The sequence below is a fragment of the Halomonas sp. genome, assembly GCF_052095695.1.
Taxonomy (GTDB): domain Bacteria; phylum Pseudomonadota; class Gammaproteobacteria; order Pseudomonadales; family Halomonadaceae; genus Vreelandella.
In genome coordinates, this window is sequence record NZ_JBQDLQ010000013.1 from 1 (window position 1) to 56965 (window position 56965).

Genomic DNA, 56965 nt, shown 5'->3' on the forward strand with positions numbered 1-56965 from the left:
TGCGGGAATAGCTCAGTGGTAGAGCATCGCCTTGCCAAGGCGAGGGTCGGGAGTTCGAATCTCCTTTCCCGCTCCAAGCGCATTTAGTGTTATTTTTCCCCTATTTCTATGATGCATCAGCTATTTGCTGAGCGTCATTTTTTGTGTGTCTGGCGCTTGGTGAGTGGCATCTTGCCTTGAAAAATTAGTTTGCGCCCTAATCATTTACTTTCTCTTCTTACATTTGCTGACAGGACATTTTCATGGCCGAACCGGCATTGTCGATCCGTGGCCTTACCAAGGTGTACGCCAACGGCTTTCAAGCGCTTAAAGGTATTGATCTCGACGTTCAGCAGGGCGATTTTTTTGCGCTTTTGGGCCCCAATGGGGCCGGCAAATCCACCACTCTGGGCGTGGTTTGCTCGCTGGTGCAAAAAACGGCGGGTAGCGTTTCTATATTTGGCATCGATATTGATAAAGATTTTGCCAAAGCCAAGTATCAGCTAGGCGTTGTGCCCCAAGAGTTCAACTTTAATCAGTTTGAGAAGGTGCTCGATATCGTACTGGCTCAGGCAGGCTATTACGGTATGAGCACTCGCGAGGCATTGCCACGTGCCCAGCAGCTTCTTACCGACCTGGGCCTTTGGGAGAAGCGCGACGGCAACGCACGCATGCTCTCGGGTGGGATGAAGCGACGGCTAATGATTGCCCGGGCGCTAATGCATCGCCCCCGGCTGCTGATTTTGGATGAGCCCACTGCCGGTGTCGATATCGAGCTGCGGCGCAGTATGTGGGAATACATGCGGCGCATTAACCAAGATGAAGGCACGACGATCATCCTAACGACGCACTACCTGGAAGAGGCTGAGAGCCTGTGTCGCAATGTCGCTATTATCAATGATGGCGACATTGTGCGTAATACCAGCGTGCGTCAGTTGCTGGCTGAGCTGGATACAGAGACCTTCCTGATTGATTTAGCTGAACCGGTCGCAGAGACACCGCATGTTGATGGTTTTGAACTTCATCAGCTAGAGCCCACCCAGCTTTCACTGTTGGTGCATCGCGGCCAGCGCTTGAATGATGTGTTTAATGCGCTAAGTGAGCAGGGTGTGCAGGTGGTGTCTATGCGTAACCGGGCCAATCGCTTAGAGGAGATGTTCGTGTCGATGGTAAAAGGCAGCAGCCAGGGGGCGATAGATCAGCGTGCTGACGCTTCTAGCGGTGAGAGTTCTGATGCCGAAAACAGGGAGCCTCGCTCATGAATGCAAGCCAAACATTGATTGCGCTATGGACCTTGGTGCTGAAAGAAATTAAGCGCTTTACGCGCATTTGGCCGCAAACGCTGCTGCCGCCCTCTATCACGATGGCGATGTATTTCATTATTTTTGGCAATTTAATCGGCTCGCGAATTGGCGACATGGACGGCTTCAGCTACATGGACTTTATTGTTCCAGGGCTGATCATGATGTCCGTGATTACCAACAGCTATTCCAACGTGGCATCGAGTTTTTTTTCGAACAAGTTTCAGCGTTCGATTGAAGAAATGATGGTGTCGCCGATGCCTAACTGGGTGATTTTGTCCGGCTTTATTTTAGGCGGTATGGCCCGTGGCCTGGGTGTGGGTATCATTGTGACCGTGGTTTCGCTGTTCTTTACCCGTTTAACCATGGAGCATCCGCTGCTCACGATATTAGTGGTGGTGCTTACGTCTGCGCTGTTTTCCATTGGCGGTTTTATCAACGCCTTGCTGGCCAGCAAGTTTGACGACATTTCCATTGTACCGACCTTCATACTGACGCCGCTGACTTACTTGGGCGGTGTCTTTTATTCTATTTCGATGCTGCCAGACTTCTGGCAGGGCGTTTCCATGCTCAATCCTATCTTGTACATGGTTAACGTGTTTCGTTATGGATTTTTAGGCGTCTCGGATATTCCCGTTGGCTGGGCGCTCGCTGCGATCTTTGCCTTTATTGTCGTGCTATTCAGCGTTGCGTTGGTAATGTTGGAGCGCGGTAAAGGCATTCGTAGTTAATTGCATAACGGCATTAAGCAGAGAGTGACAGATAATGGCACATCGACCAGATACCTTGACACACGCGCCGCTAGGGCGCGATTCCACTTACCCCGAAAAGTATGACGCGGCGCTGCTTTACCCTATTGTTCGTGCGGCCAACCGAGTGCCGCTAGGAATTGAAGAGGGGGCTTTACCCTTTGTGGGTGAAGACGAATGGCATGCGTTTGAAGTGTCCTGGCTGAATTCACGCGGCAAGCCCGTGGTAGCCGTGGCACGTTTTCGCCTGCCCGTCAGCTCGCCCAATTTGATTGAGTCTAAGTCGTGGAAGCTCTACCTAAATAGCTTTAATCAAACCCGCTTCTATAGTCGTGAAGACGTGATGCAAACGCTTGCCAATGACCTCGCTATCTCAGCGGGTGCCGAGGTAAGCGTTGAGTTATTTGATGTGGATGCCCCCGAGCTTACAGTGCAGTGCTTGCCGGGCGAATGTTTGGACGACTTAGATATCGCAGTAAGCGATTACACGCCTAGCAGCGCTCATTTAACGGTAAGCGATGAGATCGTCGAAGAGACGCTGTATTCCCACTTGCTTAAATCTAACTGCCCCGTTACCGGTCAGCCGGACTGGGGCAGCGTTTTGATTCGCTATAAAGGGCCCAAGATCGACCGAGAAGGGCTGTTACGCTATCTGATCGGATTTCGCCAGTATCAGGATTTTCACGAGCACTGCGTTGAACATATCTTCACTGACCTAATGACTTATGCACAGCCCAGCCAGCTACTAGTGCTTGCCCGCTACGTGCGTCGTGGCGGGTTGGATATTAGCCCTTGGCGCGCAACGCCTGGATTGACGCCTCCAACACCGCTGCGGCTGGCAAGGCAGTAAACGGCGGTGTTATAAATGAAGATGCTAAAGAATTCTCACGCGATTGAATTTGAACTTGGATGGGGAGTCATTAATGGACGCACTCACGCTTCTTCACGAACGCAGCTCAATGGGCAAGCTGGCTGAGCCGGCGCCCAGTGCCGAGCAGCTCAGTGCTATTTATCAGGCAGCACTGCGCGCACCCGATCATAAAGAGCTGCGCCCTTGGCGCTTCATTGAATTCAGTGGGGAAGGGCGTGAGCGCCTAGGCGAGCTATTTGCTGAAGCAGAGTTCCAGGACGATCCGCATGCTGATGACGATACGCTGAATTCAGCGCGTAAAAAGCCGCTGCGCGCGCCGATGGTGATCGCCGTTATCGCAAAGGTTACGCCAGAGCTCGATAAAGTGCCCAAAATGGAACAGGTAATTTCCGCAGGCTGCGCCGCCCACGGTATCTTGCTGGCCGCCCACGCGCAGGGCTTAGGCGCTATGTGGCGCAGTGGGAAGTACGCGTTCGATTCGGTGGTACGTAAAGGCCTGGGCCTGAGCGAGGATGACGAGGTTGTCGCATTCATCTATTTAGGTGCGCTAGGCGGTCGCCATAAGCCCGTGGCGGAGCATAGCGTTGGTGACTTTGTTGAGCGCTGGGATTAGACAGGCGACCCTATGAAACTATCTCGTAAACCGGGCGTGCCGCATCCGCGCTTACCGCTGCCCAGTGGTCAGCAGGAAGATCTTGCTGCCTTTCAGCTATGGCTAGGCGAGGCGATTCCTATGCTGGGTGCGCTTGGCATTAGCGAAGTGGCGCGCGAAGGTGATGCGCTCACCTGGCAGTTAGCGCTAGAGCCTAACCTTAACGATAAAGGCACGGGCTTTGGCGGTGCGCTGACGGCGCAAACCACGCTGCAAGGTTGGTGCTGGGTCACGCTATGGCTGCGCGAGCAAGGCCTGGCACGCGATGTGGTGGTCGCAGAGGCTAGCCAGTGCTTTCTTGCCCCGGTCGCGGATAACTACCGCTTAATATGCACACCGCTTGAGCCTGCGGGCCCCGCTCAGCTTGCCAATATGCTCGCCGAGCGTGGTAAAGGGCGTATTGCACTGACTCATCAGCTCTACTGTGGAGAAACACTCTGCTTGGAAGCCAGCGGCAGCTATGCCGTGTTGCCGCAACGCTAGCCGATAGGCGCGAAAAGCCTGAAAAGGCTTGCTATTTCGCAGCTTAGACCATAGTATGTGCGCCGTTCTGTTGCGAAAGGTTCATCCTTTGAACAGAGCACAAAATGTGGAGAGGTGTCCGAGTGGTCGAAGGAGCACGCCTGGAAAGTGTGTAAGTCGTAAGGCTTCGAGGGTTCGAATCCCTCCCTCTCCGCCACAGAATTTAAAAAGCCCGCTGATTTTTCAGCGGGCTTTTTTGTGGCCCGTTATTAGAACGGTAAGCGACCACTGAAACCAACGCCTAGTACGGCAACGAGAACAACAACGATAACGACGATAGTGGTAGTAGACATATTCTCTTCCTTTGAGTGGTGAGCATTGCTACAGCTTAGTCACCATTGCACTATTTCGCACGCTGGCGAAAGGGGCTGAGCAGCTTTTCCATATTAGCAGTCATGAGTGCAAAAACGCCCGGCAGCGGGGCTGTCGGGCGTTGCTACAGTAGCAGAAAGCATTAAGGAGAAGGGTTATTTCCCGCACTGGCAGTCGTGACCACAGTCTTGCGAGCCATCTGCGTGGCCGGTGGCGCAGGACTCGCAGCAGTATAATTTTCCCTCTTTCTCAACGGGGTTGCTATCGACAGAGCAAGTACATTTCGGGCATGCGCACGCTTGTTCAGACATAATGATTCTCCTCGGTGGACGATATAAGCGTAGACCATTCCGTCGATATATCACCACGCATTATGCTAACTCTCAGGGCGTACTTTAAGTGCTAAGTGCGTTGCCCAGCCTGCCAAAATATTCGCCGAATGCGGTATTAATGCGAACCCGCTGTTCTCCCTGAGGATAAAGCCCTTTGCCTGCTTCCGGCGAGGCTTTTGTGCCTTTGACTAAGAAGTGATTGGTGATGGCTGCGTCCTGTATAAAAGCCTCAAAAGCACGGGCACAGAGTTCCTCGGGCTTACTGTAATAGAGCTGGCCAAGTTGTTTGTCCATGCGCACCGAGCGTTTAAACAGTGCGCTTGGCTGGTCGCCTTCTGGTTGCAAAAGTACGGCCTTGAAGCAACGCATTAGCAGCTGGTTAAGCGAGTGAGGGACTGGCGTGGCTTCGGCTAACCAGGCAGTAGAGGCAAGCATGTGGGCGGGCGCGCCGCGAAAACATTTCTGGGCAATGTAGTGGTCGAAAGCATGAAACCACTCATGAGCAATGCTGCCGGGGCCTGCATTTTTAGCGAGTGCAAAGCTGCGTTGGCTGGGGTCGTAATGCGCAGCAACCCCGGGCTGGCCGCCACAGCCATACTGTAAGGCTATGGAGCCGCGCAGCGAAATCAGTGTTTCTGGGCCCTGTAGAATCAACATAAGATCGCACAAGGCATCGTGAAACAGCTCGGAGGCACGGTCGCGCTCAGCGCTTGTGACCCAGCGGCCAATCTCAATGGATCGGAAATCGAACTGGCGCCGGATTAAGGCAAAGTTACTTGCTTTACCCTGACGATGATTAGGCCCGTTGCGATAAAAGTCTTGTGCCTCAATGCTCACGGTTTCTCACTACTGGCAGCGGTATATGTGCCCAGTCTGGCAGGGCTTCTGATAGGTTAGAGCGATTGACGATTAGAGATCCATCTCGCGTGCTTGTATAAAGTACTCGCGCAGTTGGGTCAGTTGGCTCTCGTTCCAACCTGCCGGCTCCGAAAGGGCTGCCCACGCACTAATGTAGTCCTCGGCGGCTATTTCGTGACCAAAGCCTGGCGGTGAGCTACCCGTAGCAAGATCGGCTAGCAGTTGCAGCATAGTGACGACAGGGTACCAGCGTAGGTCGGGTGAAACATCGGGGCCACGTGGCTCGCGCATCCAATCAGGTTCGCGCCAAAAGGCGGCAGGTTCAAAAAAGGTAATTGGATCGCTGGCATACTGTAAGTAGGCAATACGAAAGTCACCCCAGTGGGTATCAGAGCTTTGCAGCCCTTGATGTTGATTCATAAAGCGCACCACGGAGCCGCCTCGAAACGTTGGTAGCCAGGCGGGCGTGCCCGTATCGCGATCACTGGTAACGGTGCGCCAGGTTTCACTACGAAAAGGGGGGCCACTCCACAGTGCGCCATGAAACGGGTCTTCAATAATGTCGTAAAGATCAAACGAGAGATCTGAATTCAGCGCGCCTAGGCTCAGCCCAAATAGATATAAGCGCGGCCGTTCATCGCGGGGCAAGGTTGTCCAATAATCATAAACCGTGGTGAACAGCGCTCGCGCACTTTCGACACCGTATTCGCCCTCAGCAATTAGTGAGAGGTGGCTGGGTAAGTAGGAGTATTGGGCAGCAACGGTGGCAATATCGCCTCGGTGCAGATACTCCACGGTATCCTGCGCTGCCGGATCAACCCAGCCGCGCCCTGTGGGCGTGGCAATAACCAGCACTGAGCGCTCGAAACCATCCACGCGAATGAGCTCTGCGAGGGCGAGCTCTGCGCGTTCCTGCGCTGTTTCAGCGGCATTTAAGCCAACGTAGACGCGTATGGGGTCGGGCGTTTCTTCATCGAGATAGCGGCCTATTTGCTCGCCGCTAGGGCCTTGCGTCACAAAGCGTCGCCCTCGACTGCCTAGTGCTTCCCAACTGATGAGGGATTCTGCACTGCCGGGTCTCATTGGATTGTCAGGGGGCGAAAGGTCATCCTGAATTAGCTCGTCCACCTGCTGATAAGAGCGGTCGGCTATTTGTAAGGCAAGCGAATAAATGACCCCTTCCAGCACCGACCAAAAGAGCGCCACAGCAGCTATTGTGCCGAGCACATAGGAAACACGGCGGGGTACAATGTGGGCCATTTTGCGTGATAGCAGCCGAAAGGTGCGCTTGAATAGATAGGCTATCAGCAGCATGAAAATAAAGACGGCTAACGCGATCAATGCAATAGAAAACGGTCGAGTGCCGCTTGCAGGCGCCATGCCCATCAATGTGCGGATACTATCTTGCCACTCCGACGCTTGCCATAAAAATACTCCCGCGACGAGCGTGCAGATCGCCGCTGCGACCCACTTGATTTTTCGCTCTATGCGCAGGTTAGGTTCTGGAATATGCAGGTACGCCCATGCCCAATGGCTGGCGACGCCGAGGGCGTAGCCAGCGGTAAAGCTCAGGCCTGAAACGATGCCCTGTGGCATCAGAGGGCGAGGAAGCAAACTCGGCGTCAGCGAGAAGGCAAACAGTAGTGTGCCCAGCACCAGCCCAACGCCGGATAAGCGGCTAAATAAGAGAGCAAGCCGTAGTCTTCCTGTACTAATAACCATCTGTTACCTTTCAGCGGGATGTATTCAAACAGGCTGACTCAACGATATTTTGTCATCGTGAGTCGCGTGGGCCTGTTAAAAATTATAATTGAGGGATACGCCAGTCACCGTTTGCCAATCGCTGCCTAGCTCATCCACGATAGGGCTGTCCGATGCGTTGCCCGTTAGGTAGCTTGTCCCCACAAAGCCTGTTGCTGACCATTCTGGCGTTAGCGCGTAAGTCAGGCTGCTGCTTACGCCTAGCCGCCAGTATCCGCCGTCAGGATTGTATGGGGCAATCCCGCTACGCAGGCTGTCGCGTGCTGAAACGCCGAACATTGATTCTGTCCACTTTTCGTTCGAGTAATGAGCGCTTGGCGATAAAGAGAAAAATAAACGCTCACTAAGCGGTGTACGCCAGGCCGCTGCTACTTCAAACTCTGCGCCATCCACATCGCCGGTTACCGGCGTGCTAGCCGCCACGCTGTAGAGCCACTCTCTTTGCTCGTAGCCAACGCGTAGCCCTAGCGTTGCACCGCCATCCACTTCTTCGAAGGCGCCTATGTCACCTTTGTTGTCACGCCCAAAGGTGTAGCCAACAAAGGGCGATACGGTCCAGCCACCATCACGAATAGCGTGCCATTCAATGCCAGAGCGCGGATTGATGGTGAAGGTCTCGCCATAGGTGAGATTGATCGATGGCCATAATTTTGTGTCGTAGTCGTTGCTGCCTAAGTAATCAGGCGCGTAGAGCACGCCAGCGCCAATACTTCCTTCCCAACTATCTGCCCAGGTAAGCGGGGAAATAGCCAAACCAATCACGGCGGCAGACCACCAAGTATATTGAGTCACGTGTGTCATCCTTATGGGTAGCGAAACGTGCATGATTGTATGTTTTTATTTGGAAATTTGGCAAGTTGCTTGTTTCAATTTTAAATCGTTCAAACGCCATTTATTTGCGACTGCATATCACAGGTTAGATAAATCCATGGATATAAGGCGCATTGTGGTCTTCAAGCACAGGGAAGTGGCAACAGGGAAGGTAAGCTAGGAAGGCTTAAAGTACTCAGGGAAGCACAAGCAGGACGTTTGTGAAGGAACATCATGGAAGGTTTAATAAAGCCCCAGCCAATGAATGGCCGGGGCTTCTTTTTTGCCTGAAATCTTAAATTACTTTATTTGCTAAGACGGCATAGGAAGCAGTAATGGCATAATAAAATAAACAAATAGCGTGATGATAATGGCGCTAACGATATTCATCGCAAAGCCTGCTTTTGCCATCTCCTTAATTGGGATTCGCCCGGTGGAGAAAACGGCAGCGTTAGGCGGCGTGGAAATAGGCATCATGAAAGCGCAGGTAGTTGCCAGAGCAACAGCCACCATTAGGCCCAGCGGATTCCCTGTCGTAATCGCGGCAGCCATTCCCGCCGTAATAGGCAGTGCCATATTGGCCGTTGCGGTGTTAGAGATAATCTCGGTTAGGAACAGTATCAGCAGCACCATAAAGAGAATTAGCACAAAGTAATTAACGCCGTCTAAGAGCTGCAGCTGCTGGCTGATCCAGCCCGTTAAGTCGCTCGCACTGAAGGCGGCGGCGAGCGTCATGCCGCCGCCCCAAAGTATAAACAACCCCCACGGCAGGCGTGCCATATCATCCCACACTAACAGGCTACGTTTTTCGCTGTGAGCTGGGATAATAAATAGTGCCACCGCCGCAATAACCGCAATTAATGTATCGTTTAGCGGTAGATCAAAGAAGGGCGCTAACCAACCCCTTAACGCCCATGCGAGTGCGGTAGTGACAAACACCATCAGTACGCGCTTTTCTTCAGGCCCCATGGGGCCAAGTGCTTTCAACTCTTCGGCGACGAAGTTAACTTCTAAGCGAGTGTTGGGAACCTTGGCATAAATATGGGTGAGATAGACGTACAAAATGACGAGCATGATCAGAGTTAGAGGCAGTGCAAACATCATCCAGTCTAAAAAGCTAATTTCAACCCCGTCAAAAAATTGCGGAATCATAGCCACCACTATGGCATTGGGCACCGAGCCAATAATCGTAGCCAAGCCACCAATGGAGGCTGAGTAAGCGACAGTGAGTAGCAGCACGCGTGCAAACGCATCGCGCTGCTTGCCATCGAACTGGTCACGCTCATCCAGCTCTCCGAGCAGAGCAATGGCTATGGGTAGCATCATCAGCGCCGTGGCGGCATTTGAAATCCACATGGAAAGAAAGGCTGAGGCGATCATCACGCCAAGCACAATGCTGCGCAGGCTATTGCCGATACGGCTAACAATATTCAGTGCAATGCGGCGATGTAAGTTCCAACGCTCAATGGCAATGGCCAGTATAAAACCGCCCATATACATATAAATAACCGGGTTTGCGTAGCCGACCACGGTGTCATCTAGTGTCATTATGCCGCTTAGCGGCATAATAATCATGGGTAAAAACGAGGTGACTGGAATGGGTACGGGTTCGGTTACCCACCACACGGCCATCCAGGCGGTTAGGCCAAGGACCAGGCGCGGCGCAGGGTCGATCAGTGTGGCGGGCATGAGAATCTGTACCAGTATGCACAGCAGCGGCCCGGCCAGCAGGGGCGTCCAATGGCGCCATCCTTGCGATGAAACTCCCATTTATTAACTCCATTGATAAGCAATAACGTGTAAGTACTGGCTAATTAACGGGAGGGATCCTACCACTTTAGTTTATTGAACGTTGGTTGTAGGGGTGCAACTTTAGTAGTGGTTAAGGGCGCGAGGGTAAGGTTTCGTATTAATAAGGAGGGAGGCGAGCTGCATCAAACACGGCCCGCTAGAAGCTATCTAGCGGGTCATTTTCAAGGGACGTAAAAAAGTACTTAGCGTGGGCGCTGCTTACGCAGGCTTAATCTCTTCGCTTTCATCACCTTCACTGGCAGGCTTATCACTACCCTGATGAGTTAGCGGGCTTGCTTGATCCAAACGCGGGTGGTTATCCAGGAATTCACGCTGTAAATCCGGCAAGGCATCAAGGGCTTGCAGTGTGTGCGTCAGCGCATGAATAGCGGCCAGTACGTCTTGCGTATGGCCGGTTTCCGAGATGGTATGCATGTTGCGTATCGGGAAGCCAATGGAGGTAGCGGCGCTGTCGATAGAGGCCAATACTCCCGCCATGCCATCGGTTCCAGTATCCACACCGACAATGTCACGCTGCAGCGGAATATCATGCTCTTTCGCGGCGCTGGCAATAATACGGTTCAGCTGTTCGCTGGCAATTGAGCCAACGGCCATGGTAAAGCCTTTACCCATTTCTAGCGGCTGCATGCGTTTGTCGCCGATACCCGGCGCGCCCACATAGTCGTGGTTAACGTCTACGCCAATCAGTGCGTCAGGCTTCATTTCACCGGCCATGACGCGGCTGCCAAAGCGGCCAATTTCTTCATAGCTGGCAATCGCAAACAGTACGCGTACATTTTTCGTGCCACCGGCTTCGGCGATCAGACGTGCTACTTCTGCAGCCACAAAACAACCCAGGCCGTTATCTAAGTAGGCGCCATAAAAGGTGTCGGGGCTAAAACCGGGGCGAATAGGGCGGTCAAAAATAATTGAATCGCCCGGGCGCACGCCCAAATTCAAGACCTGCTGCTTCTTATTCTTGCCATGGATCTGCAGGTCCAGATAGATCTGTTCTTTCTTAATGCCCTTACTGCCATCGCGCTGCGCAGGGTCGGAGAAATGAATGGCACCCAGCGCTTCTACCGTACCGCCCTCAATGCTGCGATAGCTGCCGGGTTTTTCCGGGTCTTCGCTAAAGAGCTTCACTTCATGACCGATCAGCACAGAAGGTAAGAAGGAGTCGGTGTTAATCCAGATCTTGCCGTCTTCGCCAATCGAGCGCACCTGCATACGGATTTTATCCGCATGGCCGATGATCATCACTTTGAACATGTCATCGCGATCAGGGTGAGTATCTAGCACAACGCCCGCATTGCCCTTGAACTGATGCAGATGCCAGCCTCTAGGTGCAAAACTTTCAAAATGAGGCTTGAGTACGCCGTACGTCATTGCAGCTTCCAGGCCCACTGGGCTTGGCGCGGCAAGAATATCGCGCATTAATTTAAACTGTGCCTGGGGCATCGGTTGCGTCCAGGGCTTTGCCGTATCGCTCATCGTTTTCGCTCGCTCATGAAGGAGGGTGTTTATCGCCCCTAGTCTGCCAGATTCCGGCCCAGCGTGTAGAAAAAGCCGAGGTGAAAGACAGAGGAGGCGCCGCCAGTTCGTGCTCAGCCCGCTAGACTCATGATGCGCTGCTTAAAACGCCTTAATATGTCTATAAGTACATATCTATCAATGCATGTCTGGTGTGAATATATGTATTCATAACGACATTCATACTCATTAACACAACAATAAGCGACGTTGTTTCAGGAGCCATTCGATGACCGTAGCAACGCTAAGTTCCCGGCGCTGTAAAGTGCTGCTGGCCGGTGGTTTTGTGATAGTTGGCGCGGTGCTGCTGGCCTGGTTGCGCCAAATGGATCAAATCGCCCAGCGTTTGGATGCCGCGGCCAAAGCCTCCGTGTATGCCTGATGAATGCAATCGATCGCTTGAAGCGGGTTGAAAGGCCGGTGTTTGCAGTAGATCTGCGCTAAGTCCGGCAGGCTGCTAGAATAGGCGCCTTTTTATGACAGGGTAAATGCGCTAATGACCTCTTCTGGGCAACCTCGCACTCAGTGGCTAGGCCGCTGGGGGTTTATGTTGGCAGCAACCGGCTCGGCGGTTGGGCTAGGCAATATCTGGAAATTCCCTTATATCACCGGGGAGTTTGGTGGCGGTGCGTTCGTCTTGGTTTATCTAGCGTGTATTTTTGCCGTCGGTGTGCCGGTAATGATGGCGGAGATTGCCTTTGGGCGCCGTGGGCGTGGCAGCCCCGTGGACGCTATTCGTCGCGTCGTCAATGAGTCTGGCCGCTCCTCCGCCTGGTCACTGATTGGCTGGATGGCGATGCTCTGCGGTTTTATGGTGCTATCGTTTTATGTGGTCGTGGCCGGTTGGTCGTTTGCCTATTTGTGGAAGATGCTGACCGGTGGCCTTGCAGCTAGCAGCGTTGATGATATGGCGGCGGTGTTCGGCGCTAATAATGCGAACCCGCTCAACCTTGGTTTCTGGAGCACCTTTGTAACGCTGCTTACGATGCTCATTGTGGGCAAAGGCGTGCAGCGGGGCATTGAAAAAAGCGTCAGTTGGATGATGCCAGGGCTGGTTATAATGCTGGTCGTGTTGATTGGCTTTGGTATGTTCTCCGGTGGCTTTGGCGCGGCGGTGGGCTTTCTATTCTCATTCAATGCCGGCAACCTCTCTAGTGAGGGCATGTTGGCAGCGCTCGGTCACGCCTTTTTCACACTCTCACTTGCCTCTGGCGCGATTCTGACCTACGGCAGCTATCTGCCTAAAGACGCTTCAATTGGCCGCACCACGGTGAGCGTTGCCGTCGCCGATACGGTCGTTGCCTTGATGGCGGGTCTGGCGATTTTCCCCGTCATTTTTGCCAATGGCATGAATCCTGGCGAAGGCCCAGGGTTGATCTTTATGAGCTTGCCGCTGGCCTTCCAGGCGATGCCTCTGGGCACGCTATTTGGCATCTTATTCTTCTTAATGCTCTCTATGGCGGCGTTGACCTCCGCTATTTCCATGGTTGAAGCCACGGTCTCTTGGCTATGCGATAACAAAGGGTTGTCGCGCCCGGCCGCTGCTTGGCTAGCGGGTATCGTACTGTGGCTGATCAGCACCCTGGCAATGCTGTCGTTTAATCTGGGCGCTGACTGGACGCTGGCGGGAAAAACCTTTTTCGACTGGCTGGACTACCTGACGTCACGCTGGATGATGCCACTGGGTGGATTGGGCATGGTGGTGCTGGCAGGCTATGTATTAAAAAGCGAGACCTTCCGCGATGAGCTGGGGCTGGCGCCGCTGCCGTATGCGCTGTGGCTGACCATGGTGCGCTATGTGAGCCCGCTCGGTATTGTGGTGATTTTCATCGACGCCTTGGGCGTTTATCAGGTTTCGTTTGCCGCGCACTGGCCGTGGCTCCTGGTGATCTTGGTCGCTATGGCTATACTCGGTGAAACCCTCAGCCCGCGGCTACGTCACGCCCTCAAGTCTGTTTAAGCCGTTACGGCATCTGACCCGATAACAACCGCTGCTGCTAGGCCTTCGCATCACCCTCATTCAGGCAAAGGATGCCCCAGGGTAGCGGTTACGTCCGTGAAGTACATGCATCGATAGCGCCAGGATGAGTGCCTGCCTGCATTAACTCATCCCAGCGCGTAGTGAAACGAGGGGAGCGATGGGCGCAGCGCAGTTGCCAGGCGGCTGGCGCATTGGTCATGCCAAAACTAATCGTTCCTTGCCCCATTTGCTGATTGATCTGGTCCACCGCTGCCATCAGTAATGGGTGATGATTATGGGGTGTTGGCCCTAGTAATGACCGCTGGTGTCGCTCGGCATCGACCAAGTCGAGGAGCATTACACCAGCCTTCATAAAGTGGTGGTGAGGGCGGTACATTTGCTCCAGCCCTTGACGAACCGTATCAAGGATAACGCGGGTATCGTCGCTGGGTGAGGGCAGCGCGATTAGCGCTTGCGGGAAGCATTGTGGCTGATCGCGGCGGTGGCGGTTGGTATTCAGAAACACCATCACGGCGCGGGCTAAACTACGCTGCTCGCGCAGTTTTTCAGCGCTACGCTGGGCGTGTCGGCGTAGGGCGTTATGCACCTGCGTAAAGTCGCCTGTCGGTTGGCCAAACGAACGTGATGTCATAATGCGCTGGCGCGGTAGATCCAATGCGTTCATTGTTAAACATGGCGTGCCGCGTAGCTCAAGCGCCGTGCGCGCGAGCACTACTGAGAAACGCTTACGCAGCTGTTTTTCATCGCTTTCTCTTAATTCCCAGGCGGTTCTCACGCCGCCAATGGCTAAGCGCTTGGCCAGCCGATGCCCGACGCCCCACACGCTGCTTACCGGCGTACGTTTGAGCAGGGCCTCAGTCGTGTGATCCTGCCCACCGAGTAAACAAACGCCCTGGTAGTAAGGGGCTTGTTTAGCAACGTGGTTAGCCAGCTTGGCGAGTGTGTGCGTGGGGGCCAGTCCAACGCACACCGGCAGGCCTAAATGACGCCGAATGCGCTGACGCAGCTTCCGCCCTAGAGCCTCACACTGCTCTGTGGTGAAACCTTCCAAATAGACGAACATTTCATCGATTGAGTAGGGAGCAACGTCCGGGCAGGCATTGCGCAGTAGCTGGGCCAGCCGTGCCGACATATCACCGTAAAGCTCGTAGTTAGACGACAGTAGGTGGATGTCGCCACGCTGACGCAGCTCTTCAAGTTTAAACGCCGGCGTCCCCATGGGAATGTCCAGCGCTTTAAGCTCGGCCGAGCGGGCGATAATGCACCCATCGTTATTCGACATAACACCGGCAGGCCTGCTTTCAAGCTTAGGTTGAAAGATACGCTCGCAGCTGACATAGAAATTATTGGCATCGACTAAGCCAATCATCTTAAGCCCTCATTTCATCGCAAATATTCATGCACGACGGCGCGCACCACGCCCCATAGCTGACAGTCGGTGCCTGCAAGCGGCAGGGGCGGGTAATGCGGATGGGCAGAGCAAAGGTGCGGTGTGCCTTGATGGAGCGCATAGCGTTTAATCAATACTTCGCCGTCAAACATCGCCACCAAAATATGTCCTAAGCGAGGTTTTACGCCGCGGTCGACAATCAGTAAATCGCTGTCAAAAATACCCCAGCCCTCCATGCTGTCGCCCGCGGCGGTGATATAAAACGTCTCGGTAGGATTTTTTATCAATCGTGTATTGAGATCTAGCGTGCGTGGTTCGTAATCCTGCGCAGGCGAAGGAAAACCGCTAAACCCCGCTCGGCCTGTCAGCGTTAGATAAGGCTGCGGCTGCGATATTAACGGCAAGGTGGGGGTGAATAGAGTGTGCTGGCCCGGCATTGTCGACACCCTGGCTGATATGAGGCATGTATGAGTATACAGTATTTGGTTTTGGCGACAAAAATGCAAGTCAGCAGGGATGGAGGTGGCTAGCAACCTAAAGATTCGCGCGCTAAAGCGGTGTCTCACAAATACTGCCACCAAGCCCTAAAGATGAATGCTATTCATTAATAACCTGATGCGGATGCGATGAAAGTCTTATCAGGCTGCGTTATGATAGCGCCCTCGCTTCTTCCATGATGACTCTTTCTCGTTACGAGGTGCCTGCCGATGTTCAGTCGCGATATGACAATTGCCGGATTTGATGATGTGCTTTTTGATGCCATGCAGAAAGAAGTAGCACGCCAAGAAGCTCACATCGAACTGATTGCTTCTGAAAACTACGCCAGCCCCCGCGTACTGGAAGCGCAAGGCAGTCAGCTAACCAATAAATACGCCGAAGGCTATCCCGGTAAGCGCTACTACGGTGGCTGTGAATTCGTCGATATTGCTGAAAATCTGGCCATTGATTACGCCAAAGAGCTGTTTGGCGCAACCTATGCCAACGTTCAGCCGCACTCTGGCTCCCAGGCCAATAGCGCCGTTTTTTTAGCGCTCGTTAAACCTGGTGATACCATTCTAGGGATGAGCCTGGATGCAGGCGGCCACCTGACCCACGGCGCCAAGCCAAGCTTTTCGGGCAGGCACTTCAATGCCATTCAGTACGGTTTGGATGAGCAAGGCTTGATCGACTATGACCAAATGGCCGCGCTTGCTCGCGAGCACAAGCCGAAAATGATTATCGCCGGTTTTTCCGCGTATTCTCAGATTATTGATTGGGCCAAGTTCCGCGAGGTCGCCGATGAAGTGGGCGCTTACCTATTGGTGGATATGGCCCACGTGGCAGGCCTGGTCGCGGCGGGTGTTTATCCAAGCCCGTTGCCCCATGCCCACGTAGTGACGTCTACCACGCATAAAACGCTACGCGGACCGCGCAGCGGTGTGATTCTCTCGGCGGAAAACGACGCTGATATTGAGAAGAAGCTGCAGTCAGCGGTATTCCCGGGTGGCCAGGGCGGTCCTTTGATGCACGTGATTGCGGCAAAAGCGATCTGTTTCAAAGAAGCCATGGAGCCTGCGTTCAAAACGTATCAACAGCAGGTGGTCAAAAATGCTCAGGCAATGGCCAGCGTATTCATTGACCGCGGTTACGACATCGTTTCTGGCGGTACCGAAGACCACTTATTCCTGCTGTCGCTGATCAAGCAAGGCGTTACCGGTAAAGACGCGGACGCCGCTTTAGGCCGCGCCCACATTACGGTTAATAAAAATGCCGTTCCTAACGACCCACAAAGCCCGTTTGTAACCTCAGGTTTGCGTATTGGTACGCCGGCGGTGACCACCCGCGGTTTCGGTGAGCAAGAGTGCAGCACGTTGGCCGGCTGGATCTGCGACATTCTGGATGTGTTAGCCAGCGGCGAAGACACCAGCGCTATTGAAGCGCAGGTGTTGGATAAAGTAGCTGAGGTTTGCGCGCGACTGCCTGTTTATAAGTAAACGTCACGTTACTACGTATGTGAAAAGAGGCCCTGTTAATTCAGGGCCTCTTACTTAGATATTTACGGTTCTTCTTGGCGAACAATGCTCACTTTTTGTTGCTCTTTGGTCCACTTGCCCGCTGCTTTATCGATGTACTGAAAGTGCTCGTTAGTAAAGCTGCCTTGATTGCAGGCATGACGGTAAGAAACCGTGGGTACCTCTTGTATGTTTAGCAGTTGATTGAACACGCCTGGCCCGGTTAGCTCAAATACGTTAGTGAGCTGATTGTCTTTAATATTGTTATTAACCTGATTGATTAATTTGTCGAGATTCGGGTTTTGAGGCTTGCTGGCAATAAAGTAATTACTGAAATCCCCGCGCCGCGTGACGACATATAACTCATCGGTATTCCTGGCTAACGTGTCGCTTAACGGCCAAATAGCATGGGCATCGATATCTAAATAAACGCCGCCATATTCTTGTAGCACCAGCAGCCGCCAGAAATCAGCCTGTGCGGCACCTATCTGTAATTTCAAATAGTTTTGAGTGATTTCACTGTCATAGTGATCCGCAATAAATAGGTGCCTAGCTTCTGTCACCATAAAGCGATATTCAAAACGTGGGGCCATCAGGCGATTAAATAAATAGTTGAGATAAACAGGCAGCGTCACTTTGTCAGTAAAGTTGGTCTGCCAAATAATCTGCGGGATTGCCACCTTCTTGGCGGTGGGCTGCAGCAACGGCGGCGCATAGGCTGGCAGCGTAAAGCGCTTGTTAGGAAAGGCAGCGTGAAAAGGATAGCAAAGCACTTTGGTGATATTGGCGGCCAGTTTGATGACGCGGCTAGCAATCACAATAATAAACTGCTTAACAGTCTGTCGTTGACGACCCATAGGGGAAACCTTTACATATTTGACGATTGGGATAGATGGCTTTACCAGCCCCCTTTGCCCTCTAACAAGCTGCGAGCGTGCTATTTAGATCAAAGGCCTGAAATAACCAATTACGCTGACTGTTGGATAGCGCCTGATGGGAAAGGGTTCACTCGGCAGTCATTTGTTCGGTGAGTATGCTAGCGCGCATTTTGCTTGAATGCATCACTTTAGAAAGGTTTAGCTTAGATGCAGCGGACAGGTTATTAGCACCACTGTGCATCAGCCACACAGCCGTTGGAAGACAGCAGCACGCGCCAATTTGTCTAGGCGCTTTTTTGGTGCGCTCACGGTGCTGCTTTTTGGTGCTGCCATTGGCTTGAGCGCAATGTCGCTATACACGTGATATGTAACTCACTGCAACATTAGCATTTATCGTTTTTGGCGCGTTATTTGCTTTATAAGCTTGGTAATCCAGACACGACGTCTTGACTATGCGTTAAGACTGAAACGAGGTAGTGCCATGCCTGAATCCAATCATCTCTCAGCGCCAGCCTTTTATATAGATCCTGCTTTGCAGCCTCGCTTAGTCGTCACCGACTTAGATGGCTCGCTATTAGACCACCACAGCTATGACTTCAGTCCCGCTGCGCCGTGGCTTGCCCGATTAAAACAGATGGGAGTGCCGGTAATCCCCGTCACAAGTAAAACCCGTGCCGAGCTAATCCCTTTACGCGAAGCGCTGGGTCTCACTGCAACGCCCTTTATTGCTGAAAATGGCGCGGTCATTGGCCTGCCGCCTGGCTGGTGTCATGCACGTTTAGATCGCCCGGGCAGTGGGCGCGATGGTGTGGTGATCAAACATCCGGGGGTCGATATTGGCTTTATTCGTGCCCGTCTCAAGGTGTGGCGCGAACGGCTAGGATGCCGCTTTACGCGTATGGGTGAGATGAGCGTTTTAGAGGTGATAGAGCTTACCGGGCTTGACGAAGCGCGTGTCCGCGATGCACGTCAGCGAGAAGGCAGCGAGCCACTGTTATGGCAAGACAGCGCGGCTGCCTTGGATACCTTCCGCGCGGCCTTGGAAGGTGATGGATTGACGTTGACCCAGGGCGGGCGTTTTTGGCATGTCATGGGACGCACTGCCGACAAAGGTAGCGCGGTGGAGTGGTTGATTAAGCGGTTTAGCGCCTTAAGAGGGCGTACGCCGCTTTCACTTGGCCTGGGGGACGGGCCCAACGATATCACGATGCTGGAAGCCGTCGATCAAGCTGTGGTTATTCGCGGTTGTCATAATTTGATTGTTGAGCCCAACAGCCTGTCGTTATATCGCACGCAATCAGCAGGGCCGACTGGCTGGGCCGAGGGGGTGGCCCATTTTTGGGGGCGAGACGAATGCCGTTTAGTCGCGGCGACCACATGTGATGCCGTTATTTAACCCTCTAAGGAAGGCAAACATATGAGCGACTTTCATCAAAACGGCATTATTACTGATTTTCACAACCTTACTCGACGCCCAGTAGGGGCGTTAGAGCAGGAGCTATGCCAATTTTCACGCCGACGTCCAATGGGACTGATCCTGCCTTCGTTATTTTCGGAATTAGAAGGAACCGCATTATCGGCAATTGTTGATGAGTTAGTGAAAGTGCCTTATCTCAATGAGATTGTTATCGGCTTGGATCGGGCTGATCGTGAGCAGTTTTTATACGCGAAGGAGTTTTTCTCTCGCCTGCCTCAACATACGCGTATTTTGTGGAATGATGGTCCACGATTACGTGCCTTGGATGCGGAGCTAGAAGAGCACGGGTTGGGTGCGTTAGAGCCAGGCAAAGGGCGCAATGTGTGGTACTGCGCAGGCTACGTATTGGCATCTGGGCGGTCATCGGTGGTCGGGCTACACGATTGCGATATTTTGACTTACGAGCGGGGTTTGCTGGCGCGTTTGATGTATCCGGTCGCTCATCCGAATTTTAACTATCGTTTTTGTAAAGGCTACTATCCGCGTATTGCAGAGGGAAAATTGAATGGCCGCGTCTCACGGCTATTAGTGACGCCGCTGTTGCGAGCGTTAAAAACCGTCTGTGGACCGCTGCCTTACCTGGACTATTTGGATAGTTTTCGCTACCCGCTCTCGGGTGAGTTCGCCATGCGTAGTGACGTGTTGGAGGGCATTCGTATACCTGCAGACTGGGGGCTGGAAATTGGCGTTTTGTCTGAATTACAGCGCAACTATTCCCTGCGTCAACTATGCCAGGTGGATATTGCTGATGCCTATGATCACAAGCATCAGCCGGTCAGCGAAGATGATCCTGATGGCGGTTTAAATCGCATGAGCCTGGATATTTCAAAAGCGCTTTATCGCAAATTGGCGACCCAGGGCATTACCTTTAGCAGCGAAGACTTTCGTACCCTCAAAGCAACCTATTACCGATTCGCATTAGATTTAATTGAGGCCTACGATCACGATGCGACGATGAATGGATTAAGCCTAGATCGGCATACGGAAGAGCAGGCCGTTGAGCTGTTCGCCAGCAATCTACTCGAAGCGGGCAATCTGTTTATGGATAACCCGCGTGAGCGGCCCTTTATTCCTAGCTGGAACCGTGTTCAGGCGGCTGTGCCTGACCTGCTGGCCCGCATGCACGAAGCGGTAGAGTTGGATAATCAGGGAAAAGTATAGTCTCAGGCCAAGTGCCACGCTCATCATGAGCGTGGCACTTAAGGCGTGTCGCTGCCCATCATGTCGACCAACTGTTCATCGTTAGGCAGGCCTTGAATACGATCGATGCGAACGGTGCCGTTTTCTGTTTCACGCTGAAAGGCACTGGTTGGCGTTGCGTATAATCCTAGCTCTTCAAACAGCTGATTATTGGCATATACCTGTTCTTCGATATCCCGTGGCTGGGCGCTTGCTTCAACGCTTTGCTGACCGCTTTCATGTGCCTTCAGCGTGGCAGCGGGATCGTCGGCACCTAAAATAGCGGCGGCTTTGCCCGGGCTGTCAGGGGCTAGAATGCCCACCATGATATGGCGCAACTGCACATCGCCGGCTTCTACCCAAGGGCGAGCGTTTTGCCAGAACTGGCGGCAGTAGGGGCAGTTGGCATCGGTGAAAACGTAAATTACGCGGGGGGCGTTAGTGTCACCGTCTTGAATCCAGTGGCTCTGTGCTAATAACTGCCAGGTTTGTGCTTCTAGCGGTGCTCGTACATATTCATCTAGCTGCGCATCAGTGAGGTCATTGCCTTCACTATCCATCAGCGTACCCACAATGACATGCTCCCCATCAGGGGTTAAGTAGGCGGCCATCTCCTGGCCCTGCCTCGTCACGCCATAGCCGCGTAAATCGCCGGGTGAATCAAACTGTCCATGGATTTCAAAGCCTTGGTCGGCGAGAGACTGTATCGGTGCAGGAAAGTCGTCGGCATAGCCGATAGCTGTGCTTCCAAGTCCTGCAAGTAATAACATGCCACTGATGATGGATTGGTAATGTAAGCGCACGTTTGGTTATATCCTTAGTTGTAGGCTATTAGCCAGCGTACCGCATAAGGAGAAAGAGCGCCCTCAACATTCCAGGAATTATCGGAATCAAGTGCTTGCCAGGTGTGCCTACCTAGCGACTGTATGACGGCCTCACCGCCATTTTCTAGCGCAAATGGCGTATCGGTCACGTTATACAGCGCTAGCAGGCGCCGGCCATCCGCAAGCGGGCCGCGTTCCACAGCGAGCAGCTCAGGCGCGGATGCCAAGGTTCGCTGTGCGGCATTGGGGTGAAAGCAGGGCTCATGGCGGCGTTGATCCAGCAGCCGACTTAAGGCGTGAAAAACATCGTGGGTGGGCGTGGAGGGGCTGTCTAGCAGTAGATCAAGTTCGCTACGCTGCCAGCGGCGTCGGTTAATCGAGCGCAGACGGCCGCTGCGTTCAACGCCTTCTACATCGTTGAGCGTGCCCGTTAGTGTGTGGATATAGAGTGCAGGGATTCCTTGTAAGCTCAGCATAATCGCTTGGCTGCATATAAACCGGGCTATCTGCCAAGGGTCAGGGCCACGGCGGGTGCCGCGCATGGCTTCGAACCAGGTAATATTAATCTCATAGGGCGTATCGCTGCTATCAGGATTGCTGCGCATGCTGACAAAGCCACCGAAACGATGCATGAGCTCCAGCAGTGCATCACGTTCATGATCAGGCAGTAGCCCTTCCAGCGGACGCACGCCAATGCCGTCGTGGCTAGCGGTAAAGTTCAGGTAAGTGCAGTGATCGGGGAGGATGGGTAAGCTAGTTAGCCATGTTTGCAGGGTATTGGTCTCGCCCCGGGTTAAGGTGTGTAGCAATAGCGGCGGCAGAGCAAATTGATACACCATGTGCGCCTCATCGGGCTCGCCTTTGGGGAGTCGTTCTAGCCCGAAATAGCTGATGTTCTCCTGATGAGGAACGTTGGTTTCGGTAATAAGTAGCGTGCCGGGGGCGACGTGATCCACTATGGCCCGTAGTAGGCGCACCACGGTATGCGTTTCTGGCAAGTGAATACACGAGGTACCCAGCCGCTTCCATAAGAAGGCCACCGCGTCCAAGCGCACAATCCGCGTGCCTTGCTCCAGGTAGAACAGCAAAATACCCACAAACTCTAGCAGCACATCCGGATTTTCAAAATTCAGGTCAAGCTGGTCTTCGGAAAATGTTGCCCAAAGATAGCGCGTGCCGCGACGGGTTGATATCGGCACTAGCAGAGGACTACTACGAGGGCGCACTACTTGAGAAACATCGGTACTGGGATCAACGTCGATAAAGTAGTCGCGGCCGGGCAGGCTACCGCTAAGATAATCTACGCACCACAGCGATTCTCGTGAGACGTGATTGAGCACTAAATCGGCCATCAAATCATAATGGCTGGCGAGCTCGCGAATATGTGACCAGTCGCCCAGATCGGTATTGACTTCCCGGTAGTGGATGACGGAGAAACCGTCGTCACTGCTCCACGGGAAAAAGGGCAGTACGTGCACTCCGCTGATACGCTCGCCTAACCTCGCTTGGAGAAAGTCGCTGAGCACGGCCAACGGAGGCAGGTCGTCCTCAATAATGGAGTCGCCATAGCTGATCACCCACTGATCTTTCTCGCTCCAAGACGGTGCGTCCTTAGGTTGAATGTTGATGCCCGTAGACGAAAATGGGGCAAGTGACAGGAAGTGCGTAATATGCTGGTTTAAACGACGCTGGACCTCGCAAGCTCTAGGGCCGTAAAGGTGGCTGAGGTAGCCGTGGACGGTCTGCTCAAAGGGGGGCATGACGGACTCCTGATAAACAATCTGCTACAAACGCTGCAGCTTGTGTGCCAAATCGCTACAATGCGAGGTAGATACCGCGTTTAAACGCTAACTCGTGGGCCCGCTGACACGAGCTGACAACAGGTTGACCGCCATGCATTGCCCTTTTTGTGGTGCAAACGATACTCGAGTGACTGATTCGCGGTTAGTAGCCGATGGCGACCAAGTACGCCGTCGGCGCCAGTGTGCGAGTTGCCAAGAGCGATTTACCACCTACGAAACTGCTGAACTTGTTATGCCGCGGGTAGTGAAATCCGATGGCTCACGAGAAAGCTTTAATGAGGCCAAGCTGCGCGCCGGTATACTGCGTGCGCTAGAGAAGCGTCCGGTCAGCGCAGAAGCCATTGAAGCGGCGGTGGAGCGCATTCGTCAAACCCTGCGCGCGCGAGGCGATCGCGAAGTCAACGCTCGCGATATCGGTGAGTCCGTCATGTTGGCGCTGAAAACGCTAGATCATGTGGCCTATATCCGGTTCGCCTCTGTATACCGTAAGTTTCAAGATTTGGACGAGTTTCGCGCCGAGATTGATCGATTGTCTCAAGAGCCATCTTTCAAGCCTGGCGACGGCAGCGAGCCGTTGAAATGAGTGCCGTCTTTAGTCAAGCCGACCACCGCCATATGGCGCGGGCGCTACAGCTGGCAAATAAAGGGCTTTACACCACCGAACCTAATCCGCGGGTTGGCTGCGTGATCGTTAAAGATGAACAGGTCGTTGGCGAAGGTTTTCATGTGCGTGCGGGGGAGCCCCACGCGGAAATCCACGCCTTAAACGCCGCAGGTGAGCTTGCCCAAGGCGCGACGGCATACGTGACGTTGGAGCCCTGTTCGCACACCGGCCGAACCGGGCCCTGCGCCCAGGCGCTAGTGATGGCCAACGTGGCCCGTGTCGTTGTTGCGATGGTCGACCCCAATCCTCAGGTCAGTGGCCAGGGGCTACAGCGCTTGGAAGCGGCAGGCATTGACGTCGCGATGGGTTTGTTAGAGAGCGAAGCGCGCGCGTTGAACCCTGGTTTTATTGCCCGAATGACAGCTCAGCGGCCCTTTGTGCGTCTGAAAATGGCGATGAGTTTAGATGGTCGTACAGCGATGGGGTCAGGAGAGTCGCAGTGGATTACCGGGCCAGAGGCGCGCTGCCAAGTGCAGCGACTGCGCGCGCGGTCTAGCGCGATATTGAGCGGCGTTGAGTCGATGATTATGGACGACCCGCGCCTTACACTTCGCGCTGAACAGCTCCAGCTCGATAATGCTGACGACGTGGTTCGTCGGCAGCCTCTGCGGGTTATTTTAGACACTCGGCTACGCTTGCCATTAGCCGCAGCCTGTTTGAACGAACCCGGGCGTACCCTGGTGATTACCACGCCAGAGCACTTGGTTGAAAAGCGCGAACGACTAATTCAGGCGGGCGCTGAGGTCCACGCATTGCCAGCCGGTAGCGACGGCCGTATCGACCTCGCTTTAATGCTGCAGTGGCTAGCTGAAAATGAACAGATTAATGAGCTGCTGGTAGAAACTGGTGCGACGCTCGCGGGGGCCATGCTTGATGCTGAACTGGTCGACGAGCTGCAGCTGTTCGTGGCGCCGACGTTGCTAGGAGGTGACGCGCGGCCACTGTTTGCGCTGCCCGGGCTTTCCTGCATGGCCGATCAGCGGCGCTTAACCATTCATGATATGCGGGCGGTGGGGCGCGACTGGCGCATTATCGCCTCCCCTCAGCCGACTAGCGCCAGTGACGATACCAAGGTACCCTGACGCGCGAAATCGCAGCAAACGCGAGCATCTTTCGCGACAACATTTTTGGAGATACCATGGCGCACTCCTCCTCTAGGGGGCTATCCCCTATCGCTGAGCTGGTGGACGATATCCGCCAAGGCAAAATGGTGATTCTCATGGACGATGAGGATCGCGAAAACGAAGGTGATATCATTATGGCCGCCGAAAAGGTGCAGGCCGAGCATATCAACTTCATGGCCCGTTTTGCCTGTGGTCTTATCTGTATGCCAATGACGCGAGCCCGCTGCGAGCAACTTAATTTGCCGCTAATGGTGCGCGATAACGGCTCTGGTTTTGGCACCAAGTTTACGCTTTCGATTGAAGCGACTGAAGGCGTCACTACCGGCATTTCCGCTGCCGATCGTGCACGTACTGTACAGGCCGCCGTGGCTGTGCACGCCAAACCGTCCGATATTGTTCAGCCGGGGCATATTTTCCCGCTGATGGCTGAGCCGGGGGGCGTGCTGCGTCGCGCAGGGCACACAGAATCCGCCTGTGACTTAGCGGCGCTGGCGGGGTTTGACCCCAGCGGCGTTATCTGTGAAATCATGAATGATGACGGCAGTATGGCGCGCCGCCCAGAGCTTGAGGCGTTTGCTGAGAAACACGATATTAAAATCGGTACGATTGCAGACTTGATTCATTATCGTATCGTCAATGAGCAGACCGTCGATCATATTGAAGCGTCTTCTGTGACGACTTCTCACGGTGAGCTTGAACTGCATGTGTTCCGTGATCGCATTCAGGGCGCTCATCATTTGGCGCTAGTGAATGGCCAGCCTACCGCCGACGAGGTCACCACGGTTCGTGTGCATCTGACCGATACGTTACGTGATGTCATGGGGCTGATGAAAGGAGAGCAGTGTCGCTGGGATGCGCACGGCGCACTGGAAGAAATTGCCGGCTCAGCACCCGGCGTATTTGTGTTGATCGATGACGGAAGGCCGCATCAGGATTTAAAGGATCAGTTGGATATTTTCCTTGATCGCGTTCGCCAGCCGCGTACCAGCGACTCCGATGGCGCCGGCAACTATTTAACTATCGGCACAGGCTCGCAAATACTGCGCTATTTAGGCGTGGGTAAAATGCGATTACTTAGTTCACCGTGGAAGTTTTCCGCGCTTTCCGGCTTTGATCTCGAAGTCGTTGAGCGTCTTGGCCCTAATGACACGGCGTATGAGCCAACTTTTCAGCAGGAATAAATTGATGCACTCCCTCTCTCAAGTTGAAGGTACTTTTGTTGATGTCGATGGCCGTTACGTCATCGTGGTCGGCCGTTTTAACCACCATATCGTCGATAGCTTAGTAGAAGGTGCTATCGATAGCTTGACGCGTCATGGCGTTGACGCTGAGCATATCCACATTGTTCACGTGCCGGGCGCTTGGGAACTGCCGCTGGCGGTTAAGCGCGTGCTGACAGTGATGAAGCCTGATGCGGTGATTGCTCTAGGGGCGGTGATTCGCGGCGGAACCCCACACTTTGAATACGTAGCCGGCGGCTGCAACACGGCGATTAACCACCTGCAGCTTGAATTTGACACCCCGATTGCCAACGGCGTGCTAACCGTTGAAAGCATCGAGCAAGCGATTGAACGCGCGGGCACGAAAGCGGGCAATAAAGGTACCGAGGCGGCGATGGCGGCAATGGAAATGGTGTCTTTACTACGGGCGCTTTCGCCAGGAGATGCTAAATGAGCGAGCGCAAACCGTCTGCCGCTCAGCAGAGTCGCCACGCCGCGCGTGAGTTAACCGTGCAAGGGCTTTATCAGTGGCACATGACGGGTAAATCCATCACCACCATTGAAGCCGAGTTTCGAAGCCAGATTGCCGATGATGACTTGGAAGATCACGAAAACTGGGTGAAAGTGATGGAAATCGCCGACAAGGCGCTGTTCCATGAGCTGCTTCACAACACGGTGCGTTTTAAAGCAGAGTTGGACCGTGAGATTTCGCCGCTGTTAGATCGCCGCTTGGAAGATCTGGATGCGGTAGAGCTTGCGATTTTAAGGCTGGGAGCTTACGAGCTATCCCGACGTATGGAAGTGCCTTATCGTGTCGTGATTAATGAAGGCGTTGAGCTGGCTAAGTCATTTGGCGCCACCGATGGCCATAAATACGTGAACGGTATTCTCGATAAGCTGGCGATTCGCTTGCGCAGTGCCGAAGTCAGCGCTCGTCGTCTCTGAACGCGAGCGGTTTGACAATGCGTTTAAGGGGCCTTTGTGCTTGCCGAATTTGATTTGATCCGACGCTACTTCATGTCGTCGCAGGAGGCGGCTACGTCCAATGGCGTCACACTTGGATGTGGAGACGACGCCACGCTACTGGTACCGACCGCGGGCCAGCACCTGGCCGTGAGCGTTGATACCTCTGTCGTAAATGTTCACTTTCCCCGCGAAGCCCCAGCGTTTGCGGTGGGTCACCGTGCGCTGGCTGTGGCGCTTAGCGATTTGGCGGCCATGGGCGCTGTTTCTCGTTGGTGTTTGATGGCGTTAACCTTCGACCAGCATCAATTTGCCGATGACGACGCGGCTCACGCCTGGCTGGCTGACTACGCCCGTGGTTTTCATGCCCTCAGCCAGCAGCACGCTACAACGCTGGCGGGGGGCGATGTCACCTCCGGCGAGCTGGCCATCGGCGTTACTGTCATGGGCGAAGTGCCGGTAGGCGAAGCGCTGACCCGCAGCGGTGCTCAGCCTGGCGACCTGATTGCCGTTACCGGTGCATTAGGCGGCGGGGCAGGTGGGCTAGCGCTCTGGAATAAGGGTGAGCGTGACTTGGCGCACCCGTTGTTGCGCCGCTACCTGCTGCCTGAACCGCGTTTGGCGGCGGGCGTGGCACTGCGTGGGTTAGCCACCGCGGCGATGGATATTTCTGACGGCTTAATGGCCGACCTAGCGCATCTTCGCGAAGCCTCACAGGTAGGTGCTGAAATCTCTCTGGAGGCGTTGCCGTTAGCGGAAGGCTTGGAAGGCATGCTGGGCCGGGAGGCGGCCTTGAAGGCAGCGCTTTCCGGTGGCGATGATTATGAACTGCTAGTCACGTTACGCGCTGACGATATAGCCAAGGCCCAACAGCGTCTGGCGTCATTAGGTTTAACGCTAACGGTGATTGGTCACTGTTGCGAGACGCTAGGCGTTAGTGCCTCTGACCAGAGTGATCTGAGTGGTTATGTCAGTGGCTATGCCGGTTGGCAGCATTTTAGTGGGGAAGCGCCATGAATCGTGCACCGAAAAGTGTCTGGCGCCGCCCAACGCATTTTTTTGCCTTTGGCTTAGGCAGCGGCACAGTGCCTTGGGCACCCGGTACGTTTGGCACCCTAGCTGCGATTCCTTTTTATTGGATGATGGCGGATTTACCACTAGGGTGGTATTTAAGTATCTGCTTTGTCGCTTTTATTGTGGGCGTTTGGCTATGCGATAAGACATCACATGATTTAGGTGTGCATGACCATTCAGGCATTGTGTGGGATGAATTTGTCGGCTATTGGTTAACCATGGCAGCGGTGCCTTTTTCGTGGGAGGCTGCGCTATGGGGATTTGTGGTGTTCCGCATCTTTGATGTGTTCAAGCCTTGGCCAATTCGCTGGGCAGACCGCCGCGTCGCCGGTGGTTTTGGCATTATGATCGATGACGTCATGGCCGGAGTTTACGCCTGGAGTACGATGCACCTTTGGTTCTGGCTGCACTAAGCAAGATGCTTCGTCAGCGGTTAGTCGCGAGGTGAGCAGGGCGTCGCCAGTAGAACCAATGCGGTAGATCGGTTTTTCGGTGCATTGGCTTCAACTGTTGGCTTCAGCTGTTGGCTTCAACTACGTTTGCGTCGAGTGCGTTGGTTTCAAGGAGAGAGTATGCGCAAGGAACGTTTGATTGTCCCCACGCTGGCGGTGATCGCCGTGGCATGGGTGGCAGCGCAGCTTCTTTCAAGCATTCTTTTTGAACGCAGCCTGCATCAAGCCTTAGAGGATTTAGAAGCGCGAGGCGAGTGGCGTGTTAGCCGCACTGAGAGCCGCCAAGGCTGGCTAAGCTCCCATGGTAGGCTTATTCTCTCACCGCTTTTAGGCCGCCCTTGGCGGCTTGAGCTTAACTATAACGCCCGCCACGGTATTTTAAGTACCGATGTTGAAGGTTCCCTTTTACCCCGCTTAGATACCGTGCTGCAGCAGGCCGTGGGTGAAGTAACCGCGCCTTCTGTACCGCGCTGGCAAGGTCGCTATCATACCTTGAGCGGCCACAGCGAGCTGCGCCTCGCACTGGCTCCCTTCGTCATTCAGCAAAATGGCCGCGAGCTCTCCGTTCGCGGCGCTCGGCTGCGCCTGGAAGGCGTGTTTGGCGACTGGCGTTTGCGTGTAATGTTAGATCAGCTTACGTTGACCGATGGCATGTCTCAACTGGCGGTTGGGCCCACCGTTCTTGAGAGTCGCTATACCTACACCGACGGTGCCTACCACTTTTCGCAGCGCGATCATTTAAATATTGAAACGCTGCAGTTGAGCTATCCCGCGTTTGTGATGCAGCTTTCGCCCTTGGATTTGCGTAGCCATATGATATTGGATGAAGGCGAACTGCGTATTAAAGGTGAGCTAGAGGTGGGCGACGTACTCGTGCCTTCAGAGGCGCCTGATACGCCACTAATGAATGGCCGCATCGAGATGGAGCTTTCTCGTTTGAACGCCGACGCAGTGCGCCATGGCATTCGTCGTTTACGCCAGGAAGCCGCTTGGGGAGACTCAAGCCTACCGATGGCAGAGGGTTTGTTAGCCCGCCTTGAGCCAGATTTGCGCAACATGCTCAGTGACTCGCCGCGCCTGGATGTCATGACCGTCGCCATAGATAGCCCCTTATTGGGTATTCGTCTAGACGCGGACGGCGCGCTCTTTTTCGATGCCCGCAAGTTAGATGAGCTAAGTGTCGTCGATTTGGATAAAGACAAAGAGCAGGCTAAGTGGCTTGAGCGCATTGATGGCGATTTCACTTGGTATGAAGCCCCCACCGTAGCCGCGCTATGGCTAGGGCTACCGCTAGGCACCCGTGAACTGCAGTTTGACGTTATACGCGGCGTATGGCGGGTTAACGGTCGCCCAATGCCCGAATTTTGGCCGTAATCATTGGTGAGTGTTTAGCTTACCGCATGATTTAAGCACTCGGTTGTAGGTGATAAGGGTTGAAGTTTCGGCTATGTGCCCGCATTCCATTGGCAACGTTAGGCGGTTCTCACCGCCGATATCGGTTCATTGGAGGACGCATGAGCGACCAAGATTACGACCGCGATGATGAGCACCTTGACTGGCAAGTAGACGACGAGTCATCTTCAACCACTAATAATGCCTCCCGTTCTCACAAGAATCCTGACGAGCGCTCTCAAAAAGCAAATGAAGAGCAGGGCAGCCAAGACTATCGCTCAGACGGTGAACGGGTAAACTCTCTAGTGCCTGCCAGTGAAATGCTGCCAGAGCGCATCTACCTCCTTCCTATCCATAATCGTCCTTTTTTCCCGGCCCAGGTTCAGCCTTTAGTGGTTAACCGTGAGCGCTGGGAAGAGACCATGCGCCGTGTAGGCAATACGCCTCATCATATGATTGGCGTTGCGTTTGTCGGTGAGCAGGGCGTTAGCTCCATCGACCATGAAGGCTTTCCCGAAATTGGCACCGCCGTCAAAGTCCATAAGCTAAAGAGTGAAGATGAGCAGATTCAGTTTATTGCTCAGGGTCTGCAGCGCTTTAAAATTACTCGCTGGCTCTCCAAAGAGCCGCCGTATTTGGTTGAAGTCACTTATCCAAAAGAGCCGGTTGACGCGGAGAATGAAGAAACCCGCGCCTACGCAATGGCGATTATCAACGGGATTAAAGAGCTGCTGCCTATAAACCCGCTGTATGGCGAAGAGCTTAAGCATTACCTCAACCGCTTTAGCCCCCATCAGCCAGGCCCGTTAACCGATTTTGCCGCGGCTATTACCTCCGCTAAAGGCCCAGAGCTGCAAGATGTCCTGGCCACCCTTTCGGTGGAAGAGCGGATGCAGAAAGTGCTGCCGCTGTTACGTAAAGAGATTGATGTGGCGCTGCTCCAAGGCGAAATCAGCGAGCAGGTAAACGCCCAGATGCAGGATCGGCAGCGCGAATTCTTCCTGCGCGAGCAGCTTAAAGTGATCCAGCGCGAGCTAGGTATTTCCAAAGATGATCGTGAAAACGATGTGGATACTTTCAGGGCGCGTCTGGATGCGCTAGTGGTGCCTGAACGCGTTCAAACCCGAATTGATGATGAGCTTACCAAGCTTAGCGTCCTGGAAACCGGGTCGCCAGAGTATGGCACCACGCGTAATTATCTCGACTGGCTAACTTCGCTGCCTTGGGGCGTGACCAGCCAAGATCAGTTGGATCTTCCGCATGCCCGTCAAGTGCTGAACCGGGATCACGACGGTCTCAACGACGTTAAAGAACGCATTATCGAATTCCTGGCCGAAGGTACTTTCAAGGGCGATGTTGGCGGTTCGATTGTACTGCTAGTCGGCCCGCCAGGAGTGGGTAAAACCTCGATCGGGCGATCTATCGCTGAGGCGCTAGGCCGTCAGTTTTACCGATTTTCGGTCGGCGGGATGCGCGATGAGGCGGAAATCAAAGGCCATCGACGCACCTATGTAGGCGCTATGCCCGGCAAACTCGTGCAGGCCTTTAAAGAAGTAGAGGTCGAAAACCCCGTCATCATGCTGGACGAAATTGACAAGCTGGGGCAGTCCTTCCAGGGGGACCCTGCTTCGGCGCTGCTGGAAGTACTTGATCCCGAGCAAAACGTCGATTTCCTCGACCATTATCTTGATGTGCGCATGGATCTTTCTAAAGTGTTGTTTGTTTGCACAGCTAACACCTTGGATTCGATCCCCGGGCCATTGCTTGATCGCATGGAGCAAATTCGCCTTTCTGGCTATATCGCGAAAGAAAAACTGGCGATTGCAAAGAATCATCTGTGGCCGAAATTGCTTAAGCGCGACAATTTACCTAAAAAGCGCATTAACTTGACCGATGCGGCTTTAAAACAGGTTATTGAAGGCTATGCCCGTGAAGCCGGGGTAAGGCAGCTGGAAAAACAGCTCCACCGTATTGTGCGCAAATCAGCCGTGAAACTGCTGGAAGATGATATTGAAACGGTCAAGATTTCGGTTAAGAACTTAGAAGAGTTTCTGGGTGCGCCGATCTTCCGTAAGGAAAAAGTGTTAACCGGTGAAGGCGTTGTAACCGGGCTTGCGTGGACATCCATGGGCGGCGCAACGCTACCGATTGAGGCAGGCAAAGTGCACTCCTTGGATCGCGGTTTCAAACTCACCGGAAAGTTGGGAGAGGTGATGCAGGAGTCGGCGAATATCGCCTACAGCTATACGCTTGGTCACCTGCAAGAATACGGTGCCGATGCCGATTTCTTTGACTCAGCGTTTGTGCATATGCATGTGCCGGAAGGGGCGACGCCAAAAGATGGTCCTTCAGCAGGCGTTACGATGACGACGGCGCTAATGTCTCTTGCCAAGCACCACGCCATTGATAGGCCGCTGGCAATGACCGGTGAGCTGACGTTAACCGGTCAGGTGCTGCCGGTTGGAGGTATTCGCGAGAAAGTGATTGCCGCCCGGCGTAGCGATATATTCGAGCTAATTCTTCCCGACGCTAATCGGCGTGATTACGAAGAATTGCCGGACTATCTGAAAGAGGGCGTGACGGTGCACTTCGCCAAGCGCTATCGCGACGTCGCTGATGTCGTATTTGGCCGTGGCTAAGATTAAGCTAAGTTTAAACTACGCTTAGAGATTAAAGCGCTGCCAATAGCCGGGCCTGCTTCTTACGAGGCTACTGTACTCGTATTGATAGAACAGCATTGATAGAACAAGCCGGGTAAAAAATCGCACTAATACACGTGAAGGAATGCAATGAAGGCGACCATTAACGTTGGACTGGTTGGCTTCGGTTTCGCTAGCCAAACCTTCCATGCACCGCTGATCCAGGCCACAGACGGCCTGGATTTGGTGGCTGTATCATCCAGTGACGCTGCCAAGGTGCGTGGGGCATTACCTAACGCCGAGGTGGAGAGTCAGGCGCTCGCGCTATGTCAGCGTAGCGATATTGATCTTATCGTGATCCCTACGCCCAACGATACGCACTTTTCACTGGCTAAAGCAGCGCTTTTTGCGGGTAAGCACGTGGTGGTCGATAAGCCGTTCACGGTCACGGTGTCGGAGGGTAAGCTGCTCAAAAAACTAGCCGATGATAAGGGGCTGCTACTCTCGGTGTTCCACAACCGCCGCTGGGACAGCGATTTTCTAACCGTAAAAGCGTTGCTAGAAGCGGGTACCTTAGGACGCGTTGTCAGCGTCGAATCACGCTTTGATCGCTTCCGCCCACAGGTGATTGATCGCTGGCGTGAGCAGGCCGCGCCTGGAGGCGGTATTTGGTACGACCTGGGGCCGCATCTGCTAGACCAGGCCTGTGAGCTGTTTGGCATGCCGCACGCCATTTTGCTGGAAGTAAGCGCTCGGCGTGATGGAGCAAAGGCTGATGATGACTTTCTTGCCGTGCTGGATTATGAAAGCTTTCGCGTTACCCTGGCGGCGAGCACGTTAGCGGCCGATCCTACGCCACGCTTTCGAATTCACGGCACCGATGGCAGCTATGTCAAGTATGGTTTAGATCCGCAGGAGGAGCGTTTGAAAGCCGGTGAGGTGCCCGGAGCACACTGGGGGAATGATGCTCAGCACGGTACGCTAACGTTACGCGAAGGGAAGGGCGAAAGTACGCCGCTAGTACAGCGTGAGCATGCCACCGTGCCCGGTGATTATCTTGCCTATTACCAAGGCATCGCTGAAGCTATTCGCGAGCAGGCGCCGCCGCCGGTTAGCGTAGACGACGCACTGCGTTCAATGACGTTGCTAGAAGCAGGGCTAGACAGCCACCGTCAACGGCGCTGGATTTCTTTGAAGCATCACCTCTGAAGTCAAAGCAGCGTTGGACAAGCGTCAACGCTGCTTTCTATTCATTGCTGGTCAGAGTAAATCAGTGGCGTTGTGACGCTTTTCTTCCCGCATCCTATCCCTGGCGATATAAAGAGCGGCAATGGTGCGCCCTTCATGGAAGTCATCGCGCATTAAAAGCGTAGGCAGCTCTTCTAAGGCATGCGTTTCTACAACCAATGGTTCGGGTTCATCCCCCGGCAGCCGCTTGGGATAAAGGTCGGTGGCGAGCAGTACCTGCATGCGATGGCGCATATAGTTAGGGGCCAACGAAAGCTCGACCAGCGGTTCAATGCAGTGCGCACCAAAGCCACACTCTTCCATCAGCTCACGGTTGGCCGCGGTGATGATGTCTTCACCGGGGTCGACCAGGCCTTTCGGTAGCGTCAGAACGTAATCCTCAAATCCCGCTGCGTATTCTCGGATTAGCAATACGTGATCAGGATCTGGCATTGCCACAATCATCACCGCCCCGCGATCAGCGCCGGTTAAACGCTCGAACTGACGCTCTTCGCCGTTAGAAAAACGCAGTGCTAATGACTCCACTTGAAATAAGCGACTTTGCGCCACACATTCACGGGATAAAATTTGCGGTTTGCGCAGGTAATCAGTACTGCAGCGGGTGTCGGGATCATGAGAGGCTGTGGGGGAGTTGGGTATAAAGGAGTCGGACATAAAGCGTGCCTCCATGGCTGGTAAAAGGCGGTTAAGCTACAATAGCACGCTTACTCCTTACGCGACCGGAGCGACAATGATTGATTGGCGCGAGATAGACACCGTCCTTCTCGATATGGACGGTACGCTGCTAGATTTACATTTCGATAGCCATTTTTGGCTTGAGCATTTACCGCGGCGCTACCGTGAGTTGCACCAGTTAGATGACGCCTCTCAAGAGGCGCTAAAGGCCCGCATTATTGGTGAGCAGGGTACTTTGAACTGGTACAGCTTGGCGTACTGGAGCCGCGAGCTAGGGGTAGACATTGTTGCCCTAAAGCGCGAAGTACAGCACTTGATTGGCCTACGCAGCGACGCGCTGGATTTTCTTAAATGGTTAAAGCAGACGCATCCTCGCGTCATCCTGGCCACTAATGCCGATCGTGCGAGCCTTGCCTTGAAGCTCCCGCTGACTGGTTTGGAAAGCTACCTTGATGCAATTGTTTCTTCTGAAGACGTGGGCGCTGCCAAAGAAGAGCAGGCGTTTTGGTTCGCGCTACAGGAAATCGAAGCCTTTGACCCTGCCCGTACGCTATTTATCGATGATAACGCCAGCGTATTAGAGAGTGCCCGTGAGTTTGGCATTAAGCATTTATTGGGAATTAAACAGCCGGATAGTCAGCGGCCTGAAAAAGAGCTGCAGGAATTTATTGCTCTGGATCGATTTGCCCAACTGCTGCCTGAACAGCTGCCGATGTCGTCGTAACGACAAGGAGAGCATGCATGAGTGAAAGCGTACGCTTAGATAAATGGCTGTGGGCTGCGCGTTTTTTTAAAACCCGTGCGCTTGCCAAAAAAGCGATCGAAGGCGGCAAAGTGCATTACGATGGCGCCCGCGTTAAGACCAGTAAAAATGTCGAAGTTGGAGCCAATATTCGAGTGCCGCAAGGGTGGGAAGTTCTTGAGGTAGACGTGATATCGCTTTCGAGCCAGCGCCGCGGTGCGCCGGAAGCACGCATGCTCTATGCAGAGACCGACGACAGCATACAGCGCCGTGCACGGGAAGCCGAGGCTCGGCGGCTCACCAATGAAGCGATGCAGCATCCGCTCAAGCGTCCCGATAAAAAGCAGCGTCGCGATATCCAGCGCTTCCAGCGTCACCAGGGAGAATAATGCCCACGCTTTTAGTCACCACCGTTAAACATCAGCTGCACTTTAAACAGTAGGTAGTTAAATCATGTCCGATCAAATTCAACGCTTTATATTCGATCAAACCAATGTGCGTGGTGAAATTGTCACCCTGGATTCCGCCTATCACGAAGTGTTGGAGCGCCACGCCTACCCGCCCGCAGTTAATCAACTGCTGGGTGAGCTGCTTGCGGCAGTGGCGCTGCTTACTGATACGATTAAACTGGATGGCACGCTGAGTATTGAAGTGCGCGGGCGAGGCGTGCTGGCATTATTAATGGCAGAGTCCAACCCCGGCGGTGAGCTGCGCGCGATTGCCCGTATCGCAGAAGACGCCGTGCTGCCGAGTGAGCATGCAAGCTTTCGCGAACTAGTGGGCGAAGGCCAAATTGTGATCACACTCGATCCTCGTGAAGGCAATCGTTATCAAGGTATTGTGGCGTTAGACCAAGATACGCTGAGCGGCTGCCTGGAGGACTATTTCAGCCAGTCAGAGCAGTTGCCGACTCGCCTATGGCTGGTCGCGAATGAGGAGCGCGCCGGTGGTTTACTGTTGCAGCGCCTGCCGGAAGCGTCACAAAACCAAGATGTCGATGCCTGGAGTCGCAGCGTGCAGCTGGCTGATACTATCAAAACACAAGAGCTGCTGGGGCTTGAGCAGCGTGAAGTGCTGTATCGTCTTTATCATGAGGAAACAGTGCGCGTCTTCGATCCGAAAGATTTACGCTTTGGCTGCACGTGCTCTCGCGAGCGAATGACGTCCGCGCTGTACTCGTTAGGCCAAGACGAGCTGCGCGATATTCTTCAAGAGCAGGGCGCAATCGACACGCAATGCCACTTTTGTCACACGAAATATCACTACACGGCAGCGGATATTGAAACTTTGTTGGATGACCCTGAGGCGCCATCACCGACAATTCACTGATTGTGTAGTCAGAGGCAGCTGTCAGCAGATCTGGCTGCCGTCGCGGGAGGGCCAATGGATTCAATGAATTCGGCGCTTCTGGCAAACAGCTGTTTGATTACTTACTGCACTGCAACACAAAATGTAGTATCCATGTAGTAGTTTAACTACACGATCTTTGATCTTCGCCCCCGTTTCCTGGGGGCTTTCTTTTTGCCATAATGCGCCCGACTTCAGCGCGCCCAACCGGTTTTTCCATGGTTGGGATGAACTTTAAGGCGATGGTAATGAAGATGCTTGCATGTTAGACGCGTCACGTCTTGGTAAGCAGCTCCTTTCGCCCGGTAAACGAGACACAACGGCCTTAAGGCCAGGAATCGACATGACCACGACTCAAGCTGCTCCCCAAGCCCACGTCAACCTCAGCAGCGCCGAACTGATCGAGCGCGCAGTGGCACGTGGCGAAGGCCGCCTGTCGGCCAACGGTGCTCTGGTAGTAAATACGGGCCTGCGTACTGGTCGTTCACCGAAAGATCGTTTCATCGTCGATGAGCCCTCTACGCGCAGTCAAATCGATTGGGGCGGTGTCAATCTGCCTTTCGATGCCGACAAATTCAGTGCCTTATGGAACCGGGTTGATGAGTATCTAGTTGGTCAAGAACATTTCGTGACTGAACTGCACGTCGGCAGTGATTCCACTCACTACTTGCCGGTTCGCGTCACCACCCAAACCGCTTGGCAAAATCTGTTTGGCCGTACCATGTTTGTGCGTCCTCAGGCCTACAACCAAGCCGCTAAAGATGAATGGACAATCCTTAATGCCGCAGGCTTTGAGTGTGACCCTTCGCGTGACGGCACTAACTCTGATGGTTGTGTGATCCTCAACTTTGCTGAGAAGAAAGTGCTAATCGCCGGCATGCGTTACGCCGGTGAAATGAAAAAAGCCATGTTCTCCGTGCAAAACTTCCTGCTCCCGGCTGCCGATGTGCTGCCCATGCACTGCTCGGCTAACGTTGGTGAAGATGGCGAAACGTGCCTGTTCTTCGGCCTCTCTGGCACCGGTAAAACTACGCTTTCCGCTGACCAGGCACGCTTTTTGATTGGCGATGACGAGCATGCTTGGGGCGACGGCATTGTCTTCAATATGGAAGGCGGCTGCTACGCCAAGTGCATCGATCTTTCTGAAAAGAACGAGCCGGTTATCTGGAATGCCATCAAGTTTGGCACCGTGCTTGAAAACGTTGTGCTGGATGATCGTCGCGAGCCCAATTACGCTGATGACAGCCTGACTCAGAACTCCCGTGCCGCCTATCCGCTAGAGCACGTTGAAAAGCGCGTACCGGAAAACCTCGCGGGCGAGCCGAATGCTATTGTGTTTCTGACTTGCGATATGTCTGGCGTGCTGCCGCCGGTGTCCGTGCTGTCTAAGGAAGCGGCGGCTTATCACTTTCTGTCAGGCTACACTGCCAAAGTGGGCTCAACCGAAATGGGCTCGTCTGAAGGTTTGGCCGCGACGTTCTCGACCTGCTTCGGCGCGCCGTTCTTCCCGCGGCCTGCGCGTGAATACGCAGACCTTTTGATCAAGCGTGTCGACAAAAAAGACGCTCAGGTCTACTTGGTCAATACTGGCTGGACCGGCGGCGCTTACGGTGAAGGCGGCTCACGCTTCTCCATCCCGACGACTCGGGCCATCATCAGTGCGATTCAGTCAGGCGTGCTGCGCGACATTGAAACCAAGCATATTGATGGCCTTAATTTACAGGTGCCTGTTTCCGTGCCGGGCGTTGATTCAAGCCTGCTTGATCCGCGTGAAACCTGGCAAGATCGTGACGCCTACGACCGTCACCTGAAAGATCTAGCCACCAAATTTGTCGATAACTTCAAGAAGTTTGAAGGTGTTAGTGAAGCGATCACCAAGGCGGGGCCTCAGCTAGACTAAGACGTCGTTGAACTAAGTGTATAAAATGGGGGAGTGTCTGGGCACTGCCCCATTTTTTTATGGCGCTTTTGACTATCAGCGCGGTATGAGGTTGAAAAAGCTAAGGAGCCGAAAGTGAATTTCTGGACTCAAAAAAAGCTCTTAAGCATCCATAATCTGCACGACGTTGAGCGGCTGGCACGTCGGAAGCTGCCTCGGCCAATTTTTGGCTATATTGACCATGTCGCAGAGGATGGACGAACCCAGCGAGCCAATCTCAGCGCTTTTGATGATTACCGGTTTTTGCCCAAAGCGTTTGTTAACGTCTCGCAGATTGATCTGCATAAAGAGCTATTTGGCAAACGCTATGCCGTCCCTTTTGGTATCGCTCCCATGGGCATCAGTGCGCTGTCGGCTTACCAGGGAGATTTAGTGCTGGCACGGGCAGCGGCTCAGCGCAACCTGCCGATGATCATGAGTGGGTCATCACTGGTACCCATGGAGGACGTGGCGAAAGTCGCAGGTGCTGATTGGTTTCAGGCCTACCTGCCGGGCACGCCAGAAGGTATCGAGGCGCTGCTTGCGCGCATCCAGCGGGCGGGGTTTAAAAAGTTAGTCGTCACCCTCGATTACCCGGTGCCCCCCAACCCTGATAACCTTCGTCGCGCTGGCTTTTCCTCACCTCTGGAGCCTAGTCTGCGCCTAGCGTTCGATGGTTTGATGCGGCCAGGCTGGCTAATCAATACCTTTCTGCGCACGCTGTACAAGCACGGCATGCCGCATTTTGAGAACAATCATGCTGAGCGGGGAGCGCCGGCCATCTCACGTCAGGCGGCGCGGGACTTCTCTGGCCGCCGCCATTTTGATTGGGGCTATCTCGATTTGGTCCGGCGCTTATGGCCCGATACGTTGATTGTCAAAGGCATTCTCAACCCAGAAGATGCGGTGCGTGCTCAGCGGGCAGGCGTCGATGGCATTATTCTCTCCAACCATGGTGCACGCCAGTTGGACTGCACCATTTCACCGCTTCAGGTGCTGCCCGAGATTAAGCGTCGCGTCAGCGATATACCGATTATGATCGACAGCGGCTTCCGGCGTGGCACCGATGTCATCAAGGCATTAGCGCTGGGTGCCGATTTTGTCTTCGTGGGCCGCCCCTTCAATTACGCTGCCGCCTGCGCAGGGCAAGCAGGCGTTGAGCATATCGCCGGTCTCTTGCAGCGTGAAATAGAACGCAACATGGCGCTGCTAGGGCTGACCAGCCTTGCACAGCTTGACTGCTCCTGCCTATACAAGCCCACCAAGAGTGAGGCGCACCAAACCGTTACAACCTAAACCCCTCAACAATATGTTCAGCCAGACTGTCGATAATCGGTGACTGGGTTGAGGAGGTCTGCAACAAAACGATGGAGGCTTCCGGCAGGGTGGGAAAGCCCTCCTTTTCGCCTAATATCTGCATATCGGGTGTGACTAAGCTGCTCATCCATGCTGATACGGCCAGTCCAGCACTTACCACGGCTTGAAGTGTGGCTAAGCTTGGGCTGCTGTAAGCGACGCGATAACCCTTTCCAGTGCGGTCTAGGGCATTGCACGCATGGCGTCGACAGAAGCAGGGCGCCTCAAACATGGCGAGTGGCAGTGGCGAAAGTAAGTGAGTACTGTGGCTAGCGGCGGATACCCAGACGGTTGATTCACGCCGCAAAATAGTGCCAATCTCATCACCCACCTCACGGGTCACAATGCTCAAATCGAGCCGATTATCTGGTTGCTGTAACAGCACTGATGAAGGTGCGCAGTGCACATCGACATCAATCATCGGCCAGGCCTGCGAAAAAGACTTCAAAATGCCGGGTAGAAATCGCATCACGTAATCGTCCGGCACGCCCAAACGCACGCGGCCTACCATATCCGGTTGGCGCAGTACGTTAAGCGCCTCACTATGCAAATCAAGAATACGCCGTGCATAGCCAAGTAGCGTATGCCCCTCGCTAGTTAACTGCAGCGGTTTGCTCTGGCGTAGAAACAGCGGACGCTGAATAACATCTTCTTCAAGCCGCTTAATTTGCATACTCACAGCCGATTGTGTGCGATTCACCGTCTGCGCTGCACGGGTGAAGCCGCCTTGATCAACAATCGCAACAAAGGTGCGCAAAAGCTCATGATCGATGGTGGGTAGCATAGCCATAGTCATCAATCCTATTGATGCTGAACATAAGAAACATTCGTTGGATTGATTTTATGCCCTGCTCGATACTTCCTTCAACACTTATTAACGCCGTCGTATCTGGCGGCGAAGGGAGGTTGAAATGGGGCGCACGCTACACTACTCGCAGAGCCAACAGTGCCAGTCGCTTGAGACACGGCAACCGAGAGTCACTTGGCGGGAAAGACTTTATCGCTGGCGTCAACTGCGTCGCGAGCGTTATGCACTGCGCCATTTAAGCGACGACATGTTGAAAGATATTGGCATCAGCCGCGACGCCGTTCAGCGTGAGTCGCGCCGCCCGTTTTGGGATGACCGAGGCTGGCGTCGCTAGCAGGCTATCCTAAGGCTAGGCTTTGGAGGCATGGTTTTAGGAGCATGGTTTTAGGGGCATGGTTTTAAGAGCATAGTTTTAGAAGCATCGCTTTAGGAGCATGTTCAAGATCATGCCAGCCATGGTGGGTTTGTGATACCTTGTTGGCACTTAAAAATGCTGCATGAGTTAGTTGCAATTTATGGATGTCAATCAGCGTATTATTTCCCGCCTAGCCACTGAGCTTGGCGTACGACCCGAGCAAGTATCCGCCACGGTGGAGCTACTGGATGGCGGTGCCACTGTGCCGTTTATCGCCCGTTACCGTAAAGAAGTCACCGGCGCGCTGGACGATATCCAGCTGCGCCAGTTAGATGAACGCCTGCGTTACCTGCGCGAACTGGAAGAGCGCCGCGCCGCAGTGCTAGCCGCCATTGATGAGCAGGGCAAGCTGGACGGCTCTCTGAAAGCTAGCATTGATGCCGCAGAAACCAAGCAGCGGCTGGAAGATCTGTACCTGCCCTTTAAGAAAAAGCGTCGTACCAAAGCACAAATTGCTCGCGAAGCAGGGCTTGAGCCATTGGCGGATGCACTGCTGGCTGATCCTACGCTAAGTCCTGAAAGCGAAGCCGCTCATTATTTACGCCCGGCGGAAGGCGATATTCCCGCCATCGAAGATGCCAAAGCTGCGCTAGATGGTGCCAAGCAGATTTTAATGGAGCGCTTTGCTGAAGACCCTGAGCTGATTGGCCAATTACGCGAACGGCTGTGGCAAGAGGGTGAGCTTAGTGCGCGCGTGCTTGAGGGCAAGCAGCAGGAGGGCGCTAAGTTCTCCGACTACTTTGAACACGACGAGAAGCTGGCCAAAGCGCCTTCGCACCGTGCGTTGGCAATGTTCCGCGCGCGCAACGAAGGTATCTTAAGCCTGTCGATTCGTTTGCCTGGTGAAGACGATGCCCCGGTTCATCCTGCCCAGGTGACGATTGCCAAGCAGTTCGGCATTAGTGATCAAGGCCGTGCGGCGGATAAGTGGCTCGCTGAAGTTGTTCGTTGGACTTGGCGCGTAAAGCTTTATACCGCACTGGAAACAGAGCTGCTGGGCCGCCTACGCGAAGCCGCTGAATTAACGGCTATCGAGGTGTTTGCAGCCAACCTGAAAGACCTGCTGCTAGCGGCACCGGCGGGCCAGAAAATTACGCTCGCGATTGATCCAGGCCAGCGGACGGGCTGTAAAATTGCGGTGATTGATGCCACCGGCCAGTTTGTTGACCAGGCGACTATTTACCCTCACGCGCCGCAGAACCGCTGGGATGAATCGTTAGGCGTGCTAACCAAGCTTATTAAACAATATGGCGTTGAACTGATTGCTGTAGGGAACGGCACCGCGAGCCGTGAAACCGATAAGCTGGCAGGCGAGCTGGTCAAGGCGCTGGCGCCCGCGCATCGGTTAAGTAAAGTGATGGTCTCAGAAGCCGGCGCCTCGGTGTATTCTGCCTCTGAATACGCCTCTCGTGAACTACCTGATTTAGACGTCACTATCCGTGGCGCGGTGTCCATTGGCCGTCGCCTGCAGGACCCGCTCGCCGAGCTGGTCAAAATCGAGCCCAAGTCGATCGGGGTGGGGCAATATCAGCACGATGTTTCTCAGGTACAGCTCTCGCGTAGCCTGGAAGTCGTGATCGAGGACTGCGTTAACGCGGTCGGTGTCGATCTCAATACCGCTTCCAGCGCGCTCCTGTCACGGGTTGCTGGGTTGAGTGCGGCGCTGGCTGAAAATATTGTTGCCCAGCGCAATGTAAAAGGCGCTTTTAAAAGTCGTGAAGAGTTATTAGAGGTGAGCCGCTTAGGCGCAAAAACTTTTGAGCAGTGCGCCGGCTTTCTACGTATTCATAATGCGACTAACCCGTTGGATGCTAGTGCCGTTCATCCTGAGGCCTATTCTTTGGTGGAGCGTATCGCTAAGCAGGATGGTCGTGAGGTGAAAGGCTTGATTGGCGATAGTGCGGCGCTAAAAGCGTTCAAACCTGCCGACTTTGCCGATGAGCGTTTTGGTGTACCTACGGTCAGCGATATTCTTAAAGAGCTGGATAAACCCGGCCGCGACCCGCGCCCTGAGTTCAAAGCCGCCGAGTTTCGTGAGGGGGTTGAAACACTGAAAGATGTCAAGCTCGCCATGGTGCTTGAAGGTACCGTGACCAACGTCACGCACTTTGGTGCGTTTGTTGATATTGGCGTCCATCAGGATGGCCTGGTGCACATCTCGGCGTTATCAGACCGGTTTGTCGACGATCCGCGCAGCGTTGTAAAGGCAGGGGATATCGTGACGGTTAAAGTAATGAGCGTTGATATTGCGCGTAAGCGAGTAGGGCTTTCCATGCGCTTGGATGATCAGCCTGAGGCTGAAAACGGTGTCAACAACGGCACTGACCCGCATAACGCACAGCGAAAGCCTGCGCGGGGGCAGCGTAGTGCTTCGAAGCCCTCTGAGCAGGCGGCACCTATGGGTGCGCTTGGCGCCGCTTTGTTAAAAGCGCGTGGCGAAAAATAGTCATAGGCGGCGGTAACGTATCGCGCGCCTTGAAAAACTATGCCTTGAAAAAAACATGGTTGCCGCCATATCCTGCCTTTTACTGCGCTAAGCAGAGATGCTGACGATGTCATCTGATTTCACCAAGGCCCGCCGTCGGCGGGCTTTACTGACAAGGAGTGTTCACCTTGACTGAACCACTCACTGTGCCATCCGCGCTGACTGCGCAAGTTGAACGCCTGCTTCCCAGTGCGCGCCTTGGCCGGTTGGGCCGCCTGCGTCGTGGGCTTGAAAAAGAAGGGTTGCGAGTTGACGCCAATGGCCATATTGCGCAAACCCCGCATCCGCACGCGCTGGGATCTAAGTTAACCCACCCTCATATCACCACCGACTACTCCGAGTCGCTGCTTGAGTACATTACGCCGGTTTACTCACAGCCGGGTGAGGCGCTGTGCTTTTTATCTGATCTGCATACATTTACCTATCATCACTTAGAAAATGAGTGGATTTGGCCTGGTAGCATGCCGTCTAGGCTGTCTGGCAACGACAGTGTGCCGATTGCCGACTACGGCAGCTCCAATGTTGGCACCATGAAGCATGTTTACCGCAAAGGGTTAGACATGCGCTATGGGCGCATCATGCAGGCGATTGCGGGCGTTCATTACAACGTGTCGTTGCCGGATGATATGTGGCACGCCCTGCGTGAAATGGAAAAAGCCACCAATATCCCTTTCAACGATTATCGCTCTACACGCTATTTCGGCATGATTCGTCATTTCCGCCGCCATAGCTGGCTGCTGCTTTATCTGTTTGGTGCCTCACCGGCTATCGATAAGAGCTTTTTGCCTGACGACAAAAAAGTGCCTGAAAAGCTGCAGTCGCTCAGTGACGACACCTACTTCGCGCCTTATGCGACGACGCTACGCATGTCGGATCTAGGCTATCAAAACAAGGTACAGTCGCAGCTTAAAATCTGTTTTAACTCGCTGTCGAATTACGTCAATACGCTGCGTCACGCGATCTCATCGCCATGGCCTGACTATGAAACCATGGGTGTTAACGTAGATGGTGAGTGGCGCCAGTTAAACGCTAACATTTTACAAATCGAGAACGAATATTACAGCGATATTCGTCCCAAGCGTGTCGCTAAGCACAACGAAACGCCAAGTCAGGCGCTGGAAGCCCGCGGCGTGGAATACATCGAAGTGCGCTGCTTAGATCTCAATCCCTTCGATCCGCTTGGCGTGAATGAAGTCCAAATGCGCTTTGTGGACACGTTCTTGATGTGGTGCCTGCTCAGCGACAGCCCGTGGATTTCCGACGAGGAATGTGACCGCTTAGACGACAATCGTCGTTGGGTCGTCGAGCGCGGTCGCGATCCTGAACTTAAGCTATTTAATCATGGTAAGCCCACTTCGGTGAGCGAGTGGGGCGAACAGATCTTTGCGGAAATGGACGAAGTGGCCCGCCTGCTTGACGGTGTAGAAGAAGGCGCACCTCACGCAGAGGCATTAGCGAGCCTTGCGCCAAGGCTGAGCGACCCCTCACTAACGCCTTCTGCTCAGGTGCTTGAACGGCTGAAGGAAAACGGCGGCTCGTTAAGTGATTTGATGCTGAGTCTGGCTCAAGAGCAGGCGGAGCAGCTCAAGGCTGCGCCGATGCAGCGCTGTCGTGAGGCGTTATTAGCCCAGCTAATTGAAACGTCGCACCAGCAGCAGCATGATATTGAAGCCGCTGACCAAGAAACTTTCTCTGAGTTTCTTCAGGTTTACTTTACTAAAGCACGCGAATCCCGTGCTTTATCGGCGCTACCTTCTGAGGCTCATCAATGATCCTGCACTCTTTTCGTTCAATAGCCCTGGCCGGTTTAGCTTTCTGCGTATTGATGATGGCGGTCGCTCTTGGCCTTGAGCATATCGGCGGTTATGAACCCTGCCCGCTGTGTATTTTTCAGCGCGTAGCGGTAATTGCGGCTGGTATCGTGTTCGCCATTGCCGCCATACATAACCCTGCAGGCCGCGTCGGCAAAGTCATTTACGGGCTTCTGTCGCTGGCAGCCGTCGGAGCCGGTGTCTTTGTCGCCGGGCGCCACGTGTGGCTACAGTCGCTGCCTGCCGACGAGGTTCCTTCATGCGGGCCTGGGCTTGAGTACATGATGGATATACTGCCCATGCGTGACGTCGTGTCAATGGTGCTAAATAGCTCGGGTGAGTGTGCCAATATCGATTTCTCGTTGCTAGGGCTTTCACTACCTGCCTGGACGTTAATCGGCTTTGCCATTTTGGCGATCGCCGGGCTGCGCATGCTAGTGCTAGCCGTGCGTCAACGTTAAGGCTGTGTGACAAGGTTGTGTGACAAGGAATGCGGCGTGCTTTATAAACACTTTGCCAGCCAAGAAGAGATTGATCGTGCCTATGACCCGATGCTGGGTCGTGACCCGATGATGTTGGTAAATGATTGGCGCAAGCGTAGCGAGGCGTCGCGGGAAAACCATCGCGTCACCTTGGATCTTGCTTATGGCCCTTCGCTTGCTGAACGTATGGATATCTTCCATGCCGATAGCCCTAAAGCGCCCGTACATGTGTTTTTCCACGGCGGTTACTGGCGCTCACTCAGTCATCGAGAATTTAGCTTTATTGTCGATGATCTTGTTAAATTCGGGATCACGGTGGCGGTGGTCAACTATGCGCTGTGCCCTCAGGTGCGCTTTAGCGAGTTGGTGCGGCAGAGTCAGGCCGCGGTGGCCTACGTTGCTCGTCAGGCCAACGAGCTGGACGTTGACCCAGATCAGCTAAGTATTTCTGGGCACTCAGCGGGCGGTCACCTGTGCGCCATGCTGATGTCGACCGACTGGCAGGGCACCTTTGGCTTGCCGAACGAGCTGATTCGTGGCGCGCTTTGTGTCAGCGGTTTATACGACCTGCGGCCGTTTCCGTGGTCGTGGCTGCAGCCTAAGCTTCAACTGACGGGTCGTGATGTGCATGAATTCAGCCCTTTAGGGCTAGCGTGTCGGGTGCCTGCGCCTATGCAACTCGTGGCAGGTGAGCTGGAGTTGGATGGATTTCAAGACCAAATGAGCGACTATAGCGAGCATTTGAGCCAGCAAGGTCAGCACGTTACCCAGCAGCTAGTTCCCAATGTGGATCACTTCACGATTCTTGAGCACTATCTTAACGATGGTTGTTTCGTTGAGTGGATTAAAGGGTTTCACACCTAGACACCCAGGTAACGGTCACGAATGGTGCTGTCCAGCATGGCGGGTTTGCCGTCCCACACCGTGCAGCCTTTCTCTAGGATGGTGCATCGATCAGCAATAGGTAGAAGTTCACTCAACGACTTATCCACCAGCAGCGTGGATTGGCCCTGTTCCTTAAACAGCCGAATGGCCCGCCAAATCTCCTGGCGAATGACCGGTGCTAAACCTTCAGTAGCCTCATCAAGTACCAGTAGGCGCGGGTTAGTCATCAGCGCTCGGCCAATCGCCAGCATTTGCTGTTCACCGCCAGAAAGGGTTTTGGCCATTTGTGCCCGGCGCTCTTTCAAGCGCGGAAATAGCGTTTCTACTTTCTGCAGTGTCCACTCGCCCGGGCGAGCCGTGACCAGTAGGTTTTCGCGTACCGATAGGTTGGGGAAGCAGCGGCGTCCTTCCGGTACCAAACCCAGTCCTGCTTTGGCGATTCGGTAAGCGGGCAGGCGGCGCAGGTTTTGGGATTCAAACTCAATGGTGCCGTTGCGGGCTGGGGTAAGGCCAAATATCGAGCGAATGGTCGTGGTTTTACCCATGCCGTTGCGGCCCATCAACGCCACCATTTCACCGGTGTTAACGTTAAGATTCACACCAAAAAGTGCCTGGGAGGGGCCATAAAAGGTTTCAATATCGGCAATTTTAAGCATCTGCATCTCCCAGGTACGCTTCACGAACGCGCGGGTCTCGCTTGATCGTCTGGCTGTCGCCATGGGCGATAACACTGCCAGAGACCAGCACCGAAATACGGTCAGCCAAACGAAATACCGCTTCCATATCGTGTTCGATCAGCAGAATGGGTACTTCCAGCTTCAGCGCCTCAAGCAGCTCGGTCAGCTTTGCCGAGCCTTCCGGCCCAAGGCCCGCCATGGGTTCATCCAGCAGCAGAGCGCGGGGCTTGAGCGCCAGAGCGCAGGCCACCTCAACCTGACGGCGTTCACCATGGGAAAGCTCAAATACCGGGGTCCAGGCGCGGTGGCTAAGCTGCATGCGCTCTAGCGCCGCATAAGCCGGTTCAAGCAGGTGCCGGTCCCGAGCGACGGGTTTCCAGAAACGAAAGCTATGACTCTGCAACGCTTGAACGCCCATCATCACATTGCGCATCACCGAGAGCGGCTCTGCCAATGAGGAAACCTGAAAGCTGCGTCCCAGCCCCTGCCGGGCGCGATGGGCAATGCTCATGCCGGTGATTTCGATGTCTGCTAGAAAAACACGGCCCTCATCCGGGCGAATATTGCCAGCGATTTGGCCGATCAAGGTCGACTTGCCTGCACCGTTGGGGCCTATCAGGGCGTGGATTTCGCCTTGTTGAAGATCCAGCGAGACATCGTTAGTCGCCTGCAACGCGCCAAAGCGTTTATGCAGGTGCTGTAGTGAAAGAACGGTTTCACTCATTGCATTCCCTCCCGGCTAGCCAACCCATCACACCATGCTTGGCAAATAGCACTACCCCCAGCAGTACTAACCCAAGGAAAAGCTGCCAATACTGGGTGACGCCTCCCAGGAAGGTCTCCATCATTACGAACAGCACTGCACCGGCCAGCGGGCCGTAAAGACGGCCCACACCGCCCAAAATGACAATTACCATCAGCTCGCCGGAGAAGTGCCAACTGAGCATTGTCGGGCTAACAAAGCCATTCAGATCCGCATACAGCGCGCCAGCAAGCCCGGTGATGGCGGCAGAAATCACAAACGCCACCAAGCGAATGGGGTAGGGGCTGATGCCCGCTGTAGCAAGGCGCACATCATTAAGCCGCGCCATGGTCAAGGCAGCGCCAAAGCGGGATTTCATTAACCGAGAGGTAATCGCCATCGCCAGCACAAGCCCGGTGAAGCAGATCAAAAAATAGGTTAATGCGTTGCCGCTATCAACGACGGGAAGTGTATTGCGTATATAAATCGGCAGGCCATCTTCGCCGCCATAAGTCGGCCAGGAGTTAGCAAAGTAGTAAATCATCTGCGCAAAGGCGAGGGTGATCATAATGAAGTACACCCCGGTCGTACGCAGCGATATAGCGCCGATCACCAGTGCCAGCAGCGCGCATAGCAGGGCAGCGGCTAGCCACACCACTAATAAGCTATCGCTGCCCGGAATGCTCATAGGCCAAGTCATAAACGGCGTGAAATCAAAGGCGTGATAAGCGCTGATGCCGGCCACATACCCCCCCAGGCCGAAATACGCCGCATGGCCAAAGCTGACCATACCGCCATAGCCAATCGCCAGATTAAGACCGACCGCCGCCATGGCAATAATGGTGATGCGCGAAGCTAAATTAACGTAATAAAGGTGGCCAAAAAAATACGCCGTCACGGGCAGTAACAGCAGCAGCCCAAGCAGCGCAATTTGCACCAGCCCTTTACGGCCAAAGTGGCTGTCTGCCTGATTAGCTGGCGCAGCGCCTGAGGAGGAGTGCTTGGGCATAGCAGCACGAGCGCTGTTAGCCATAGACAATCCGTCAGACGTAGGAATGTTATTAGTCATGGGCGGCAAACAGCCCTTTTGGCTTGAAGGCGAGTATCACGGCCATCAGGATATAGATCAGCATTGCCGCTAGCGCCGCGCCAACCCCGCTGGCCTCAGAAGGTGGCATGAACGCGCGGAAGAAAATCGGTAAATAGACGCGCCCTAATGTATCGACAAGCCCGACTAACAGCGCACCGAGTAGCGCGCCTTTTATCGAGCCGATACCACCTATCACGATGACCACAAAGGCCAGAATAAGCACCGGCTCACCCATGCCCACTTGTACCGACTGCAGCGCGCCCACCAGGGCGCCGGCTAACCCCGCTAGCGCGGCGCCTAAGGCAAACACGACGGTATACAGCTTGGAAATATTCACGCCGAGTGCCCCAATCATTTCGCGGTCGCTTTCACCGGCTCGAATGCGCATGCCCAAGCGTGTTTTAGAGATCAGAAAGTAAAGCGCGATTGAAATAACAATGCCGACGCCAATCAGCATTAGCCGATAAAGCGGGTAGCGGGTGTCGCCCGGCAGGGTGATAAAGCCGGTTAGCCAGGAAGGCGGGCTTAGCCGCATGGGCGACGAGCCGAAAATCCAGCGTGTCCCTTCCGAAAAAATCAAAATGAGCGCAAACGTTGCCAATACTTGGTCGAGGTGAGAGCGATGATAAAGCCTGCGTATGACCAGCAGTTCAACCAGCGCTCCGACCAAGGCCGCAGCCGTCATGCCCGCTGCCAGCCCCATCAGAAAAGAGCCCGTTGACGCCGTCACCGCCGCAGTGGCGTAGGCGCCCACCATGTAAAAGGAACCGTGGGCGAGATTGATCAGCCCCATCACCCCGAATACCAGCGTCAGGCCGCTGGCCATCAGAAACAGCATCGTGCCAAGCTGTACGCCGTTGAGTATTTGCTCGATTAGCAGTGTCATGGACACGTTAGTTAACCTTTGCGAAGGAAGAGAGTAAAGGCTGGGCGATAGCACCCAGCCGCGGCGATATTACATCTGGCACTCTTCAAAATAGACGTCTTGAATATCTTCAATGGCGATACCCAGCAAGCGATTGGTGGGCTGACCATCGCCACCTTCTACGACTTCGCGAACGTAAATGTCTTGGATCGGATGTTGGTTAGGGCCAAAGCGGAAATCTCCGCGCACGCTGTCAAAGTCTGCTGCGCGCAGCGCTTCGCGGAAGGCGTCTTTATCATCAGGATGAGCGATCTCAAGCGCGCTAAGGATTAGATTAGCCGTGTCATACCCTTGGGCTGCGTAGAGCGTCGGCGTGCGGTCATAGGCTTCTCGGAAGCCTTCAACAAAGCGCTCATTGGCGTCATTCTCTAAATCGTAAGCCCACAGTGACGTATTGCGTGCACCAATCGCCGCACTGCCTACCGCTTTGATTAGGATTTCATCAAACGAGAACGCCGCGCCAAAGATCGGCATGTCGACGCCAGAGCCTTCCCATTGCTTCATAAACGAAATGCCCATTCCGCCGGGTAAGAAGAAGAAAAGGCTGTCGGCATCGCTGGCACGAATTTGGGCAATTTCAGCGGCGTAGTCGGTTTGGCCCATCTGGGTGTAAAGCTCGTCGACAACCTCACCTTCATAAAGATGCTTAAAGCCTGCTAACGCATCGGTGCCTGCCGGGTAGTTAGGCGCCATGACGATTGGCCGCTCGTAGCCTTGTTCGCGCATGTAAGCGCCCATCGCACCGTGCAAATTGTCGTTCTGATAGGCCACGTTGAAGTAGTTCTCGTGGCACATGCGCCCCGCTAAATCGGAAGGGCCGGCGTTGGGGGAAAGATAGAAGGTGCCCTGGCGCACGACGGCGGGAACCACGGCCATTGCCAAATTAGACCAGATAATACCGGTCAGAATGTCGACTTCATCACGCTGCATAAACTCATTGGCTAAGCTGCGCGCGAGATCCGGGCGATTAGCGTCGTCTTGAATTAAGACCTCAACATCGTCACGGCCCGACTGTTCAAGCGCCAGCATAAAGCCATCGCGAACATCTACACCTAAGTGCGAGCCGCCCCCTGAAAGAGTGGTGATCATGCCAATTTTGACGTCATCAGCGTGCGCTGTCGCCAAGCTTGAAGAGAGCATCAAACCGAGGCCGAAGCGAGTTATCTGTTTCATAGTAAATTCCTTGTTTTAATTAACCCTTGCCGTATTTTTTAACGAACATCATCCTGCTGAAAACTATCGTTTAGAACAATAAAAGCTGCGTCTATATTGGGTGCTGCTTGATTAGAGCAGGCCATGTTATAGCCTATCGAGAGAGCGGTGTCGTTATCTGCTCGGCATACTTTGTATACCGCTTTGCTCGCAATGCTGGCGCTAAAGTGAGAGCATAATTTTAGGCAAGGTCAAGCCATGACGAATAGCATGAGAACACTAGTTACTGGTCATAGAAGAAAGGGTTATTATGAATAAACCTTTTGTACCAAGGAAACCCCTACCGCTGGGATTGACAGAGGTAGGTGGAGGCGCGACTCTAAGCCTATTCGTTATTTAGACTGGCTAATGGTAGTTAGATCGGTGAGTTTAAGGAGAAAGCTCCATGCTCGAAGATTGCAAAAATGCCCTGGAGCGCTGGGGGGGCGTGCACGCCTTGATCGACCGCTGGCTAGATCAGCGTCGCCAGCTGTTAATAAGCTTCATTGAGCTAAAAGAGGCGTGTGATGCTGAGCTAGAAGCGGTGAGCAAAGCGCCTATCGATACCTTCAGTGAGCAGTTGATGGATTACATCAGCGCCGGTCATTTTGAAATTTACCCTCAGCTTTCGGAAGAGGCGCAAGCCTTTGGCGATGAGGCTGCGCTAGTTATCGCGGCTAAATTATTAGAGCGCTTAGAGATGTCGACCGAAATGGTGTTGGAGTTTGATGCTGACTTTGGCTCTACGCTCAGCTGCGAGCAAAATATTGCCCGTTTGCCGGCCTGGATTGACCGTTTGGCCCGAGGCCTGACGGAGCGCTTCGCGCTCGAAGACCAGCTGATTGCGCGCCTGCATGCCGCTAACAGCCCGCAAAATACCCAGGCGCCCGCTTAATACCCGCATCTAACTATAGGCGCCGCCACGCGGCGCTTTTGCCCCTTGATGATGGCTCCCACCCCCGGCACCGCTTCGCACTGCTCCCGCGGGTGCGCACGAACTCCAAAATCGACTCATCACTCACCACTCACCACTCATCGATTCCGCCTCAACTTACCCCCAATCACCAGCATACAAGGTGTGAGCAGCAGGGTAAGCGCGGTACCGAAGGTGAGGCCGCCTGCAATGGCACTCGACATCTGCGTCCACCATTGGGCTGAAGGCGCATTAAAGCCTAGCGCGGGGGTAAACAGGTCAACATTGATTCCCAGTACCATCGGCATTAGCCCGAGTACCGTGGTGATGGCCGTTAACAATACTGGCCGTAAACGCAAACAACCTGCCTCCAGTGCGGCCTCCCCAGGTGATAGCCCAGCCCGGCGAAGCTCGTTATACGTATCGATCAAAATGATATTGTTATTGACGACAATACCCGCCAAGGCAATCACCCCCATGCCCACCATCACAATGCCGAAGGCTTGACCGGTAATCAGCAACCCCATAAGCACGCCTGCGGTGGAAAATACAATCGCCGACAGCACCAAGCCTGCTTGATAAAAGCTATTGAACTGGGTCACCAGAATCAGCGCCATCAAGCCGATCGCAATCAAAAACGCGCTGACCAAGAATTGCATTGATTCCTGCTGGTCTTCCTGTTCGCCAGCTACATTAATCATTAAGCCATCAGGTAACCGGTCGGCACTGGCCTCGAGTAGGGCGCGCAAGCGCTCATCAGCAAGATAGCCGGGACTCAGGTCGGCCTGAACGGTAATTGCCCGGCGGCCATCAATACGGCTAAGAGTGCCCACTTTGGGGGCTGGAGTCAGCGTTACAAAGTGTGAAATAGGCACCTGGCCGCGCTGAGTATTGATGGTCAACCGTTCTAACTGATCAAGCGACCGCCAGTGTTGCGGCAACCGCACACGGATATCCACTTCATCGCTTACTTCAGGGGGGCGGTAGCTGGCGACCTGAAGGCCGGTGGTCAGCAGCTGTACCGCACTACCAATTGTCGTAATATCGGTTCCCATACGTGCGGCGGCTTCACGGTCGACATTAATCTGCCACTCCACCCCCGGCAGGCTGCGGTCATCTTGAATATCGACAAAACCGCCCAGCTCACGCATTAACTGGTGCAGTTGGTTAATCCCAGCATCCGCCACGGCTGGGTCAGTCGCACTGATTTCAAACACAATCGGTTTGCCGCCGCCAGGGCCCATTTCCTGCTCCTGAAATTCCAGCGTGATACCGGGAATGTCATGGGCGCGCTCAGCCATATCGGCCAAAATAGCGCGGGAAGGGCGGCGCTCATGCCAATCGACAAACTGAAACTGCAGCATGCCGATAACATCATTGCCCATTTGCTCATTGGGCACTGCAAAGGAGCGGGCATATAGCGCTCTCACTTCACTCATGCCAGATAGTTTCGCTTCCACGCGCTGTACGATGGCATCGGTTTCCACCGCGGAGAAATCGCCTCGGGCTCGCACCAGCACTTGAGCGCTGTCAGGCTCAACGTTGGGGAAAAAATCAACGCCGTGGTTGAAACGCGCATAGCCGGTATACAGCAGCAGCATCAACAGCACAGCGACCAGTACCGTCCAGCCAGGATGCTTGAGCAGTCGGGCTAGCAAGTGGCGATAGCCGCGACCGAGTGACGTCGCGGCCACTTCATGTTTAGCGTCCAGGTCAGTATCGTCTGCAGCCACTTCGTTATGTGTCACCAAACGCCCCAAGGTGGGCAAAAACACCAGCGCCATAGCAAGCGACGCCAGCAGGCATAAAATCACCGTGGCGGGCAGGTACTTCATAAACTGACCTACCACGCCGGGCCAGAAAAGCAGCGGTATAAATACCGCGAGGGTGGTAGCGGTCGAGGCAATCACTGGCCAGCTCATCCGAGAAGCAGCGTTGAGCCATGCATCGTGGGGCGTTTGACCCTCCCGTAAATAGCGGTCGGCAAGTTCGCTGACCACAATTGCGCCGTCGACCAACATACCCGCCACCAAAATCAGCGCAAAAAGCACCACAATATTGAGCGTAAAACCAAACGCCCACACCAGGAGAATACCGGTTAAGAAAGCGCCCGGAATGGTTAGGCCTACCAGTAATGCCATGCGCCAGCCCATCACCGCGACGATCACAATCAGCACCAGAACAACGGCGGTCAACACGTTGTTTAAAAGCTCGGAGAGCATATTTTCGACCGTCGTCGACTCATCCAAAATGGTCGTAAAGCGCAGCTGGCCGGGAAGCAAGTCATCTGCTTGCGCTAAACGCTCACGCACCGCGCCAATGGTGGCGATAATATTTGCCCCGGCGCGCTTGGAAATTTCCAGCACCACCGCTGGCTGGTCATCGATCCGGGCAAAGCCTTCCGGTTCTTTATAGGTAGGGTTAATCCACGCCACATCACCAAAGGTGGCCACTTGATCGCCCTCGACCTTGACGGGCATGCTCATGACATCTTCAAGGGACTCAATAATGCCGGGGACTTTCAACGCCAGGCGGCCTGCACCAGTATCCAAACTGCCGGCGGCCACCAAACGATTATTGCGCGATACCTGATTAAACAACGCGTCAAAATCGACGCCGTAGCTCTCCAGTACCAGTGGGTCTACCACGATTTCCAGCATGTCTTCGCGGTCACCGGCGATCTCAACTTCCAGCACATCGGCGATGCCTTCGATCTCTTCCTGCAGGCGCCGGGCAATGGTAACCCGCTCGCGGGTATCCAACTGCCCTGAAAGCCCGATGGTTAACACCGGAAACTCGGAAACATTGACCTCGAAAACACGTGGCTCATCGGCCTCAGAAGGCAGTTCGCTGCGCGCAATATCCACCCGGTCACGCACATCAGTTAGCGCCTTGTCTGGATTAAACCCAGCATCAAATTCAAGGATAATCGAGCCATGACCCTCGTTGGATTTAGCCGTGAATTTGCGTAACCCCTCGATCCCTCGAAGCTCCTGCTCCATAGGACGAATCAGCAGACGTTCGCCATCCTCTGGGCTTACGCCCTCCAACGAAAGCGAGACATAAATCATCGGTATCGTAACGTCGGGATTGGCTTCTTTTGGAATCATTTGCCAGGCAGTGATACCCGCTAGCAGCAAACCTACCAACAGCAGCAATGTTGTACGAGTGTGGGCTAATGCCGCACTAATCAGCTGATGCATTAACGCTATCCTGTGCGGGCTGGCCTGAAGAGCGTTCTAACGAGTGCTGTAAGGATGGTGACGAAGCAGTCATCTCATCAGCGGTGACGGGGACGACCGTTTGACCAATATCTACCATGCCAGCACCTAAGGTAATCAACCGCAGTGGATCAGGCAGGCCAGTGACGTAAGCACGCTGAATATCCGCGCTGATTATCTCAACGGTTGTCTGATGCACCTGATCGTTGTCATCCAGATGTTTAACCGCCAGCTGTCCCTCGCTATTCAAGCTAAGCAGCGCAGGTGAAAGAGTATGAACTTGGCGAGGTGGCAGGGTAATCGTTAGCTCCGCACTACCACCCGCTAGGCGCTTACCGGCGGGGTTATCCAACGTGGCTTCAATATAAAAGCTGCGTGTGGCTTCCTCGGCGCGGTGGCTAATGAAGGTCAATTCTCCCTCTAGATGATCGCCGTTGAGCAGCCGGGCGGTGACCGGCATGCCCATGGATAAATCTCCCACTTGTTGTTGCGAAACCCAGGCAACACCCTTTAAACGGCGGTCGTCGACCAGTTGAGCCCACTCCTCACCGGGCTGCAGCAAATCGCCTAGCTCAACCTGGATGCGGTTGAGCACGCCATCAAATGGCGCGGTGGGGCGGCTATCATCCGATTGCTTCTGCAACTGAGCCACCGAGGCTGCGCTTGCGCTCATGGCGCTTTGCAACCGCAGAAGCTCTGGCTGTGAAATAAGCTGTCGCTCACGTAAGCTGCGTGCGCCGGCATACTCCGCTTGGGCGACGGCCAACTCATCACGCGCCTGCTGAAGTCGCTCGGGCAGGGCGTCGTTATCCAGCACTAACAGCGTATCGCCAGCCTCAACGCGGCTGCCTTGGGTAACCGGTTTTTCCATGACAAAGCCCGCCACATTCGCACGCAAGGTGGTTTCACGTTCGGCGCTCAGCTGGCCTTGAATGATTTGCTGAGGAATGAACGGCGTGCTCTGCTGCACGACAATTTCAACCCGAGAGTCCACATCACTGCGAGGAGCCGCATCTGGAGGTGTGATTTGAAAACCTTGGAAATTACCAAAAGCGAGCCATATCACCAGCGCCAACACCAGCAGGCTAGCCAAAGCATAAGAGAAAGGAATTCTTCGCATGGGGCGTCCATGTCCTTAGCAATACAAAAAAGGGGGCGTAAAGCCGGAGACACCATAGCGCAACTAGACCTTTTCAGCGAGTAGCAAGCGGGTGCGAAGCTGACGACTAGTCTCATGTCTGATTGAGTTTTTGCCCGGCTGGGCATACCATCTTGGCGTCTTGAGTTCTGTTGAACCACTCCTCAGGCGAGAACCATCCCTAGGCGAACCAATCAAGGAGCAATGATGAAAGATCCAGTACGTATTGCGATTACCGGCGGTGCCGGCCAGATCAGCTACTCTCTTATTTTCCGCATCGCCGCTGGCGACATGCTGGGGCCGGATCAGCCTGTCATTCTCCAGCTTCTGGAAATTCCTCAGGCAATGGACGCTCTAAACGGTGTGGTCATGGAG

The 56965-nt window shown here is 54.1% G+C and carries 52 protein-coding genes and 2 tRNA genes (1 of these 54 cut by a window edge); 34 read left to right on the plus strand and 20 right to left on the minus strand.

The window, feature by feature from the left end:
- The first annotated feature begins 1 nt into the window (after position 1).
- The 7 genes from ACTH5D_RS04165 to ACTH5D_RS04195 all read left to right on the plus strand — a co-directional run bounded on the left by ACTH5D_RS04165 (position 2) and on the right by ACTH5D_RS04195 (position 4231).
- Positions 2 to 76: transfer RNA gene (locus tag ACTH5D_RS04165), tRNA-Gly, on the plus strand.
- Between the two features lie 166 nt (positions 77 to 242).
- Positions 243 to 1241, plus strand: a complete 999-nt coding sequence (locus tag ACTH5D_RS04170) for an ABC transporter ATP-binding protein (protein ID WP_441668635.1) — start codon at positions 243 to 245, stop codon at positions 1239 to 1241.
- On the plus strand, positions 1238 to 2011 hold the full coding sequence (locus ACTH5D_RS04175; protein WP_441668637.1) for an ABC transporter permease: 774 nt from the start codon (positions 1238 to 1240) through the stop codon (positions 2009 to 2011). Before ACTH5D_RS04170 ends, ACTH5D_RS04175 begins: the two co-directional genes overlap by 4 nt.
- Before the next feature lie 34 nt (positions 2012 to 2045).
- Complete coding sequence (gene queF, locus ACTH5D_RS04180) at positions 2046 to 2879, plus strand: NADPH-dependent 7-cyano-7-deazaguanine reductase QueF (RefSeq protein ID WP_441668639.1); 834 nt, start codon at positions 2046 to 2048, stop codon at positions 2877 to 2879.
- Positions 2880 to 2952: 73 nt separating this feature from the next.
- The gene (locus ACTH5D_RS04185; RefSeq protein WP_441668641.1) at positions 2953 to 3513 is read left to right on the plus strand and encodes a nitroreductase family protein; all 561 of its coding nucleotides are present in this window, start codon (positions 2953 to 2955) and stop codon (positions 3511 to 3513) included.
- Between the two features lie 12 nt (positions 3514 to 3525).
- Positions 3526 to 4035 carry a YiiD C-terminal domain-containing protein gene (locus ACTH5D_RS04190; protein ID WP_441668643.1) on the plus strand — a complete coding sequence of 170 codons (510 nt, stop codon included), beginning with the start codon at positions 3526 to 3528 and terminating at the stop codon, positions 4033 to 4035.
- Positions 4036 to 4143: 108 nt separating this feature from the next.
- A tRNA-Ser gene (locus tag ACTH5D_RS04195) sits at positions 4144 to 4231 on the plus strand.
- Between the two features lie 310 nt (positions 4232 to 4541).
- Here ACTH5D_RS04195 and ACTH5D_RS04200 read toward each other — a convergent pair.
- The 6 genes from ACTH5D_RS04200 to ACTH5D_RS04225 all read right to left on the minus strand — a co-directional run bounded on the left by ACTH5D_RS04200 (position 4542) and on the right by ACTH5D_RS04225 (position 11432).
- The gene (locus tag ACTH5D_RS04200) at positions 4542 to 4697 is read right to left on the minus strand and encodes a metallothionein (protein ID WP_441668645.1); all 156 of its coding nucleotides are present in this window, start codon (positions 4695 to 4697) and stop codon (positions 4542 to 4544) included.
- An 84-nt stretch (positions 4698 to 4781) separates the two neighbouring features.
- Complete coding sequence (locus ACTH5D_RS04205) at positions 4782 to 5555, minus strand: CLCA_X family protein (protein WP_441668647.1); 774 nt, start codon at positions 5553 to 5555, stop codon at positions 4782 to 4784.
- A 72-nt stretch (positions 5556 to 5627) separates the two neighbouring features.
- On the minus strand, positions 5628 to 7298 hold the full coding sequence (locus ACTH5D_RS04210; protein WP_441668649.1) for an alpha/beta hydrolase: 1671 nt from the start codon (positions 7296 to 7298) through the stop codon (positions 5628 to 5630).
- A 75-nt stretch (positions 7299 to 7373) separates the two neighbouring features.
- Positions 7374 to 8129 carry a MipA/OmpV family protein gene (locus ACTH5D_RS04215; RefSeq protein WP_441668651.1) on the minus strand — a complete coding sequence of 252 codons (756 nt, stop codon included), beginning with the start codon at positions 8127 to 8129 and terminating at the stop codon, positions 7374 to 7376.
- A 330-nt stretch (positions 8130 to 8459) separates the two neighbouring features.
- Positions 8460 to 9917, minus strand: a complete 1458-nt coding sequence (locus tag ACTH5D_RS04220) for an SLC13 family permease (protein ID WP_441668653.1) — start codon at positions 9915 to 9917, stop codon at positions 8460 to 8462.
- Positions 9918 to 10157: 240 nt separating this feature from the next.
- Positions 10158 to 11432, minus strand: coding sequence for a M20/M25/M40 family metallo-hydrolase (locus ACTH5D_RS04225; protein ID WP_441668655.1), 1275 nt, complete (start codon positions 11430 to 11432; stop codon positions 10158 to 10160).
- A gap of 268 nt (positions 11433 to 11700) precedes the next feature.
- Between ACTH5D_RS04225 and ACTH5D_RS04230 the strand changes: the two genes are divergently transcribed.
- Entirely contained in the window at positions 11701 to 11853 is a 153-nt protein-coding gene (locus ACTH5D_RS04230) for a hypothetical protein (protein WP_441668657.1), read from the plus strand.
- A 114-nt stretch (positions 11854 to 11967) separates the two neighbouring features.
- Entirely contained in the window at positions 11968 to 13431 is a 1464-nt protein-coding gene (locus tag ACTH5D_RS04235; protein ID WP_441668659.1) for a sodium-dependent transporter, read from the plus strand.
- 88 nt (positions 13432 to 13519) lie between these two features.
- Here ACTH5D_RS04235 and ACTH5D_RS04240 read toward each other — a convergent pair whose 3' ends face one another.
- Together ACTH5D_RS04240 and ACTH5D_RS04245 are read right to left on the minus strand one after the other, a co-directional pair.
- Complete coding sequence (locus tag ACTH5D_RS04240) at positions 13520 to 14821, minus strand: Y-family DNA polymerase (RefSeq protein WP_441668661.1); 1302 nt, start codon at positions 14819 to 14821, stop codon at positions 13520 to 13522.
- Positions 14822 to 14835: 14 nt separating this feature from the next.
- Positions 14836 to 15279: a LexA family protein gene (locus ACTH5D_RS04245; protein WP_441668662.1), complete on the minus strand. Its 444-nt coding sequence runs from the start codon at positions 15277 to 15279 to the stop codon at positions 14836 to 14838.
- 270 nt (positions 15280 to 15549) lie between these two features.
- On the opposite strand from ACTH5D_RS04245, the gene glyA reads away from it, so the two are divergent.
- Positions 15550 to 16815 (plus strand): serine hydroxymethyltransferase, encoded by a 1266-nt coding sequence (gene glyA / locus ACTH5D_RS04250; RefSeq protein ID WP_441668664.1) that lies wholly within the window; start codon positions 15550 to 15552, stop codon positions 16813 to 16815.
- 62 nt (positions 16816 to 16877) lie between these two features.
- On the opposite strand, the gene ACTH5D_RS04255 is transcribed toward glyA, so the two are convergent.
- Entirely contained in the window at positions 16878 to 17690 is an 813-nt protein-coding gene (locus ACTH5D_RS04255; protein ID WP_441668666.1) for a glycosyltransferase family 32 protein, read from the minus strand.
- A 502-nt stretch (positions 17691 to 18192) separates the two neighbouring features.
- Here ACTH5D_RS04255 and ACTH5D_RS04260 point away from each other — a divergent pair.
- Positions 18193 to 19107 carry an HAD-IIB family hydrolase gene (locus ACTH5D_RS04260; RefSeq protein WP_441668668.1) on the plus strand — a complete coding sequence of 305 codons (915 nt, stop codon included), beginning with the start codon at positions 18193 to 18195 and terminating at the stop codon, positions 19105 to 19107.
- Between the two features lie 21 nt (positions 19108 to 19128).
- The gene (locus ACTH5D_RS04265; RefSeq protein ID WP_441668670.1) at positions 19129 to 20349 is read left to right on the plus strand and encodes a glycosyl transferase; all 1221 of its coding nucleotides are present in this window, start codon (positions 19129 to 19131) and stop codon (positions 20347 to 20349) included.
- A 38-nt stretch (positions 20350 to 20387) separates the two neighbouring features.
- On the opposite strand, the gene dsbG is transcribed toward ACTH5D_RS04265, so the two are convergent.
- Complete coding sequence (dsbG, locus tag ACTH5D_RS04270) at positions 20388 to 21137, minus strand: thiol:disulfide interchange protein DsbG (protein ID WP_441668734.1); 750 nt, start codon at positions 21135 to 21137, stop codon at positions 20388 to 20390.
- Between the two features lie 47 nt (positions 21138 to 21184).
- A complete protein-coding gene (locus ACTH5D_RS04275; protein WP_441668672.1) occupies positions 21185 to 22951 on the minus strand; it encodes a sugar phosphorylase in 1767 nt (588 codons plus the stop codon).
- 133 nt (positions 22952 to 23084) lie between these two features.
- Here ACTH5D_RS04275 and nrdR point away from each other — a divergent pair, with 133 nt between their 5' ends.
- From nrdR to ACTH5D_RS04325, 10 genes are all read left to right on the plus strand, one after another.
- A complete protein-coding gene (gene nrdR, locus ACTH5D_RS04280; protein ID WP_441668674.1) occupies positions 23085 to 23576 on the plus strand; it encodes a transcriptional regulator NrdR in 492 nt (163 codons plus the stop codon).
- Complete coding sequence (gene ribD, locus ACTH5D_RS04285; protein WP_441668676.1) at positions 23573 to 24739, plus strand: bifunctional diaminohydroxyphosphoribosylaminopyrimidine deaminase/5-amino-6-(5-phosphoribosylamino)uracil reductase RibD; 1167 nt, start codon at positions 23573 to 23575, stop codon at positions 24737 to 24739. The genes nrdR and ribD overlap by 4 nt, the downstream gene beginning before the upstream one ends.
- 56 nt (positions 24740 to 24795) lie before the next feature.
- A complete protein-coding gene (gene ribBA, locus ACTH5D_RS04290; RefSeq protein WP_441668678.1) occupies positions 24796 to 25962 on the plus strand; it encodes a bifunctional 3,4-dihydroxy-2-butanone-4-phosphate synthase/GTP cyclohydrolase II in 1167 nt (388 codons plus the stop codon).
- Positions 25963 to 25966: 4 nt separating this feature from the next.
- Entirely contained in the window at positions 25967 to 26455 is a 489-nt protein-coding gene (gene ribH, locus ACTH5D_RS04295; RefSeq protein ID WP_441668680.1) for a 6,7-dimethyl-8-ribityllumazine synthase, read from the plus strand.
- Positions 26452 to 26946, plus strand: a complete 495-nt coding sequence (gene nusB / locus ACTH5D_RS04300) for a transcription antitermination factor NusB (RefSeq protein WP_441668682.1) — start codon at positions 26452 to 26454, stop codon at positions 26944 to 26946. The genes ribH and nusB overlap by 4 nt, the downstream gene beginning before the upstream one ends.
- 36 nt (positions 26947 to 26982) lie before the next feature.
- The gene (gene thiL, locus ACTH5D_RS04305; protein ID WP_427028406.1) at positions 26983 to 27981 is read left to right on the plus strand and encodes a thiamine-phosphate kinase; all 999 of its coding nucleotides are present in this window, start codon (positions 26983 to 26985) and stop codon (positions 27979 to 27981) included.
- A complete protein-coding gene (locus ACTH5D_RS04310) occupies positions 27978 to 28451 on the plus strand; it encodes a phosphatidylglycerophosphatase A family protein (protein ID WP_441668684.1) in 474 nt (157 codons plus the stop codon). The genes thiL and ACTH5D_RS04310 overlap by 4 nt, the downstream gene beginning before the upstream one ends.
- Positions 28452 to 28610: 159 nt before the next feature.
- Positions 28611 to 29864, plus strand: a complete 1254-nt coding sequence (locus ACTH5D_RS04315; protein ID WP_441668686.1) for a DUF945 family protein — start codon at positions 28611 to 28613, stop codon at positions 29862 to 29864.
- A 140-nt stretch (positions 29865 to 30004) separates the two neighbouring features.
- Positions 30005 to 32521, plus strand: coding sequence for an endopeptidase La (lon, locus tag ACTH5D_RS04320; RefSeq protein ID WP_441668688.1), 2517 nt, complete (start codon positions 30005 to 30007; stop codon positions 32519 to 32521).
- Between the two features lie 150 nt (positions 32522 to 32671).
- The gene (locus tag ACTH5D_RS04325; protein WP_441668690.1) at positions 32672 to 33730 is read left to right on the plus strand and encodes an oxidoreductase; all 1059 of its coding nucleotides are present in this window, start codon (positions 32672 to 32674) and stop codon (positions 33728 to 33730) included.
- A gap of 51 nt (positions 33731 to 33781) precedes the next feature.
- Here the strand turns inward: ACTH5D_RS04325 and nudE are convergent, their stop codons facing one another.
- Positions 33782 to 34423, minus strand: a complete 642-nt coding sequence (nudE, locus tag ACTH5D_RS04330) for an ADP compounds hydrolase NudE (protein WP_441668692.1) — start codon at positions 34421 to 34423, stop codon at positions 33782 to 33784.
- Between the two features lie 76 nt (positions 34424 to 34499).
- Here nudE and yrfG point away from each other — a divergent pair, with 76 nt between their 5' ends.
- The 5 genes from yrfG (at position 34500) to ACTH5D_RS04355 (ending at position 39747) form a co-directional block, all read left to right on the plus strand.
- Positions 34500 to 35168, plus strand: coding sequence for a GMP/IMP nucleotidase (yrfG, locus tag ACTH5D_RS04335; RefSeq protein WP_441668694.1), 669 nt, complete (start codon positions 34500 to 34502; stop codon positions 35166 to 35168).
- Between the two features lie 17 nt (positions 35169 to 35185).
- Complete coding sequence (locus tag ACTH5D_RS04340; protein ID WP_441668696.1) at positions 35186 to 35575, plus strand: RNA-binding S4 domain-containing protein; 390 nt, start codon at positions 35186 to 35188, stop codon at positions 35573 to 35575.
- Between the two features lie 64 nt (positions 35576 to 35639).
- Positions 35640 to 36515 (plus strand): Hsp33 family molecular chaperone HslO, encoded by an 876-nt coding sequence (gene hslO / locus ACTH5D_RS04345; RefSeq protein ID WP_441668698.1) that lies wholly within the window; start codon positions 35640 to 35642, stop codon positions 36513 to 36515.
- Between the two features lie 361 nt (positions 36516 to 36876).
- A complete protein-coding gene (locus ACTH5D_RS04350; protein WP_441668700.1) occupies positions 36877 to 38433 on the plus strand; it encodes a phosphoenolpyruvate carboxykinase in 1557 nt (518 codons plus the stop codon).
- Positions 38434 to 38547: 114 nt separating this feature from the next.
- On the plus strand, positions 38548 to 39747 hold the full coding sequence (locus tag ACTH5D_RS04355; RefSeq protein ID WP_441668702.1) for an alpha-hydroxy acid oxidase: 1200 nt from the start codon (positions 38548 to 38550) through the stop codon (positions 39745 to 39747).
- On the opposite strand, the gene ACTH5D_RS04360 is transcribed toward ACTH5D_RS04355, so the two are convergent.
- The gene (locus tag ACTH5D_RS04360; RefSeq protein WP_441668704.1) at positions 39737 to 40597 is read right to left on the minus strand and encodes a LysR substrate-binding domain-containing protein; all 861 of its coding nucleotides are present in this window, start codon (positions 40595 to 40597) and stop codon (positions 39737 to 39739) included. The two genes, ACTH5D_RS04355 and ACTH5D_RS04360, sit on opposite strands and share 11 nt — an antisense overlap.
- Positions 40598 to 40718: 121 nt before the next feature.
- On the opposite strand from ACTH5D_RS04360, the gene ACTH5D_RS04365 reads away from it, so the two are divergent.
- From ACTH5D_RS04365 to ACTH5D_RS04385, 5 genes are all read left to right on the plus strand, one after another.
- On the plus strand, positions 40719 to 40949 hold the full coding sequence (locus ACTH5D_RS04365; RefSeq protein ID WP_441668706.1) for a DUF1127 domain-containing protein: 231 nt from the start codon (positions 40719 to 40721) through the stop codon (positions 40947 to 40949).
- 181 nt (positions 40950 to 41130) lie between these two features.
- The gene (locus ACTH5D_RS04370; protein WP_441668736.1) at positions 41131 to 43476 is read left to right on the plus strand and encodes a Tex family protein; all 2346 of its coding nucleotides are present in this window, start codon (positions 41131 to 41133) and stop codon (positions 43474 to 43476) included.
- A gap of 167 nt (positions 43477 to 43643) precedes the next feature.
- On the plus strand, positions 43644 to 45287 hold the full coding sequence (gshA, locus tag ACTH5D_RS04375) for a glutamate--cysteine ligase (RefSeq protein WP_441668708.1): 1644 nt from the start codon (positions 43644 to 43646) through the stop codon (positions 45285 to 45287).
- Positions 45284 to 45787 carry a disulfide bond formation protein B gene (locus ACTH5D_RS04380; protein ID WP_441668710.1) on the plus strand — a complete coding sequence of 168 codons (504 nt, stop codon included), beginning with the start codon at positions 45284 to 45286 and terminating at the stop codon, positions 45785 to 45787. The genes gshA and ACTH5D_RS04380 overlap by 4 nt, the downstream gene beginning before the upstream one ends.
- A gap of 36 nt (positions 45788 to 45823) precedes the next feature.
- Positions 45824 to 46672 carry an alpha/beta hydrolase gene (locus ACTH5D_RS04385; RefSeq protein WP_441668712.1) on the plus strand — a complete coding sequence of 283 codons (849 nt, stop codon included), beginning with the start codon at positions 45824 to 45826 and terminating at the stop codon, positions 46670 to 46672.
- Here the strand turns inward: ACTH5D_RS04385 and ACTH5D_RS04390 are convergent.
- The 5 genes from ACTH5D_RS04390 to ACTH5D_RS04410 all read right to left on the minus strand — a co-directional run bounded on the left by ACTH5D_RS04390 (position 46669) and on the right by ACTH5D_RS04410 (position 51300).
- Complete coding sequence (locus ACTH5D_RS04390) at positions 46669 to 47349, minus strand: ABC transporter ATP-binding protein (RefSeq protein ID WP_441668714.1); 681 nt, start codon at positions 47347 to 47349, stop codon at positions 46669 to 46671. The genes ACTH5D_RS04385 and ACTH5D_RS04390 overlap by 4 nt on opposite strands.
- Entirely contained in the window at positions 47342 to 48094 is a 753-nt protein-coding gene (locus ACTH5D_RS04395; RefSeq protein WP_441668716.1) for an ABC transporter ATP-binding protein, read from the minus strand. Before ACTH5D_RS04395 ends, ACTH5D_RS04390 begins: the two co-directional genes overlap by 8 nt.
- Entirely contained in the window at positions 48087 to 49145 is a 1059-nt protein-coding gene (locus tag ACTH5D_RS04400; protein WP_441668718.1) for a branched-chain amino acid ABC transporter permease, read from the minus strand. Before ACTH5D_RS04400 ends, ACTH5D_RS04395 begins: the two co-directional genes overlap by 8 nt.
- A gap of 28 nt (positions 49146 to 49173) precedes the next feature.
- A complete protein-coding gene (locus ACTH5D_RS04405; RefSeq protein WP_441668720.1) occupies positions 49174 to 50094 on the minus strand; it encodes a branched-chain amino acid ABC transporter permease in 921 nt (306 codons plus the stop codon).
- A gap of 63 nt (positions 50095 to 50157) precedes the next feature.
- Positions 50158 to 51300, minus strand: coding sequence for an ABC transporter substrate-binding protein (locus tag ACTH5D_RS04410; protein ID WP_441668722.1), 1143 nt, complete (start codon positions 51298 to 51300; stop codon positions 50158 to 50160).
- Positions 51301 to 51724: 424 nt separating this feature from the next.
- Between ACTH5D_RS04410 and rsd the strand changes: the two genes are divergently transcribed.
- Positions 51725 to 52213, plus strand: coding sequence for a sigma D regulator (gene rsd, locus ACTH5D_RS04415; RefSeq protein ID WP_441668724.1), 489 nt, complete (start codon positions 51725 to 51727; stop codon positions 52211 to 52213).
- 137 nt (positions 52214 to 52350) lie between these two features.
- On the opposite strand, the gene ACTH5D_RS04420 is transcribed toward rsd, so the two are convergent.
- Both ACTH5D_RS04420 and ACTH5D_RS04425 read right to left on the minus strand, forming a co-directional pair.
- The gene (locus tag ACTH5D_RS04420; protein ID WP_441668726.1) at positions 52351 to 55434 is read right to left on the minus strand and encodes an efflux RND transporter permease subunit; all 3084 of its coding nucleotides are present in this window, start codon (positions 55432 to 55434) and stop codon (positions 52351 to 52353) included.
- The gene (locus ACTH5D_RS04425; RefSeq protein WP_441668728.1) at positions 55418 to 56572 is read right to left on the minus strand and encodes an efflux RND transporter periplasmic adaptor subunit; all 1155 of its coding nucleotides are present in this window, start codon (positions 56570 to 56572) and stop codon (positions 55418 to 55420) included. The genes ACTH5D_RS04420 and ACTH5D_RS04425 overlap by 17 nt, the downstream gene beginning before the upstream one ends.
- A 225-nt stretch (positions 56573 to 56797) precedes the next feature.
- Between ACTH5D_RS04425 and ACTH5D_RS04430 the strand changes: the two genes are divergently transcribed.
- Positions 56798 to 56965 carry the 5' portion of a malate dehydrogenase gene (locus tag ACTH5D_RS04430; protein WP_441668730.1) on the plus strand. It continues 807 nt past the right edge of the window, so 168 of the gene's 975 nt are visible here — the first part of the coding sequence; the start codon lies at positions 56798 to 56800; its stop codon lies beyond the right edge, outside the window.

What these genes read in the sequence shown, in the direction of transcription:
- nrdR (WP_441668674.1), top strand. Translation starts at nt 23,085, where the DNA reads ATGCATTGCCCTTTTTGTGGTGCAAACGATACTCGAGTGACTGATTCG.
- ACTH5D_RS04190 (WP_441668643.1), top strand. Translation starts at nt 3,526, where the DNA reads ATGAAACTATCTCGTAAACCGGGCGTGCCGCATCCGCGCTTACCGCTG.
- yrfG (WP_441668694.1), top strand. Translation starts at nt 34,500, where the DNA reads ATGATTGATTGGCGCGAGATAGACACCGTCCTTCTCGATATGGACGGT.
- ACTH5D_RS04370 (WP_441668736.1), top strand. Translation starts at nt 41,131, where the DNA reads ATGGATGTCAATCAGCGTATTATTTCCCGCCTAGCCACTGAGCTTGGC.
- nudE (WP_441668692.1), bottom strand. Translation starts at nt 34,423, where the DNA reads ATGTCCGACTCCTTTATACCCAACTCCCCCACAGCCTCTCATGATCCC.
- ribD (WP_441668676.1), top strand. Translation starts at nt 23,573, where the DNA reads ATGAGTGCCGTCTTTAGTCAAGCCGACCACCGCCATATGGCGCGGGCG.
- ACTH5D_RS04225 (WP_441668655.1), bottom strand. Translation starts at nt 11,432, where the DNA reads ATGAGCGATACGGCAAAGCCCTGGACGCAACCGATGCCCCAGGCACAG.
- ACTH5D_RS04245 (WP_441668662.1), bottom strand. Translation starts at nt 15,279, where the DNA reads ATGCCGGGCCAGCACACTCTATTCACCCCCACCTTGCCGTTAATATCG.
- ACTH5D_RS04420 (WP_441668726.1), bottom strand. Translation starts at nt 55,434, where the DNA reads ATGCATCAGCTGATTAGTGCGGCATTAGCCCACACTCGTACAACATTG.
- ACTH5D_RS04255 (WP_441668666.1), bottom strand. Translation starts at nt 17,690, where the DNA reads ATGGGTCGTCAACGACAGACTGTTAAGCAGTTTATTATTGTGATTGCT.
- ACTH5D_RS04410 (WP_441668722.1), bottom strand. Translation starts at nt 51,300, where the DNA reads ATGAAACAGATAACTCGCTTCGGCCTCGGTTTGATGCTCTCTTCAAGC.
- ACTH5D_RS04260 (WP_441668668.1), top strand. Translation starts at nt 18,193, where the DNA reads ATGCCTGAATCCAATCATCTCTCAGCGCCAGCCTTTTATATAGATCCT.
- ACTH5D_RS04175 (WP_441668637.1), top strand. Translation starts at nt 1,238, where the DNA reads ATGAATGCAAGCCAAACATTGATTGCGCTATGGACCTTGGTGCTGAAA.
- ACTH5D_RS04310 (WP_441668684.1), top strand. Translation starts at nt 27,978, where the DNA reads ATGAATCGTGCACCGAAAAGTGTCTGGCGCCGCCCAACGCATTTTTTT.
- ACTH5D_RS04220 (WP_441668653.1), bottom strand. Translation starts at nt 9,917, where the DNA reads ATGGGAGTTTCATCGCAAGGATGGCGCCATTGGACGCCCCTGCTGGCC.
- ACTH5D_RS04325 (WP_441668690.1), top strand. Translation starts at nt 32,672, where the DNA reads ATGAAGGCGACCATTAACGTTGGACTGGTTGGCTTCGGTTTCGCTAGC.
- ACTH5D_RS04425 (WP_441668728.1), bottom strand. Translation starts at nt 56,572, where the DNA reads ATGCGAAGAATTCCTTTCTCTTATGCTTTGGCTAGCCTGCTGGTGTTG.
- rsd (WP_441668724.1), top strand. Translation starts at nt 51,725, where the DNA reads ATGCTCGAAGATTGCAAAAATGCCCTGGAGCGCTGGGGGGGCGTGCAC.
- glyA (WP_441668664.1), top strand. Translation starts at nt 15,550, where the DNA reads ATGTTCAGTCGCGATATGACAATTGCCGGATTTGATGATGTGCTTTTT.
- ACTH5D_RS04350 (WP_441668700.1), top strand. Translation starts at nt 36,877, where the DNA reads ATGACCACGACTCAAGCTGCTCCCCAAGCCCACGTCAACCTCAGCAGC.
- ACTH5D_RS04380 (WP_441668710.1), top strand. Translation starts at nt 45,284, where the DNA reads ATGATCCTGCACTCTTTTCGTTCAATAGCCCTGGCCGGTTTAGCTTTC.
- ribH (WP_441668680.1), top strand. Translation starts at nt 25,967, where the DNA reads ATGCACTCCCTCTCTCAAGTTGAAGGTACTTTTGTTGATGTCGATGGC.
- dsbG (WP_441668734.1), bottom strand. Translation starts at nt 21,137, where the DNA reads ATGTTATTACTTGCAGGACTTGGAAGCACAGCTATCGGCTATGCCGAC.
- ACTH5D_RS04360 (WP_441668704.1), bottom strand. Translation starts at nt 40,597, where the DNA reads ATGGCTATGCTACCCACCATCGATCATGAGCTTTTGCGCACCTTTGTT.
- ACTH5D_RS04400 (WP_441668718.1), bottom strand. Translation starts at nt 49,145, where the DNA reads ATGGCTAACAGCGCTCGTGCTGCTATGCCCAAGCACTCCTCCTCAGGC.
- ACTH5D_RS04230 (WP_441668657.1), top strand. Translation starts at nt 11,701, where the DNA reads ATGACCGTAGCAACGCTAAGTTCCCGGCGCTGTAAAGTGCTGCTGGCC.
- ACTH5D_RS04340 (WP_441668696.1), top strand. Translation starts at nt 35,186, where the DNA reads ATGAGTGAAAGCGTACGCTTAGATAAATGGCTGTGGGCTGCGCGTTTT.
- ACTH5D_RS04265 (WP_441668670.1), top strand. Translation starts at nt 19,129, where the DNA reads ATGAGCGACTTTCATCAAAACGGCATTATTACTGATTTTCACAACCTT.
- ribBA (WP_441668678.1), top strand. Translation starts at nt 24,796, where the DNA reads ATGGCGCACTCCTCCTCTAGGGGGCTATCCCCTATCGCTGAGCTGGTG.
- ACTH5D_RS04235 (WP_441668659.1), top strand. Translation starts at nt 11,968, where the DNA reads ATGACCTCTTCTGGGCAACCTCGCACTCAGTGGCTAGGCCGCTGGGGG.
- hslO (WP_441668698.1), top strand. Translation starts at nt 35,640, where the DNA reads ATGTCCGATCAAATTCAACGCTTTATATTCGATCAAACCAATGTGCGT.
- ACTH5D_RS04390 (WP_441668714.1), bottom strand. Translation starts at nt 47,349, where the DNA reads ATGCTTAAAATTGCCGATATTGAAACCTTTTATGGCCCCTCCCAGGCA.
- ACTH5D_RS04395 (WP_441668716.1), bottom strand. Translation starts at nt 48,094, where the DNA reads ATGAGTGAAACCGTTCTTTCACTACAGCACCTGCATAAACGCTTTGGC.
- ACTH5D_RS04315 (WP_441668686.1), top strand. Translation starts at nt 28,611, where the DNA reads ATGCGCAAGGAACGTTTGATTGTCCCCACGCTGGCGGTGATCGCCGTG.
- queF (WP_441668639.1), top strand. Translation starts at nt 2,046, where the DNA reads ATGGCACATCGACCAGATACCTTGACACACGCGCCGCTAGGGCGCGAT.
- ACTH5D_RS04200 (WP_441668645.1), bottom strand. Translation starts at nt 4,697, where the DNA reads ATGTCTGAACAAGCGTGCGCATGCCCGAAATGTACTTGCTCTGTCGAT.
- lon (WP_441668688.1), top strand. Translation starts at nt 30,005, where the DNA reads ATGAGCGACCAAGATTACGACCGCGATGATGAGCACCTTGACTGGCAA.
- ACTH5D_RS04210 (WP_441668649.1), bottom strand. Translation starts at nt 7,298, where the DNA reads ATGGTTATTAGTACAGGAAGACTACGGCTTGCTCTCTTATTTAGCCGC.
- nusB (WP_441668682.1), top strand. Translation starts at nt 26,452, where the DNA reads ATGAGCGAGCGCAAACCGTCTGCCGCTCAGCAGAGTCGCCACGCCGCG.
- ACTH5D_RS04170 (WP_441668635.1), top strand. Translation starts at nt 243, where the DNA reads ATGGCCGAACCGGCATTGTCGATCCGTGGCCTTACCAAGGTGTACGCC.
- ACTH5D_RS04275 (WP_441668672.1), bottom strand. Translation starts at nt 22,951, where the DNA reads ATGCCCCCCTTTGAGCAGACCGTCCACGGCTACCTCAGCCACCTTTAC.
- ACTH5D_RS04185 (WP_441668641.1), top strand. Translation starts at nt 2,953, where the DNA reads ATGGACGCACTCACGCTTCTTCACGAACGCAGCTCAATGGGCAAGCTG.
- ACTH5D_RS04240 (WP_441668661.1), bottom strand. Translation starts at nt 14,821, where the DNA reads ATGATTGGCTTAGTCGATGCCAATAATTTCTATGTCAGCTGCGAGCGT.
- ACTH5D_RS04365 (WP_441668706.1), top strand. Translation starts at nt 40,719, where the DNA reads ATGGGGCGCACGCTACACTACTCGCAGAGCCAACAGTGCCAGTCGCTT.